At 66.0% G+C, this 56879-nt stretch carries 51 protein-coding genes (1 of these 51 running past the window's edge); 34 read left to right on the top strand and 17 right to left on the bottom strand.

What is annotated here, in order from left to right:
• Together FHS96_RS26665 and sppA are read right to left on the bottom strand one after the other, a co-directional pair.
• Positions 1-228, bottom strand: the beginning of a protein-coding gene (locus tag FHS96_RS26665; RefSeq protein ID WP_429599101.1) for a GNAT family N-acetyltransferase. 333 nt of this gene lie to the left of the window's left edge; the window shows 228 of its 561 coding nt (coding positions 1-228); it begins with the start codon at positions 226-228; its stop codon lies beyond the left edge, outside the window.
• Positions 225-2102: a signal peptide peptidase SppA gene (gene sppA / locus FHS96_RS26660; RefSeq protein WP_429599098.1), complete on the bottom strand. Its 1878-nt coding sequence runs from the start codon at positions 2100-2102 to the stop codon at positions 225-227. Before sppA ends, FHS96_RS26665 begins: the two co-directional genes overlap by 4 nt.
• 304 nt (positions 2103-2406) lie before the next feature.
• Between sppA and groES the strand changes: the two genes are divergently transcribed.
• From groES to FHS96_RS26615, 9 genes are all read left to right on the top strand, one after another.
• Positions 2407-2694 carry a co-chaperone GroES gene (gene groES / locus FHS96_RS26655; RefSeq protein ID WP_429599095.1) on the top strand — a complete coding sequence of 96 codons (288 nt, stop codon included), beginning with the start codon at positions 2407-2409 and terminating at the stop codon, positions 2692-2694.
• A 56-nt stretch (positions 2695-2750) separates the two neighbouring features.
• A complete protein-coding gene (gene groL / locus FHS96_RS26650; RefSeq protein WP_429599092.1) occupies positions 2751-4394 on the top strand; it encodes a chaperonin GroEL in 1644 nt (547 codons plus the stop codon).
• Between the two features lie 133 nt (positions 4395-4527).
• Complete coding sequence (locus FHS96_RS26645) at positions 4528-5214, top strand: TetR/AcrR family transcriptional regulator (protein WP_429599090.1); 687 nt, start codon at positions 4528-4530, stop codon at positions 5212-5214.
• 61 nt (positions 5215-5275) lie between these two features.
• The gene (locus FHS96_RS26640; protein ID WP_429599087.1) at positions 5276-6925 is read left to right on the top strand and encodes a class I adenylate-forming enzyme family protein; all 1650 of its coding nucleotides are present in this window, start codon (positions 5276-5278) and stop codon (positions 6923-6925) included.
• Positions 6912-7781 carry an amidohydrolase family protein gene (locus FHS96_RS26635; RefSeq protein WP_429599085.1) on the top strand — a complete coding sequence of 290 codons (870 nt, stop codon included), beginning with the start codon at positions 6912-6914 and terminating at the stop codon, positions 7779-7781. Before FHS96_RS26640 ends, FHS96_RS26635 begins: the two co-directional genes overlap by 14 nt.
• A gap of 11 nt (positions 7782-7792) precedes the next feature.
• The gene (locus tag FHS96_RS26630) at positions 7793-8890 is read left to right on the top strand and encodes a Rieske 2Fe-2S domain-containing protein (RefSeq protein ID WP_429599082.1); all 1098 of its coding nucleotides are present in this window, start codon (positions 7793-7795) and stop codon (positions 8888-8890) included.
• Positions 8891-8914: 24 nt separating this feature from the next.
• Positions 8915-10219: a spinster family MFS transporter gene (locus FHS96_RS26625; protein ID WP_429599079.1), complete on the top strand. Its 1305-nt coding sequence runs from the start codon at positions 8915-8917 to the stop codon at positions 10217-10219.
• The gene (locus FHS96_RS26620) at positions 10219-11232 is read left to right on the top strand and encodes an acyl-CoA dehydrogenase family protein (protein ID WP_429599076.1); all 1014 of its coding nucleotides are present in this window, start codon (positions 10219-10221) and stop codon (positions 11230-11232) included. The genes FHS96_RS26625 and FHS96_RS26620 overlap by 1 nt, the downstream gene beginning before the upstream one ends.
• A gap of 3 nt (positions 11233-11235) precedes the next feature.
• Complete coding sequence (locus FHS96_RS26615) at positions 11236-12417, top strand: acyl-CoA dehydrogenase family protein (RefSeq protein WP_429599073.1); 1182 nt, start codon at positions 11236-11238, stop codon at positions 12415-12417.
• Here the strand turns inward: FHS96_RS26615 and FHS96_RS26610 are convergent.
• Positions 12414-12614, bottom strand: coding sequence for a hypothetical protein (locus FHS96_RS26610; RefSeq protein ID WP_429599070.1), 201 nt, complete (start codon positions 12612-12614; stop codon positions 12414-12416). The genes FHS96_RS26615 and FHS96_RS26610 overlap by 4 nt on opposite strands.
• 93 nt (positions 12615-12707) lie before the next feature.
• Positions 12708-12995 (bottom strand): hypothetical protein, encoded by a 288-nt coding sequence (locus tag FHS96_RS26605; protein ID WP_429599067.1) that lies wholly within the window; start codon positions 12993-12995, stop codon positions 12708-12710.
• Positions 12996-13156: 161 nt separating this feature from the next.
• Here FHS96_RS26605 and FHS96_RS26600 point away from each other — a divergent pair, with 161 nt between their 5' ends.
• The 7 genes from FHS96_RS26600 (at position 13157) to FHS96_RS26570 (ending at position 21792) form a co-directional block, all read left to right on the top strand.
• Entirely contained in the window at positions 13157-14119 is a 963-nt protein-coding gene (locus FHS96_RS26600) for an ArsR/SmtB family transcription factor (RefSeq protein WP_429599064.1), read from the top strand.
• On the top strand, positions 14116-15060 hold the full coding sequence (metF, locus tag FHS96_RS26595; RefSeq protein WP_429599060.1) for a methylenetetrahydrofolate reductase: 945 nt from the start codon (positions 14116-14118) through the stop codon (positions 15058-15060). Before FHS96_RS26600 ends, metF begins: the two co-directional genes overlap by 4 nt.
• Positions 15057-16121 carry a homocysteine S-methyltransferase family protein gene (locus FHS96_RS26590; RefSeq protein WP_429599057.1) on the top strand — a complete coding sequence of 355 codons (1065 nt, stop codon included), beginning with the start codon at positions 15057-15059 and terminating at the stop codon, positions 16119-16121. The genes metF and FHS96_RS26590 overlap by 4 nt, the downstream gene beginning before the upstream one ends.
• A gap of 81 nt (positions 16122-16202) precedes the next feature.
• Positions 16203-18833: a methionine synthase gene (gene metH, locus FHS96_RS26585; RefSeq protein WP_429599053.1), complete on the top strand. Its 2631-nt coding sequence runs from the start codon at positions 16203-16205 to the stop codon at positions 18831-18833.
• A gap of 71 nt (positions 18834-18904) precedes the next feature.
• Entirely contained in the window at positions 18905-20197 is a 1293-nt protein-coding gene (locus FHS96_RS26580) for a homoserine dehydrogenase (protein WP_429599051.1), read from the top strand.
• A gap of 125 nt (positions 20198-20322) precedes the next feature.
• Entirely contained in the window at positions 20323-21294 is a 972-nt protein-coding gene (glpX, locus tag FHS96_RS26575) for a class II fructose-bisphosphatase (protein ID WP_429599049.1), read from the top strand.
• Positions 21295-21468: 174 nt separating this feature from the next.
• Positions 21469-21792 carry a glycine zipper 2TM domain-containing protein gene (locus FHS96_RS26570; RefSeq protein WP_025295334.1) on the top strand — a complete coding sequence of 108 codons (324 nt, stop codon included), beginning with the start codon at positions 21469-21471 and terminating at the stop codon, positions 21790-21792.
• A gap of 82 nt (positions 21793-21874) precedes the next feature.
• On the opposite strand, the gene FHS96_RS26565 is transcribed toward FHS96_RS26570, so the two are convergent.
• Positions 21875-22270: a bactofilin family protein gene (locus tag FHS96_RS26565; protein WP_429599046.1), complete on the bottom strand. Its 396-nt coding sequence runs from the start codon at positions 22268-22270 to the stop codon at positions 21875-21877.
• 76 nt (positions 22271-22346) lie between these two features.
• Positions 22347-22550, bottom strand: coding sequence for a hypothetical protein (locus tag FHS96_RS26560; RefSeq protein WP_429599043.1), 204 nt, complete (start codon positions 22548-22550; stop codon positions 22347-22349).
• 162 nt (positions 22551-22712) lie between these two features.
• On the opposite strand from FHS96_RS26560, the gene FHS96_RS26555 reads away from it, so the two are divergent.
• Complete coding sequence (locus FHS96_RS26555; protein WP_429599040.1) at positions 22713-23663, top strand: isopenicillin N synthase family dioxygenase; 951 nt, start codon at positions 22713-22715, stop codon at positions 23661-23663.
• A gap of 109 nt (positions 23664-23772) precedes the next feature.
• On the opposite strand, the gene FHS96_RS26550 is transcribed toward FHS96_RS26555, so the two are convergent.
• Positions 23773-25155, bottom strand: a complete 1383-nt coding sequence (locus FHS96_RS26550) for a UdgX family uracil-DNA binding protein (protein ID WP_429599037.1) — start codon at positions 25153-25155, stop codon at positions 23773-23775.
• Between the two features lie 4 nt (positions 25156-25159).
• A complete protein-coding gene (locus tag FHS96_RS26545) occupies positions 25160-26404 on the bottom strand; it encodes a putative DNA modification/repair radical SAM protein (protein WP_429599034.1) in 1245 nt (414 codons plus the stop codon).
• Positions 26405-26523: 119 nt separating this feature from the next.
• Here FHS96_RS26545 and FHS96_RS26540 point away from each other — a divergent pair, with 119 nt between their 5' ends.
• Complete coding sequence (locus FHS96_RS26540) at positions 26524-27690, top strand: aminotransferase (protein ID WP_429599031.1); 1167 nt, start codon at positions 26524-26526, stop codon at positions 27688-27690.
• Positions 27691-27829: 139 nt separating this feature from the next.
• A complete protein-coding gene (locus tag FHS96_RS26535) occupies positions 27830-31360 on the top strand; it encodes a choice-of-anchor I family protein (protein ID WP_429599028.1) in 3531 nt (1176 codons plus the stop codon).
• 48 nt (positions 31361-31408) lie between these two features.
• Here FHS96_RS26535 and gpmA read toward each other — a convergent pair whose 3' ends face one another.
• Positions 31409-32095, bottom strand: a complete 687-nt coding sequence (gene gpmA / locus FHS96_RS26530; RefSeq protein WP_429599025.1) for a 2,3-diphosphoglycerate-dependent phosphoglycerate mutase — start codon at positions 32093-32095, stop codon at positions 31409-31411.
• A 125-nt stretch (positions 32096-32220) separates the two neighbouring features.
• Here gpmA and FHS96_RS26525 point away from each other — a divergent pair, with 125 nt between their 5' ends.
• The gene (locus FHS96_RS26525) at positions 32221-32943 is read left to right on the top strand and encodes a dienelactone hydrolase family protein (RefSeq protein WP_429599022.1); all 723 of its coding nucleotides are present in this window, start codon (positions 32221-32223) and stop codon (positions 32941-32943) included.
• A gap of 41 nt (positions 32944-32984) precedes the next feature.
• On the opposite strand, the gene FHS96_RS26520 is transcribed toward FHS96_RS26525, so the two are convergent.
• The 4 genes from FHS96_RS26520 to FHS96_RS26505 all read right to left on the bottom strand — a co-directional run bounded on the left by FHS96_RS26520 (position 32985) and on the right by FHS96_RS26505 (position 36250).
• Positions 32985-33482 (bottom strand): DUF4269 domain-containing protein, encoded by a 498-nt coding sequence (locus tag FHS96_RS26520; RefSeq protein ID WP_429599019.1) that lies wholly within the window; start codon positions 33480-33482, stop codon positions 32985-32987.
• A 25-nt stretch (positions 33483-33507) separates the two neighbouring features.
• Positions 33508-34644 carry a M14 family metallopeptidase gene (locus tag FHS96_RS26515; RefSeq protein WP_429599016.1) on the bottom strand — a complete coding sequence of 379 codons (1137 nt, stop codon included), beginning with the start codon at positions 34642-34644 and terminating at the stop codon, positions 33508-33510.
• Positions 34641-35234, bottom strand: a complete 594-nt coding sequence (locus FHS96_RS26510; protein ID WP_429599013.1) for a DUF4136 domain-containing protein — start codon at positions 35232-35234, stop codon at positions 34641-34643. The genes FHS96_RS26515 and FHS96_RS26510 overlap by 4 nt, the downstream gene beginning before the upstream one ends.
• Positions 35235-35344: 110 nt before the next feature.
• Positions 35345-36250, bottom strand: coding sequence for an ADP-ribosylglycohydrolase family protein (locus tag FHS96_RS26505; RefSeq protein WP_429599011.1), 906 nt, complete (start codon positions 36248-36250; stop codon positions 35345-35347).
• A gap of 378 nt (positions 36251-36628) precedes the next feature.
• Between FHS96_RS26505 and FHS96_RS26500 the strand changes: the two genes are divergently transcribed.
• Positions 36629-39643, top strand: a complete 3015-nt coding sequence (locus tag FHS96_RS26500; RefSeq protein ID WP_429599008.1) for a TonB-dependent receptor — start codon at positions 36629-36631, stop codon at positions 39641-39643.
• Between the two features lie 199 nt (positions 39644-39842).
• The gene (locus FHS96_RS26495; protein WP_429599006.1) at positions 39843-40568 is read left to right on the top strand and encodes a FadR/GntR family transcriptional regulator; all 726 of its coding nucleotides are present in this window, start codon (positions 39843-39845) and stop codon (positions 40566-40568) included.
• Positions 40569-40667: 99 nt separating this feature from the next.
• Here the strand turns inward: FHS96_RS26495 and FHS96_RS26490 are convergent, their stop codons facing one another.
• Entirely contained in the window at positions 40668-41993 is a 1326-nt protein-coding gene (locus FHS96_RS26490; protein ID WP_429599003.1) for an MFS transporter, read from the bottom strand.
• Between the two features lie 155 nt (positions 41994-42148).
• Here FHS96_RS26490 and cyoA point away from each other — a divergent pair, with 155 nt between their 5' ends.
• Genes cyoA through FHS96_RS26455 form a run of 7 tightly spaced genes read left to right on the top strand, consistent with a single transcriptional unit; the run spans position 42149 to position 48959 of the window.
• Positions 42149-43342 carry a ubiquinol oxidase subunit II gene (gene cyoA / locus FHS96_RS26485; RefSeq protein ID WP_429599000.1) on the top strand — a complete coding sequence of 398 codons (1194 nt, stop codon included), beginning with the start codon at positions 42149-42151 and terminating at the stop codon, positions 43340-43342.
• An 18-nt stretch (positions 43343-43360) separates the two neighbouring features.
• Positions 43361-45373 carry a cytochrome o ubiquinol oxidase subunit I gene (cyoB, locus tag FHS96_RS26480; protein ID WP_429598998.1) on the top strand — a complete coding sequence of 671 codons (2013 nt, stop codon included), beginning with the start codon at positions 43361-43363 and terminating at the stop codon, positions 45371-45373.
• A 2-nt stretch (positions 45374-45375) separates the two neighbouring features.
• Positions 45376-46005, top strand: a complete 630-nt coding sequence (gene cyoC, locus FHS96_RS26475) for a cytochrome o ubiquinol oxidase subunit III (RefSeq protein ID WP_429598995.1) — start codon at positions 45376-45378, stop codon at positions 46003-46005.
• Positions 46002-46376 (top strand): cytochrome o ubiquinol oxidase subunit IV, encoded by a 375-nt coding sequence (gene cyoD / locus FHS96_RS26470; protein ID WP_429598992.1) that lies wholly within the window; start codon positions 46002-46004, stop codon positions 46374-46376. Before cyoC ends, cyoD begins: the two co-directional genes overlap by 4 nt.
• 35 nt (positions 46377-46411) lie before the next feature.
• On the top strand, positions 46412-47119 hold the full coding sequence (locus FHS96_RS26465) for an SURF1 family protein (protein ID WP_429599367.1): 708 nt from the start codon (positions 46412-46414) through the stop codon (positions 47117-47119).
• Between the two features lie 59 nt (positions 47120-47178).
• Positions 47179-48426 (top strand): ATP-binding protein, encoded by a 1248-nt coding sequence (locus FHS96_RS26460; RefSeq protein WP_429599364.1) that lies wholly within the window; start codon positions 47179-47181, stop codon positions 48424-48426.
• Positions 48423-48959 (top strand): response regulator transcription factor, encoded by a 537-nt coding sequence (locus FHS96_RS26455; protein ID WP_429598989.1) that lies wholly within the window; start codon positions 48423-48425, stop codon positions 48957-48959. The genes FHS96_RS26460 and FHS96_RS26455 overlap by 4 nt, the downstream gene beginning before the upstream one ends.
• A 155-nt stretch (positions 48960-49114) precedes the next feature.
• Here the strand turns inward: FHS96_RS26455 and FHS96_RS26450 are convergent, their stop codons facing one another.
• Positions 49115-49999, bottom strand: a complete 885-nt coding sequence (locus FHS96_RS26450; RefSeq protein ID WP_429598986.1) for a LysR family transcriptional regulator — start codon at positions 49997-49999, stop codon at positions 49115-49117.
• 95 nt (positions 50000-50094) lie between these two features.
• Between FHS96_RS26450 and FHS96_RS26445 the strand changes: the two genes are divergently transcribed.
• The 5 genes from FHS96_RS26445 (at position 50095) to tuf (ending at position 55510) form a co-directional block, all read left to right on the top strand.
• Complete coding sequence (locus FHS96_RS26445) at positions 50095-50844, top strand: SDR family NAD(P)-dependent oxidoreductase (RefSeq protein ID WP_429598983.1); 750 nt, start codon at positions 50095-50097, stop codon at positions 50842-50844.
• A gap of 85 nt (positions 50845-50929) precedes the next feature.
• Positions 50930-52327: a GntP family permease gene (locus FHS96_RS26440; RefSeq protein ID WP_429598980.1), complete on the top strand. Its 1398-nt coding sequence runs from the start codon at positions 50930-50932 to the stop codon at positions 52325-52327.
• A gap of 123 nt (positions 52328-52450) precedes the next feature.
• Positions 52451-53143, top strand: coding sequence for a GDSL-type esterase/lipase family protein (locus tag FHS96_RS26435; RefSeq protein WP_429598978.1), 693 nt, complete (start codon positions 52451-52453; stop codon positions 53141-53143).
• A 197-nt stretch (positions 53144-53340) separates the two neighbouring features.
• Positions 53341-53589, top strand: coding sequence for a DUF2171 domain-containing protein (locus FHS96_RS26430; RefSeq protein WP_429598975.1), 249 nt, complete (start codon positions 53341-53343; stop codon positions 53587-53589).
• A gap of 733 nt (positions 53590-54322) precedes the next feature.
• Positions 54323-55510 (top strand): elongation factor Tu, encoded by a 1188-nt coding sequence (tuf, locus tag FHS96_RS26425; protein WP_429598972.1) that lies wholly within the window; start codon positions 54323-54325, stop codon positions 55508-55510.
• Between the two features lie 711 nt (positions 55511-56221).
• Here tuf and FHS96_RS26420 read toward each other — a convergent pair.
• Together FHS96_RS26420 and FHS96_RS26415 are read right to left on the bottom strand one after the other, a co-directional pair.
• A complete protein-coding gene (locus tag FHS96_RS26420) occupies positions 56222-56485 on the bottom strand; it encodes a DUF2442 domain-containing protein (protein WP_429598969.1) in 264 nt (87 codons plus the stop codon).
• Complete coding sequence (locus FHS96_RS26415) at positions 56478-56747, bottom strand: DUF4160 domain-containing protein (protein ID WP_025295365.1); 270 nt, start codon at positions 56745-56747, stop codon at positions 56478-56480. The genes FHS96_RS26420 and FHS96_RS26415 overlap by 8 nt, the downstream gene beginning before the upstream one ends.
• Positions 56748-56879 lie beyond the last annotated feature (132 nt).

Raw genomic sequence — 56879 nt, 5'->3', positions numbered from 1 at the left:
GCGATCACGGAAGCTGTTGGCATAAGCGTAGCCCAGTACGACGTCGGAATCCTCGCTGGTCGCGACGAGCCAGGGATAGCGGTCAGCCGCCTTGGCCATGCGGCCGCGCATCGCCTGCGCGTTGGGCGGTTCGGTTTCGAACGAGACCGCACTGGCCGCCACATAGGGGGCATAGATCGCGGCGATCTGGTTGGCGTCGGCGGGCTTTGCGGCGCGAATCTTGATCATCGGTAGAGGCGTGCCAGCAGGCGCGTGAACAGGTCAACCCGTGCCGAGGGATTGTTGGTCGGTTCGCCGCATTCCAGACACCGTGCCTGGATCGCCGGACCTTCCGCCAGCGCGCGCGCGTCCGCTACCGCACGCTCCGCTATCGCCATGCGCTGCTGCGCCATGCGGGTCAGCAGGTCGGCGGCCGGTGCCCCGGCGTCATCCTCTTCGTCGCCCCCGGAGAAATTGCTCATCAGCGTGGCGAGGACGCTCGGCTGCTTTTCCAGATAGACGCGATGGACCTTGGCCGGATCGAGCTTGGCGCGCTTCGCCGCCTCTTCCACGGCCGCGTCGAGCGAACCGAATCCATCGACCAGCTTGAGCTGCCGGGCGGTGCCGCCATCCCATACGCGGCCCTGGCCGATGCGGTCGACCTCCGCGGTCGATATCTTGCGGGCCGTCGACACGATCTCAAGGAAGCGGCGATAGATCGTCTCGACGCCGGCCTGCATCACCGCGTCGAACTGCGGCGTGGTGCCGCCATAGACGTCAGGCTGCCCGGATAGCGGCGTGGTGGCGATGCCGTCGCTGGTCACGCCGATCTTGGCGAGCGCATTTTCCAGCGTCGGGAACAGGCCGAACACGCCGATCGAACCGGTGATCGTCGCGGGCTCCGCGAACACGCGGTCACCCGCGGTCGACACCCAATAGCCGCCCGACGCTGCGACCGAGCCCATCGAAACGACGATCGGCAGGCCCTTGGCCTTGGCTTCAAGCAAGGCCGAACGGATCTGTTCGGAGGCGAGTGCCGAACCGCCGGGCGAATCGATGCGCACGACCAGCGCCTTGAGCTTGTTCTTGGCGACCGCATCGAGGATCAGTTTCGAGATGGTGTCGCCGCCGGCGCTGCCGGGGCCGGCCTCGCCATCGCTGATCACGCCGGCGACCGTGACGATGCCGATCGCATGGCCGCTGGTCGGCGCCGGGTTGGCGGCCAGCCAGTTGGCGAGCTTCGTATGCTTGTAGCGACCGGCGACACCCGTGTCGGCGGCGCCGGCAATCTCGGCGACGCGCTTGCCGAAGGCAGTGCGATCGCCGAGCTTGTCGACGATGCCGGCAGTGACCGCCGCCTTGGCGAGGTCGTTGCCTTCAGCCTTCAACGCAACGTCAGGCGCGGCAATGAAGGCGGCGAGTTTCGCCTTCGGGCGCGCCTTCGCCACGTCCGCCTGCCAGCCGGTCCACAGCGCGTTGGCGAGCGCCTGGTTGGCCTCTTTGGCCTCGGGCGACTGATCGGCGCGGATATAGGGCTCCACCGCTGACTTGTAGACGCCAACCTTGTAGACGTGGGTGGTGACGCCGAGCTTGTCGATCAGCCCTTTGTAATAGAGGTGCGATCCGCCCGGGCCGGTGAACAGCGCGGCGCCCATCGGGTTCAGCCAGATCTCCGAGGCATGGGCGGCGAGTTGATAGCCGTCGTCGGTGTAACCGGTGGCATAGGCAAGCACCGGCTTGCGCTGGGCACGGATCTTGTCGAGCGCCGCGGCGACATCGGCGAGTGCGACCTGGCCGCCGCCGGCAAAGCGATCGAGATCGAGCACCACCACCTTGATGCGATCGTCGGTCGCGGCGGTTTCGAGCGCGCGGACGACATCGCGCAGGCGGTTTTCGCGCATCACCTGGCTGCCGGTGATGGCGGCGAACGGATCGGTCTCCGCCGGTTGCTCGACGATCACGCCCTCAAGATCGACGAGCAGCGCGCCGGGTGTCACCGCGCCCGGATTGGGCGTGGCGGCCAGTGCCGCGAACAGCAATCCGAAGAACAGCAGCATGAACAGCAGGACGAGCGCATCCTTGATGCCCACCAGCAGCTTCCATGCGCCGCGAACCAGTTTCACCAGGCAATCTCCGCCGATACAAAGGGGAAGTGGCCCAAGGTGCTACAGACTGGGCCCGCCGGTGTAAACGCGCCGCCTCGGCTTGGCGCGGATCAGGTGCCGTCCGGCGCCGCCTGCACGCGCCCGTCACAAAAATCGACTAGCGCGCCTTGACCGATACATCAGGTCGGCACATATCCCGGCCCGTTAGCACTCACGCAAGATGAGTGCTAATCATGCTTCGCTGATGGCGGGCGAGAGAGGATTCGGGGCTTTTCAGAGCACGTCGTCGATCGTTCGGCCATCATCTTTGAGGGAGACGTACATGAATTTCCGTCCGCTGCACGATCGCGTGCTCGTTCGCCGCGTCGAGGCCGAGGAAAAGACGGCCGGTGGCATCATCATCCCCGACACCGCCAAGGAAAAGCCGCAGGAAGGCGAAGTCGTCGCCGCCGGTTCGGGCGCGAAGGCCGAAGACGGCAAGGTGACCCCGCTGGACGTCAAGGCCGGTGATCGCATCCTGTTCGGCAAGTGGTCGGGCACCGAGGTCAAGGTCAACGGCGAAGAGCTGCTGATCATGAAGGAATCGGACATCCTCGGCATTATCGGCTGAGCGATACGACCGGTTTTCTCCCGAATTTTTGAACTCAAGAACGGAAAGGTAGCCACATGGCAGCCAAGGACGTGAAATTTTCGCGCGACGCTCGTGAGCGCATCCTGCGCGGCGTAGACATCCTCGCCGACGCGGTGAAGGTGACGCTGGGCCCCAAGGGCCGCAACGTCGTGATCGACAAGAGCTTCGGCGCGCCGCGCATCACCAAGGACGGCGTCACCGTCGCCAAGGAAATCGAGCTCAAGGACAAGTTCGAGAACATGGGCGCCCAGATGGTGCGCGAAGTGGCCTCGAAGACCAACGACCTCGCCGGTGACGGCACCACCACCGCGACCGTGCTCGCTCAGGCGATCGTTCGCGAAGGCATGAAGTCGGTTGCCGCCGGCATGAACCCGATGGACCTGAAGCGCGGCATCGACCTCGCGGTCACCAAGGTCGTGGAAGACCTCAAGGGCCGCTCGAAGCCCGTCGCCGGCTCCAATGAAGTCGCGCAGGTCGGTATCATCTCTGCCAATGGCGACAAGGAAGTCGGCGAGAAGATCGCCGAGGCCATGGAGAAGGTCGGCAAGGAAGGCGTCATCACCGTCGAGGAGGCCAAGGGCCTCGAGTTCGAGCTGGACGTCGTCGAGGGCATGCAGTTCGACCGCGGCTACCTCTCGCCCTACTTCATCACCAACCCGGAAAAGATGCAGGTCGAACTCAACGACCCGTACATCCTGATCCATGAGAAGAAGCTCTCGAACCTGCAGGCGATGCTCCCGATCCTGGAAGCCGTCGTCCAGTCGGGCCGTCCGCTCCTGATCATCGCCGAGGATATCGAGGGCGAGGCTCTGGCCACCCTGGTCGTCAACAAGCTGCGCGGTGGTCTGAAGGTCGCGGCCGTCAAGGCGCCGGGCTTCGGCGATCGTCGCAAGGCGATGCTGGAAGACATCGCGATCCTCACCAAGGGTGAGCTGATCAGCGAAGACCTCGGCATCAAGCTCGAGACCGTGTCGCTCAGCATGCTGGGCCAGGCCAAGCGCGTCACCATCGACAAGGACAACACCACCATCGTCGATGGCGCCGGTGACAGCGAGTCGATCAAGGGCCGCACCGAGGCGATCCGCGCCCAGATCGAGAACACCACCAGCGACTATGATCGTGAGAAGCTCCAGGAGCGTCTGGCGAAGCTGGCCGGTGGCGTCGCCGTGATCAAGGTCGGCGGTGCGACCGAGGTCGAGGTGAAGGAGCGCAAGGACCGCGTCGATGACGCGCTGCACGCGACCCGCGCGGCTGTCGAAGAGGGCATCGTCCCCGGCGGCGGCACGGCGCTGCTCTATGCCACGAAGTCGCTCGAGGGCCTGAAGGGCGCCAACGACGATCAGACCCGCGGCATCGACATCATCCGCAAGGCGATCGTCGCCCCGATCCGTCAGATCGCGCAGAACGCCGGCCATGATGGCGCCGTCGTCTCGGGCAACCTGCTCCGCGAGAATGACGAGACCAAGGGCTTCAACGCCGCGACCGACGTCTACGAGAACCTCGTTGCCGCCGGCGTGATCGACCCGACCAAGGTCGTTCGCACCGCGCTGCAGGACGCGGCCTCGGTTGCCGGTCTGCTGATCACCACCGAAGCCACGATCGCGGAACTGCCGGAAGACAAGCCGGCGGCCCCGATGGGCGGCGGCGGCATGGGCGGCATGGGTGGCATGGACTTCTAATCGAAGTCTCAGCCGCCTGGCTGTCACGCCAAGGCAAAGGAAGGGCCGGGGGAGCAATCCTCCGGCCTTTTCTTTTGATCGCGGGCTGGAGTATGGACTGCAGTCCAACTTTGAAACGATCGGGTGAGAGAGCGTGGTCACGCATCGCAGCGACGTCGGAAGTGCCGTGCCGATGTCGCGCCGCGCGCAGAACCGGGCGCGGACGCGCGCTGCGATCCTGTCGGCAAGCCTTGCATGCTTCGCCGAGGCGGGCGTGCAAGCGACGACGATGGACCAGATCGCCGCCGCCGCCGCGGTCGCGCGCGCGACGCTGTTCAACTATTTCCCGGCCAAGGCCGACATCGTTGTCGCGCTGGTCGCCGAGCATGATGAGAACTTCTTCCTCGCGCTCGACGGCTGGCGGCGTAGGCCCGGGCTGACGACGGGCGAACGTCTGCTGGGCCTGTTCGTCGCCACCGCGCATTATCTGCGCCGCGCACCGGCCCGCAAACGCGTGATCATCCGTCTGTCCTGGACGAACTGGGCCGAGCCAGCGAGCGCCGAGCGCATCCGCCGGGTCGGGGCCGGCTTCGCGGCATTGCTCGCGGATGGGCGAGCGAGGGGTGATATCCCTGCCCATGTCGATCCGGTGCTCGCCGGTGAGACGATCGGCGACGTGTATATGGGCCTGGTCCATCGCTGGTGGATGAACGAGCCCGCGCCGGGCCCCGATCATTTCGATCGGACTGCGCGGCTGCTCGCGCAAATGGTCAGCCCGGGCGCGCCGTTGCCTGCACATGCGCCCGCGTCACCAATCTTTGTTACGCATTTCGTCGAATAAGTCTGGACCCTAGTCCAAATTTCGATTAGCCCGAGTCCCACAGACCCTGCGGGAGAGGGGCGTGGACGGTTCGGACGAACAGGTGATGGCATTGCTCACCGGTGCAGGTGCGCCGTTCGAGCTGATCGACATCCACATTGCGGGCGTTCCCATGCGCGGCTTCCGCCGCGCCGAGGCGTCACTAGACAGCCTGTTCGCCAGCTTCGACCTGCACGGAAACAAGCCCTTCGTCGTCGAGGATAACCGGCGGCTCAGCTATGCCGAAACCGCGGCGGCCGCAGCGCGGCTGGCGGCGGAACTCGGCCGGCGCGGCGTCCGTACCGGCGATCGCGTCGCCATCGCGATGCGCAACAGCGCTGAGTGGATGGTCGGCTTCCTCGCGATCGTCGCAGCAGGTGCGGTGCCGGCGCTCGTCAACAGCCGCGGCGCGGCGGGCGAGATGGCGGCGGCGATCGACCTCGTCGGCGCCCGGCTCGCGCTCACCGATGCGCGGCGGGCGGCGATGCTGGGCGATATCGTAGACTGCCTCGTGCCGGTGCTCGATCCCTCCCCCGGCGGACCACCGCTGCCGCGGAGCGGCGCTGCGCCCGATGATGCGGCGATGATCCTGTTCACCTCCGGCACCACGGGCCGGGCCAAGGGCGCGACGCTCAGCCATCGCGCGGCGCTGACCGGGCTGCTGCTCTCCCAGATGGCGGGCGCGATGATCGCGATCCGCATGGCCGGGCCCGCAGCGCTCACCATGCCACGTCCGCAGCAGGCGCCGCTGCTGGCCTTTCCACTGTTCCACGTCAGCGGCTGCCACGCGACCTTCCTCGCCGCGCTCGCTTCCGGCAGCCGGCTCGTCTCAGCGCCACGCTGGGAGCCCGACCGGATCGTCGATCTGATCCGCAAGGAAGGAGTGACGAGCGTATCGGGATCGCCAGCGATGATATGGGATCTGATCCAGGCCAAGGACCGCGCCGGCGTGGATCTGCCCACCTTGTCCTCCGTTTCGACCGGCGGGCAGGCGCAGCCGCTCAATCTACTGGATGCGATCGTCGCCGCTTTCCCGCGCGCTGTGGTTGGCACCGGTTTCGGATCGACCGAGACGGCGGGGGCGATCGCGATGCACACCGGCGCCGCCTATCTCGCGCATCCCGGTGCCGCCGGGCGGGTGCTCTCACTGGCGGAGGTGCGCATCCGCGACCGCGATGGTGCCGATCTGCCGCCGGGCATGGCGGGCGAGATCGTCGTGCGCGGTCCGATGGTGATGAGCGGCTATTGGAATGACGAGGATGCCAATGCCCGCGCGCTTGAGGGCGGCTGGTTCCGCACCGGCGATGTCGGCGCGCTCGACGAAGCCGGCAATCTGACGATCCTCGACCGGCTGACCGACATGGTCATCTCCGGCGGCGAGAATATCTACTGCGCCGAGGTGGAAGCCGCGCTGCAGCAGCATGGTGATGTCGTGGAGGCCGCCGCCTTCGGCCTGCCCGACGCTCGACTGGGCGAGCGGCTCGTCGCTGTCGTGCGGCCATGCCCCGGCGGCACGATCGCGGCCGATGCGGTACGCGCGGGGCTCACCGGGCTGCTCGCCGACTACAAGATCCCGGCCACCATCTTCGTCACCGACCGTGGCCTGCCGCGCAACGCGCTGGGCAAGGTCGACAAGCGCGCGCTGCGCGCCATCTTTGCTGAAAAGGATATGCCCGCCAATGCGACCGCGTGACATCCGCGTCATCGATACGATGCTGGGCGTGCCGCTGAAGGAGGACCGGTCGGACTGGTTCGACTTCTTCCGGCCGCTGTTGCGCGACAAGCAGAGCCTCGAACAGTTCGCGATGCCCGCGCAATATATGTTCCGCAACATCCCCGCCGCCGAGGGCGTCGACGATCTGCCGGGATGGACGGTGGGCGAGATGGATCGCTTCGGGATCGACAAGGCGCTGATCGGCTATGTGGAGGGATCGCCGCTCAATCGGATCGTCGCGGAGCGTTTCGCAGACCGCTTCGTGTTCGACATGCCGGTCGATCCCAATGGCGGCGTCGATACGGTGCGGGCGATCCGGCGCGCGCACGCGGCGGTGGGGCTGAAGGCGATCAGCGTGTTTCCGTGCGGCTGCGTGCCGCAGGTGCCGATCAACGACAAGCGAATGTGGCCGATCTACACCTTGGCCTGCGAGCTGGACATTGCGGTCGCGGTCAATGTCGGCGTGCCGGGGCCGCGCGTGCCGATGGCGCCTCAGCATGTCGAGTTGATCGACGAGGTTTGCTGGTTCTTCCCCGAACTGCGCTTCGTCATGCGCCACGGTGCCGAACCGTGGGAGGCGCTGGCGGTCAAGCTGATGCTGAAATATTCCAATCTCTATTATTCGACGAGCGCCTTCGCGCCGAAACACTATCCCAAGGCGATCATCGATTTCGCCAACACCCGCGGCGCCGACAAGATCATCTATGCCGGCTATTTCCCGATGGGGCTGAGCCTGGAACGGATCTTCGCCGACCTCGATGCGGTGCCCTTCAAGGATGATGTCTGGCCCAAATTCCTGCGCGACAATGCCCGCCGCGCTTTCAAGATCGATTGAGGACCGAGCCGATGAGCGATCCAGCCGCCGATGCCCGTACCGCGCCGGTCGCGGTGTGGAAGATGCTGTCCGAACTGAACGGCGAGGCGCTCGAACGATGGCGTGTCGCCGAGGTCGCCAACCGGCCGAGTCCCGAGGAACGCGGCATCGACCTGCCCTTTCCGTTTGGCTGGTTCGCAATCGGCTATTCGGACGAACTGCCCGTGGGGGAGGCGCGGCCGATCCGCTATTTTGGGCGCGAACTGGTGATGTGGCGGGGTGAAGACGGGCAGGTGAAGGTGCTCGACGCCTATTGCCGCCACCTTGGCGCGCATATGGGCCATGGCGGTCGCGTCGTCGGCGACCTGCTCGAATGCCCGTTCCATGCTTGGCGCTATGACGGCACCGGCGTGGTGCGCGAGATCCCCTATGCCCGTACGATCCCGCCGCAGGTGAAGCGACCGTGCCCGCAGCAATGGGTGGTGGAAGAGGCCAATGGCTTCATCTGGACCTGGTATCACCCGCATGGCGTCGCGCCGCAATGGGCGCTGGATCATTATCCCGAGGCGAGCGATCCGGCGTGGACGCCCTATCAGCGCCACGAATGGTTCGTCTATTCGCCGCTCCAGTCGATGGCGGAGAATGGCGTCGACAACGCCCATTTCCAGTTCGTCCACGGCACCGCCAGCTTCCCTGACGCCAAGATCGAGTGGGATGGGCATCGCCGCACCGGCGTCGTCGCCGCGCGGATGGGCACGCCGGCGGGCGAGGTCGACGGCCGCATCGTCAACGGCCAGAACGGGCCGGGGCAGGCCTATACCCGCTTCCAGGGCATTTCGGAGACGATGCTGGTCGCCGCGATCACCCCGGTGGACCGCGATCGCGTCCACGCCCGCTTCGCTTTCACCCAGCCGCGCGCGCAGGCGGAGGGGGCAGGGGCGGGGCTCGCCCGCGCGCTGATCCGCGACATCTGCAAGCAGTTCGATCAGGATAAGGTGATCTGGGATCGGCAGGCCTATCTGCACAACGCGATCATCTGCGACGGCGATGGCCCGATCATCCGCTTCCGCCGCTACTACACGCAATTCTACGCCGAACGCACCGACGAACCCACCGTCCGCAGCGCCTGAGCAGCGATCGTGGAGGGGAAGATCATGCCTGCGCGCCTCACGCCGGCGGCCGTCACTGCCGCCCCCCCGCGGGCCGGCGCCCTCGCCTGGTATGCTCTCGTGCTGCTGACGGTGATGTACAGCCTCAGCTACGCTGATCGCTATCTGGTCGCGAGCCTGGGCGATCCGATCAAGGCGGAGTTCGGCCTTTCCGACAGCTTCCTCGGCCTGCTGATGGGGCCGGCCTTCGCACTGCTGTTCGCGGTCTCCGCGATCCCGATCGCGCGGCTGGCGGACCGCATGAGGCGCGTGACGATCCTCGCTACCGGCTGTTTCATATGGTCGCTGTTCACCTTGCTCTCCGGACTTTCGACCAATGGCTGGATGCTGGCGGTGATGCGGATCGGCGTCGGCATCGGCGAGGCGTCGTTCGTGGCCCCCGCCTATTCGCTGCTGACCGATCGATTTCCGGCGGCGCGGCGCGGGCTGGCCTTCGGCATCCTCGCGCTGGGCATCTATCTTGGGCAGGTCGGCGGCTATGCCGGGGGTCCTGCGGTGGCGCAGCTGATGGGCGGCTGGCGCGGCGCCTTCATTGCGCTCGGCGCGGGTGGGGTGGTGCTGTCCGGCCTCGTGCTGGCGACGATCATCGAGCCGCAGCGCACGCACATGCCACGGGTCGGGCCGCAACTGCGGCTGATCGCGCGGGTGCTCTGGCGCGAGCCCGCCTATCGGCTGGCCAATCTCGGCATGGCGTTCGGCAGCTTTTCGGGGATGGCATTTGGCATGTGGGGCGCGACCTTGTTCGCACGTGCCTTCGCGGTGCCGGTGGCGGAAGCCAGCGCCCGCTTCGGGTTGACCTTCGGCCCCGCCGGCCTTGCCGGTGCGCTGCTGTTCGGCATGTTGTCCGACCGCTTGGTGCGGCGCGACCCGCGCTGGCCGTTGCGGCTCGCCGGTTTGTCGCTGACCGCCGCAACATTGGCGATCCTCGCGGTGAGCTGGGCGCCGGATATCGGCACGGCGACCGTGCTCGCCCTGTTCGCGGGATTGCTGGGGGGCGGCTGGTCGGTCGGCGTGCTGACCGCGCTGCAGACGATGCTGCCACAGACGGTACGCGCCACCGCGACCGCACTGTTCACCTTCGTCACCACCATCATTGCGATGGTGTGCGGGCCATTCGTCGTTGGCCTGCTGAGCGACCTGATCGGCACCGGCGATGCTGCCAGCCTGCGGCCGGCGCTCAGCCTGTGCATCATCGTCGGCTTTCCCGCTGCGGTCGCGCTGTGGCGGGCGAGCGCCAGTGTCGAGGCGGCCCGCGCCAGCCTCGCCGATCATTTCGATACGAGGCCCTGATGCAATTCGCCCTGACCGCCGAACAAAACCTGATCGCCGAAACCGCGCGGGGCCTGTTCGGCGAATTCGCGCCGTTTCTGCGCGCGACTATCGCCAGCGAGGCTGGTTATGACGTCGGTCAGTGGCAACGCGTGACTCACGAGATGGGGTTCGGCGCGATCATGCTGCCGGAGGCCGAGGCCGGCGCGGGGCTCGGCCTCGTCGAACTGGCGCTGGTCACGATCGAGATGGGGCGGACGTTGTTTCCATCCCCCTTCCTGCCCAGCATCGGCGCAGCGCTGCCGCTGCTCTCGGGAATGCCGGAGATCGCCTCGGGCAAGACGATCGCCGCGCCCGCGATCGGTCCGGGGCTGCGTCTCGAAGGCGATCGGCTGTCGGGCGAGGCGCTGGTGGCGTTCGGCCATGTCGCCGATCTGTTCGTCGCGGTTGTCGGCGACCAGGCAATGGCGGTGCCCGCCGCCGGCGCGCAGGTGGAGCGGTTGGCGACGATGGACGTTACCCGGCCGCTCGCCCGCGTGCGCTTCGATCGCGTCGCGGTGGAGGTTGTCGGCGGCGCGGCGCGCGCGCTCGACCAGGCCCGTGTCGTGCTTGCTGCGGAGTGCGTCGGCGGTGCCGACGCCGCGCTGGCAGCGACGGTCGCTTATGCGAAGCAGCGCATTCAGTTCGGCCGGCCGATCGGCAGCTTCCAGGCGCTCAAGCACCGCATGGCGGACATGATGATCGCAATCGAGGCGGCACGCACCGCGGTCTATTATGCCGCGGCGGCGATGGATGAGGAGGATCCTGCGGCGTCCGAAGCGGCGGCCATCGCCCATTTCACTGCGATCGAGGTCTATCAGATGGTCTCGGGCAATATGATTCAGCTCCACGGCGGCATCGGCTTCACGTGGGAGCATGATGCACATCTTCATTTCAAGCGCGCCCGCAGCGCCACGACCCTATTCGGCACGCCCGCCGAGAGCCGCGGGCGGCTGGCAATGCTGATCGGCCTCGACGGGCAGCGGGCGGCCTGAGCGATGCGGCTCGGCTTCACGCCCGAACAGGAGGCGTTTCGCCGCGAGGCGGCGGACTGGCTGAACGCACAGATGTGTGGCGATTTCGCGATGCTGAAAGGACTGCGCAGCCAGAGCGCGCTTGCCGACGAGCGCCGCGCCTGGGAACGCCGCCTCGCGCGTGACGGCTGGAGCGTGATCGGCTGGCCGCGCGAACATGGCGGGCGCGGCGCCAGCCTCGCCGAGCAGGTGATCTTTGCGGAGGAATATGCTCGCGCCGGCGCGCCCGGCCGGATGAGCCATATCGGCATCGAGCTTGCCGGGCCGACGCTCATTCATTTCGGATCGGCCGCACAGAAGGCGCGCTTCCTGCCGCGCATCGTCAGCGGCGTGGAATATTGGGCGCAGGGCTATTCCGAACCCGGTGCAGGCTCCGATCTTGACAATGTGCGCACTCGCGCCTGGCTGGAGGGCGACGAATGGGTGATCGAGGGGCAAAAGACCTGGACCTCGCTGGCACAGTTCGCCGACTGGATCTTCGTGCTGGTACGCACCGAGGCAGGGAGCCGCGGTCCCAAGGGGCTTTCCTTTCTGCTCGTCCCGCTCCGCCAACCCGGGATCAGCCTGCGCCCGATCCGCCAGATGAACGGTGCCGCCGAGTTCAACGAAACCTTCTTCGATGGCGCGCGGACCCATCGCGACAATGTTGTCGGCGGTGTTGGCAATGGCTGGAAGGTGGCGATAGGGCTGCTGGGATTCGAGCGCGGCGTGGGCACGCTCGGCCAGCAGATGAGCTTCGTCGCCGAATATGAAGCTGTGGTCGCCGCGGCGAAGGCCAATGGTGCGATCACCGACCCGCTGATCCGCGATCGGCTGGCGCGCGCCTATGCCGGGCTGAAGATCATGCGCCACGCCGCGCTGCGCAGCTTGTCCGCGGAGGGCGGGCGGGGCTTGGCGGGCGAGGCGCTGACTCACAAGATTTATTGGGCGACATGGCATCGCGCGCTCGGCGAACTGGCGATGGATGTGCTGGGGCAGGCGGGGGAAGTCGCCGACCTTGGCAGCGAGGGCGTCCCTCCGCTCGCTGATCTGTTTCTCTCCAGCCGCGCGGACACCATTTATGGCGGCACCAACCAGATCCAGCGCAACCTGATCGCCGAGCACGGATTGGGGCTGCCCCGCGAGCCGCGCGGGGAGGTGCGCTAGGGCGCGGCGTTCACCTCGGGCGCGGCGCCATTCGCATCGTCAGCGTCGGCGAGGTTGATGTCACCGAGCATCGCTTCCGCGTCGTTGAGCATGCGCGCTTCGTCGGCGGTCAGCGCGCCGGGCGCTGCCTCTTCGCTGCTGCCGCATCCGGCCAGCAACAGGATCGCCGCGATCGACAGGGGCATCCATGATTTCATCGTCTCGCCCTTGCATCAGGGTTGGCGCGAAAAGCGAGGGGCCGCGCTCCGAGAGGGGAGGCGGCGCCCTACGACATCAGCCAGGCGAAAACCTCAGTTGGTTTCGTCCTTGATGTCCTTGCCGGCCTTTTCGAGCGCATTGCCCGTCGCGGTCGCGGCGTCGTCGGCTGCCTCCCCGATTGAATCCATGCTGTTTTCAGCGCCGCTCAACGCTCGGTCGGTGGCGGCCTCAAGGTCGTCGCCTGCCTTGTCGAGCGCGTTGGCGCCATCGGCGACCGAGGTGTTCACCGCCTGGCTAGCCTCGTCGGCGGCCTTGTCAGAGCAGGCAGTGAGGCCCAGCGCGGCCGCTGCAACGATCGGGAGCGCAAAAAACGTCTTCATCGGGAAGTTCCCCTGTGGTTCAGCATTCGCGCGCAGCCGTTGAAAGCCGCGCTTGCGCTGGAATAAGGCTGGCGTCAGAGGCAGGCAAGCCTGCGTGCCAGAGCGGTCGGCGCAGCGGCCACCTTGACATTGATATAAAGATATCCTTATGTCTTGAAATCATGTCGTCAACCGCTCTCGACATCTTCCGCGCCGCGGCGGATCCGACGCGTCTTCGGATTCTCGTGCTGCTGCGCGCGATGGAACTGTCGGTGGGCGAACTTGCGCAGGTGCTGGGACAGAGCCAGCCGCGCGTCTCACGCCACGTGAAGATCCTGGCGGATGCCGATCTCACCGTCCGCCGCAAGGAAGGAAGCTGGGTTTTCCTGGGTCTGGGCGATGTCGCGCGCGTCGCGCCCTTGCTTGATGCGATCGATGCCTGGGCGCGGATCGACGGCGGCGATCACTGGACAGTGGCCGACGCCGCGCGGCTCGCCGCGGTTCGTGCCGAGCGCGCCGCGTCGGCTGAACGCTATTTCGCGCAGCACGCTGACCAATGGGATGCGATCCGCTCGCTCCATGTCGCCGAGAGCGACGTGGAAGCAGCGATGACCGCCATATTGGGTGGTGGGCAGCTTGGCCGGCTGGTCGATATCGGCACTGGCACCGGCCGAATGATCGAGCTTTTCGCGGATCGTGCCGCGTCGGCATGCGGGGTTGATCGCAGCCCGGAAATGCTGCGCCTCGCCCGCGCCAAACTGTCCGACCGCGGCTTTGCCAATGTCGAGCTGCGTCAGGGCGACATGTATGCGCTGCCGCTGGCCGGCGGCACCGCCGATCTCGTCATCCTCCATCAGGTGCTGCATTTTGCGCAGCAGCCTGGGGCGGCGATCGCCGAGGCGGCGCGCTTGCTGGACGGCGCCGGGCGCATATTGATCGTCGATTTCGCGCCGCATGAGCGTGAGGAACTGCGCACGCAGGATGCGCATGTCCGCCTCGGATTCAGCGACGATCAGATCGCGCGCTGGTTCGGTGAATCCGGGCTGGTGGTGGACCGTGTCGAACGGCTCGGCGGCGGCGAGCTCACCGTCAATCTCTGGCTCGGCAGCAAGGCCGGTGCCGCACGTCTCGAGGAAGCAGCATGAATCTATCGCTCGGACAGCTCGAAGAGGCGCGGCGCGCGCTCGACGCGCCGCTGTTCGCCGATCTCGCCGGTGACGCCGAGGTGTCGTTCGAATTCTTCCCGCCCAAGTCGGAGAAGATGGAACAGACCTTGTGGGAAGCCGTGCAGACGCTGGCGCCGCTGGGGCCGCGCTTCGTCTCCGTCACCTACGGTGCCGGCGGGTCGACGCGCGAGCGCACTCACGCCACCGTCGCACGCATCGCCAGCGAGACCGCGATTCCGGCGGCGGCGCACCTCACCTGCGTCGGCGCGAGCAAGGCCGAGATCGCCGAGGTGGCGGAAGCCTATTGGCAGGCAGGCGTGCGCCATATCGTCGCCCTGCGCGGCGATCCGCCGGTCGTTGGAGAGCGCTTCGTGCCGCATCCTGAAGGCTTCTCTGGTGCCGCAGATCTGGTCGCAGGGCTGAAGGCTGTGCGGCCATTCGAGATTTCGGTGGCCGCGTATCCGGAGACGCATCCCGAGGCTGTGTCGGCGGAGTCCGATCTCGACAATCTCAGGGCAAAGCTGGACGCAGGCGCCAATCGTGCGATCACCCAGTTCTTCTTCTCGCCCGAGGCCTTCTTCCGCTTCCGCGACCGCGCCGCGGCCGCGGGCATCGATGCGGAGATCGTGCCGGGCATCCTGCCCGTCTCCAACGTCGCGCAGACCCGAAAGTTCGCTGCGATGTGCGGCGCCGCCATCCCTGACTGGATGGACCGGCTGTTCGAGGGGCTGGACGATCACCCCGCCGCGCGCCAGCTGATCGCCGCGACCATTGCCGGCGAATTGTGCCGCAAGCTCTACGCCGGAGGCGTCCGCCACTTCCATTTCTACACGCTCAACCGCGCCGAGCTGAGCTACGCGATCTGCCATCTGCTCGGCCTGCGTCCGGGTGCCCCGGCGCTGACGGAGAAAGCCGCATGACCAAGCTCACCCCCTCCGCCGCTGCCCAGCGCCTGCGTGAACAGGCCGCCGAGCGCATTTTGCTGACCGATGGCGCGTTCGGCACAATGATCCAGTCCTATCGGTTGACCGAGGAGGATTATCGCGGTGGGCTTCATCTTGAGATGGACCAGAAGGGCAATAACGACCTGCTGGCGATCAGCCGCCCGCATGTGATCGCCGAGATCACCGAGGCCTATCTGGACGCCGGGTCGGACATTGTTTCGACCAACACGTTCAACGCCAACACGATCAGCCAGGCCGATTATGGCGCCGAGCATCTGGTGCGCGACATGAACCTCGCCGCCGCGCAGATCGCCCGTGACGCCGCGCGTGCCGCCGAAGCGCGCGACGGCCGTCCGCGGTTCGTCGCCGGCGCGATCGGGCCGACCAACAAGACGCTGTCGCTGTCGCCCGACGTCAACGACCCCGGCTATCGCGCGATCAGCTTTGACGAGCTGAAGGACGTCTATCGCGACCAGGCCGATGCGCTGCTCGATGGTGGCGCGGACTTCATCCTGATCGAGACGGTGTTCGACACGCTCAACGCCAAGGCCGGCATCATGGCCGCGATCGAGGCGGGTGAGGCGCGCGGGCAGGAAGTTCCGCTGATGCTGAGCTTCACCGTCACCGACATGTCCGGACGCAATCTTTCGGGCCATTCGATCGAGGCGTTCTGGGCGAGCGTGCGCCATGCCCGACCGCTGACCATCGGCCTCAACTGCTCGTTCGGCGCACCGCAGCTCCGCCCGCATGTCGCGACGATCGCGGCGATGGCGGACACCCTGGTAATGGTCTATCCCAACGCCGGGCTTCCCAACGATCTCGGGCAATATGACGAGCAGCCCGAGACCACCGGCGGCTTCATCCGCGAATGGGCGGACGCGCGGCTGATCAACATCGTCGGCGGCTGCTGCGGCACCACGCCAGGCCATATCGCCGCGATGCGCCACGCCGTCGCAGGCCAGCCGCCGCGCACGCTCGCAAAACCCGCCGCCAGGACGCTTCTCGCAGGCCTCGAACCGATGATCCTCGCCGCCTGATTTTACCCTCTCCCCTTGGGGAGAGGGCAGGGTGAGGGCCTTCTCACGTCTTTCTCTTCTTCAGTTCAGGAACACCGCCCGATGACCGCCGCCACGCTGCGCTCCGAGCCAGAACCCGCGCCGCAGCGCGCGACCTTCGTCAACATCGGTGAGCGCACCAACGTCACCGGGTCGGCGGCGTTCAAGAAGCTGATCATGGCCGGCGACTATACCAAGGCGATCGAGGTCGCGCGCCAGCAGGTCGAGAACGGCGCGCAGATCGTCGACGTCAACATGGACGAGGGGCTGCTCGATGCCGAGCAGGCGATGGTCACCTTCCTCAAGCTGATCGCGGCGGAGCCGGATATCGCGCGCGTGCCGCTGATGATCGACAGTTCCAAATGGTCGGTGATCGAGGCCGGGTTGAAGTGCGTCTCGGGCAAGCCGATCGTCAATTCGATCAGCATGAAGGAGGGCATCGAGCCCTTCCTCGCGCAGGCGCGCAAGGTGCGGGCCTATGGCGCTGCCGTGGTGGTGATGGCGTTCGACGAGGTCGGTCAGGCCGACACGAAGGACCGCAAGGTCGAGATTTGCGAGCGCGCCTATAATCTGCTGGTCGAGGATGGCTTCCCGCCCGAGGACATCATCTTCGATCCCAACATCTTCGCGGTGGCGACGGGCATCGACGAGCATCGCCGCTACGCGATCGACTTCATCGAGGCGACCGCGGAGATCCGCAAGCGTTGCCCCGGCTGCCACATCTCCGGCGGTGTTTCCAACCTCAGCTTCTCGTTCCGCGGCAATGAGCCAGTGCGTCGCGCGATGCACAGCGTGTTCCTTTACCACGCCATCCAGGCGGGGATGGACATGGGCATCGTCAATGCCGGCCAGCTCGACGTCTACGACCAGATCGATCCTGAACTGCGCGAGGCGTGCGAGGACGTGATCTGGGATCGCCGCGAAGATTCGACCGAGCGGCTGATCGCGATCGCCGAGCGCTTCCGCGGCAAGGATGCCGCCGCCGAAAAGGCGGCCGAGGAGTGGCGCGGCTGGCCGGTCGCCAAGCGGCTGGAACATGCGCTGGTGAAGGGGCTCGACGCCTATGTCGTCGACGATACCGAGGAAGCGCGCCAGCAGTTCGCGCGGCCGATCGAGGTGATCGAAGGCCCGCTGATGGACGGCATGAACGTGGTCGGCGACCTGTTCGGGTCGGGCAAGATGTTCCTGCCGCAGGTGGTGAAGTCCGCCCGCGTGATGAAGAAGGCGGTGGCGCATCTGCTGCCCTTCATCGAGGCGCAGAAGGAAGCCGGCGCGCGCGCGAAGGGCCGTATCGTGATGGCGACCGTGAAGGGCGACGTCCACGATATCGGCAAGAACATCGTCGGCGTCGTCCTCCAGTGCAACGGCTTTGAGGTGATCGACCTCGGCGTGATGGTGCCGTGGACGAAGATCCTCGAGACCGCGCAGGACAATGACGCCGACATGATCGGCCTCTCCGGCCTGATCACCCCCTCGCTCGACGAGATGGTGACGGTGGCGGAGGAGATGAAGCGCGCGAAGATGGCGATGCCGCTGCTGATCGGCGGCGCCACCACTTCGAAGGCGCACACAGCGCTGCGCATCGCCCCGGCCTATGACGGCCCGGTGGTCTATGTGCTGGACGCCAGCCGCGCGGTCGGCGTCGCTTCGACATTGGTCAGCGACACCCAGCGTGACGAGTTCGTCGAGAAGACCGCGGCGGACTATGCCGCCGTGCGCCGCGCGCGCGAGGGCAAGGGACAGAACGAACTGCTGCCGCTCGACAAGGCCCGCGCCAACGGCTTCGCAGTCGATTATGCCGCCAAGCCCGGCGCGCCGAAGCAGCCCGGCCTGCACGTCTATGAGGACTGGGATCTCGCCGACCTGCGCGATTATATCGACTGGACGCCCTTCTTCCGCGCGTGGGAACTGGCCGGCACCTATCCCGCGATCCTGAACGACGAGGTGGTCGGCGAAAGCGCGACCAGCCTGTTCGCCGACGCGCAGAAGATGCTCGATCGGATCATCGACGAGAAATGGCTGACCGCGAAGGGCGTCGCCGCGCTGTGGCCGTGCCGCCGCGAGGAGGATGACGTCATCATCGATGCGGGCGAGGGTGAGGTGCGCATGCCCTTCCTGCGCCAGCAGATCGCCAAGCGTGAGGGCCGCGCCAATATGTGCCTGGCCGATTTCATCGATCCGGCGGGCGACTGGTTCGGCGGCTTCGCGGTCACCGCCGGCCACGGCATCGACGCGCACCTCGCCCGCTTCAAGGCGGACAATGACGATTATTCGGACATTCTGCTGAAGGCGCTGGCCGATCGCCTCGCCGAAGCCTTTGCCGAACGCATGCACCAGCATGTCCGCACGACCTTGTGGGGCTATGCCGAGGGCGAGCAACTCACCAACGAGGCGCTGATCCGCGAGCAATATCGCGGCATCCGCCCCGCGCCGGGCTATCCCGCCTGTCCTGACCACAGCCTCAAGCCGATCCTGTTCGACCTGCTCGACGCCGAGGCGAAGACCGGCATCACGCTGACCGACAGCTTCGCGATGCTGCCGACCGCGGCGGTCTCGGGCTTCTATTTCGGCCATCCCGACAGCCAGTATTTCGGCGTCGCCCGCATCGGTCCGGATCAGGTCGAGGATTATGCCGCGCGGCGCGGCATTGACCGCGCGACGGCGGAACGCTGGCTGCGGCCGAATCTGGACTGAGAAAAGCAATTCCCACTTCTTGCCACGATGCTCTAAGGCGCTGCCCGGAGCCGAGTGGCAGGAAAGTGGAAATGGCAGAGAGATTGCGTGTTGCGCTGGCGGGATTGGGGACTGTGGGCGGCGGTGTCGTCCGGTTGCTCGAGGCCAATGAAGGGCTGATTACCCGTCGTGCGGGCATGCCGATCGAGATCGTCGCGGTTTCCGCGCGCGATCGCAGCCGGGATCGCGGGATCGATCTGTCGCGCTTCGACTGGGTCGACGACACCGCCAGCCTGGCTGCGCGCGACGATGTCGACGTCGTCGTCGAGCTGATCGGCGGTTCGGACGGCCCGGCGCTCACGCTGGCTCGCAACACGCTTGCCGCGGGCAAGGCGTTCGTTACCGCCAACAAGGCGATGATTGCGCACCACGGTCTCGAACTCGCGCGGCAAGCCGAGGACAAAAGCGTCGCCCTGAAATATGAGGCGGCGGTGGCCGGCGGCATTCCGGTGATCAAGGGCCTGCGCGAAGGCGCGGCGGCCAATGAGATCGGGCAGGTCTATGGCATCCTCAACGGCACCTGCAATTACATCCTGACGACCATGGAAGAGCGCGGCAGCGACTTCGCCGACGTGCTCGCCGAGGCGCAGGCGCTGGGCTATGCCGAGGCCGATCCGAGCTTCGACATCGACGGTGTCGATGCCGCGCACAAGCTGGCGATCCTCTCCAGCCTCGCGTTCGGCACCCGGCTCGATTTCGACGGCATCGCAGTCTCGGGCATTCGCCACGTCATCGCCGCGGACATCGCCGAGGCGCAGGCGCTCGGCTTCCGCATCCGTCTCGTCGGCCTTGCGGAAGCGGATTCGGGCGGCCTGTTCCAGCGCGTCCACCCCTGCCTGGTGCCGACCAGCCACCCGCTGGCGCATGTCGCGGGGTCGCTCAACGCCGTTGTGGCAGAAGGCAATTTCGTCGGTCGGCTGTTCTTCCAGGGCCGTGGTGCCGGTGACGGCCCGACCGCCTCGGCCGTCGTCGCGGATCTCATCGATATCGCCCGTGGCGAATTTGGCCCCGCCTTCGCGATGCCGGTCGATGCGCTTGCCGAACCGCCGGTCGCCTCCAGCGCCGCGCGACTCGGCCGTGCTTATTTGCGCTTCACCGTCGTCGACAAGCCGGGCGTGCTTGCCGAGATTGCAGCGGCCATGCGCGATTCAGGCGTGTCGATCGAAAGCCTGATCCAGCGCGGCACCGCACCGGATGGCTCGGCGATCATCGCGATCGTCACCCATGCGGGCCCTGAGCGCGCAGTGGCGGACGCGCTGGAACGGCTTCGCGGTTCGGCCAGCCTGACCGGCGAGCCGATGCTGATGCACATTCTCGATCTCTGATTTCGCGCTTCCGGGGGGCGTTTTAGCTGCATTGCAGCAAAGCGCTCCCTCCTGTTCTCGACAACGCCAAATCGGGCGCTTATCGCCGGATCATTCGTGCCTCTTCTCAAAGGATCGTCCCCGTCATGGTGAAAGCAAGCCAGGTTCTAGATCGCGTTCTGGTGCTTGAAATGGTGCGCGTCACCGAAGCCGCGGCGATTGCCGCTTCGACGATGATCGGCCGGGGCGACGAGAAGGCGGCCGATGCCGCCGCCGTGGAGGCGATGCGCGCCGCCCTCAACGAACTGCCGATGGACGGCACCGTCGTCATCGGTGAGGGCGAGCGTGACGAAGCGCCGATGCTGTACATCGGCGAGAAGGTCGGTTCGCAGCAGGGTAAGGGCCCCCGGATCGACATCGCGCTCGATCCGCTCGAAGGCACGACGATCACCGCCAAGGCCGGCCCGAACGCGCTGGCGGTGCTGGCGATCGCCGAAGAGGGCAACCTGCTGAACGCACCCGACGTCTATATGGACAAGCTGGCGGTCGGCCCTGGCTATCCCGAGGGCGTGATCGACCTCAACAAGACGCCGACCGAGAACATCAACGCCGTCGCCGCCGCCAAGGGCGTCGAGCCCAAGGACATCATCGTCTGCGTTCTGGATCGTCCGCGCCACGAAAAGCTGGTCGCCGAACTCCGCAGCATCGGCTGCGGCATCATGCTGATTCCGGACGGCGACGTCGCCGGCGTGATCGCGACGACCGATCCCGACACCACGATCGACGTCTATATGGGTTCGGGTGGCGCGCCCGAGGGCGTGCTCGCCTGCGCGGCGCTGAGCTGCGTCGGCGGCCAGTTCCAGGGGCGGTTGCTGTTCCGCAACGATGATGAGCGCAAGCGCGCTGCCAAGTGGGGCATCGAGGATCTCGACAAGGTTTACCACCTCAACGAACTGGTGAAGGGCGACGCGATCTTCGCTGCGACCGGCGTGACGGACGGCTCGCTGCTCGAAGGTGTCAAGCGCCGCAAGGGCTGTATGACGACCGAAACGGTGGTGATGCGCGCCAGCTCCGGCACCGTGCGCTGGGTGAAGGGCGAGCACCGCAAGGCGAAGTAAGCTTAAGCTGCGCCGGCCCAGACTCGCCTGGTCGGCGTCGCGGCTCGTTTCGTCTCTCTCGTTGCAACGGTTACGCGATCCTGTCCGTCTTGTTGTTTCAGGTTCATGCAACTTCGATCAATAGCGCGGCGTTGGGTTGTTCGTTCCTCAAGAGGGAAGAAAGGGACGTTTGCGATGAAGAAGCTCATGCTGGCCCTCGGGGCCTTTTCGATGGTCGCTCCGGCGACGATGGTACTGCCGACCGACAAGGCGGAAGCGCGTGACGGCCGCCATCGGAACTACAAGTATCGGGAATGGCGCGGCCGCGACGGTCGTCAATATTGCCGCAAGAAGGATGGTACGACCGGCCTGATCGTTGGTGGTGCAGCGGGTGCGCTCGCGGGCCGCGCCATCGACACCCGCGGTGACCGCACCGTCGGTACGCTGGGTGGTGCCGTCGCCGGTGCGCTGCTGGGCCGCGAAATCGACCGGGGTGGCAGCAGCCGTCGCTGCCGCTGATCCCCTCGAACACGGAGATCAAAAAAGGCGCTGCCCTCGCAAGAGGTGCGGCGCCTTTTCATGTCTGCTACCCGCCGGCAACCTACTCAGCGGCGATCAGCTTGACCTCCGGCTCGCCATCGACCGATTGCCGCGTCAGCCGGCCATCGACCACGGCACCACCGTCGATGCTGACCCTCGCATAGCTGAGGTCGCCGGTGATCCGAGCGCTCTTCTCGATCGTCAGCGCCTGCGCATCGATCGTACCGTCTACCCGACCCGCCACCCGCGCTTCCTGCGCCATGACGTTGCCGGCCACGCGACCGTTCGGCCCCTGGGTGAACTGGGCGCAGCGAATATCGCCCTTTACCTCGCCATCGACATGCAGCGCACCCTCGGCGGCGATGTCGCCGTTGATTACTACATCGGCGCCGATGATGGACAGTGCGTGTGCGGACTTCGAGCGGCCGTTGCCGCCCGCCTTCGCCGATTTGAACATGCCACCCCCTGTTCGGTCGCGGCACAAGGCCGCGCCTACAGCATAGGTCGGGTCGGAAGGCGATCAAGCGGGGTGGTCAGCGTTCCTGCCGGATTTCGGGCATCTCGGCGCCGAACGATTCGATATCGTCATCCTCCTGCTCGCCAGCGATGTCCGGTATCAAATCGGCGTGGAGCAGCCCATCGGTCGGCGCGTCCTGCGTAGCCATCAGGATCTGAGCGCGCTGGCTTTCGTCATAGCCTTCACCGTCAGGGCGCTGCGTGTTGCGCGCCTGGGTCATCATCGTCTCCTCTCTTGTTCTACGGGGAGGCTAAACCCGAATCGCCGAAACGCGAAGCCCCATCGGCCGTTCGTGCCGCAGGGCGGGCAAGGCGATCCGGGGCGCGCCGCGGGCGAACGGCCGGCTCTTCTATTCGCCGCGCCCCGCGCGTAAATATCGGTGATGCTCGACACACAAATTTCCGCCGTCGCCCCCCTGTCGCTTGCGGACGAGGCGACCGACCCGCACGCCTTCGCCGCCGCGCTGGGCGGCTCGTTCGAACGCTTCGGTTTTGCGGTCGTTGCCGATCATGGCATTGATCCAGCGTTGATCGACCGTGCCTGGGCGCTGACCAAGACCTTCTTCGATCAGCCCGAGGAAGTGAAGCGTGCCTTCCATGTGCCCGGCAAGGGCGGGGCGCGCGGCTATACGCCGTTCGGCATCGAGATCGCCAAGGGCGCGACCGAGAATGACCTCAAGGAGTTCTGGCATGTCGGCCGCGAACTCCCCGCCGGTCACCGCTATCGCGAAACCATGCCCGACAATCTCTGGCCGGAGACGCCGGAGGGGTTCAAGGCAACCTTCCTCGAACTCTACAATGAATTCGACCGCGTCGGCCTGCGCCTGCTCTCGGCCATCGCGCGCCACCTCGGCCTCGATGCGCACTGGTTCGATACCGCTGTGGAGAATGGCAACAGCGTGATGCGCCTGCTCCACTACCCGCCGGTCTCGCCTGAGGCGCCCGGCGTCCGCGCCGGTGCGCATGAGGATATCAACCTCATCACCCTGCTGCTCGGCGCCGAAGAAGCCGGCCTCGAACTGCTCGACCGCGACGGCCGCTGGCTGCCGATCAAGCCGCCCGAGGGCGCCATGGTCGTCAATGTCGGCGATATGCTGCAGCGGCTGACCAACCATGTGCTGCCCTCCACCACGCACCGCGTCGTCAACCCGCCGCCCGAGCGGCGCGGCAAGGCGCGCTATTCGATGCCGTTCTTCCTGCATCTGGCGCCCGATTTCCTGATCGAGACGCTGGAGGGGTGCGTAAGCGCGGAAAATCCGGATCGCTATCCGCAGCCGATCACGGCGGACCAGTATCTGCACCAGCGGCTGCGCGAGATCGGTCTGCTGAAATAAAGCCTGTCCCCCTCCCGCCTGCGGGAGGGGTTAGGGGAGGGCAGGTGGTCCGCCACACGGATATTTGACAGGCCCTCTCCCGACTCCTCCCGCAAAGCGGAAGGGGAGGTTACGCCGCCAACCGCGCCCAGGCCCCGCGCAGGTCCGCCACGAAGCGCTCATGCTCGCCCTCCGCATCTTCGCGCACGCGCAGCAAGAAGCTGGGATGCACCGTCACCCAGGCTTCGCCGCCTTCCGCCAGGGGGATCGGCCGGCCGCGCAGCGAGGCGATCGTGCCTGCCTTGGCTCCCAGCACCGATCGCACCGCGGTCGCGCCCAGCAGCACCGTCATGCGGGGGGCCACCAGTGTGCGTTCCTGGTCTATCCACCAGCGGCAGGCGTCGATCTCGCCGGCGCGCGGGCTCTGGTGGATGCGGCGCTTTCCGCGGCGCTCGAACTTGAAATGCTTGACCGCGTTGCTGAGGTAGAGGCTCGCACGGTCGATCCCCGCTTCCCCAAGCGCCTGATCGAGCCGCTGGCCAGCGGGGCCGACGAAGGCGCGGCCGGCAAGATCCTCCTGATCGCCCGGTTGCTCGCCGATCAGCATCATCGCGGCATCCAACGGGCCTTCGCCGAACACGGTCTGCGTCGCATCCTTGAACAAGGGACAGCGGGTGCAACCGAGCGCTTCCTCGCGCAGTGCCGCCCAACTCTTCGCGCTGTTGCCGCCCAGCGCGGTTCGTGCCGTCGCAATCATGCCGCTCTCCCTGGCTCGCGCCCCGGCGATCAACTCGGAAACCAACGCGGTTTCGGGCATGTTGTGCCAATAGCGGCGCGGCATCTCCTTCAGCATCATCCCCACCTTGAGGCGCGCGGGATTGAAGATGGAGGCGTAATAGGTTTTCCAGACCTCCTCGATCGGGTCGCCGCCGGGCGCATCGGCCCGGGTGCCGCCAGGCCCCTCGGTCGCTGTCTCGCCATCCCAGTGGATTGAAAGGTCGGGTGTCAGGATCGACCAGCGCATCGCTGCGAACCGCCTGACAAAGAAACCGGCGTTTGCGCGCACGATATGATGTTCGGGCTCGAACCAGGCGACGAAACGTTCGCCGCCATCGGCATCGGCCACTTCGCGGAAGCGCAGGAAGGCGCGCATCTTGTGAATGTCGCGACGGACCTGCTTGGCCATTACCTCCAGCCGCCGGACCACCGGATCGGCATGATCCTCGATCCCCGGCCCGCCATCGCGAATGCGCAGCAGCACGGCGTAGAGCAGCGTGAAGCGCGCAGGGTCGCGGTGGAGGACGACGCTTTCGGCAAGGTTCACGAAGCTGCGCGGTACCGCAAAGGGGGCGCCCGGCGGCGGCAATGGCTGCGCCTCGGCGAAGAGATCGGTGGGCGTCTCGTCGGTCTGCCACTGAACCGCACCCGTCGGCACCCGCGCGCCGGCCAGCGCCCGCGCCGCGCCGCGCCAGCCTTCGAAATCGTCGGGTGAGGAAAGATCGACCCGGAACATCGGATCAGGCCGCAAACAATTCCATCTGCTCGGCGCGTGGGGCGAGGCGCTGGCGCAGGTCGGCCCGGTCGGTCAGCCTGACCGGCCGCCAGTCGTCGGCGGCGACGAACGGTCGGATCTTGTTGATTGACACAGTCAGCCGGCCGACATCCGCCAGGCTCAACCGCCGCCAGCGCCGCGCGGTAAGGATCGCATCCACCGCCTTGGTGCCGAGCCCCGGCACGCGCAGCAGCGCCTCCCGCGGCGCGCGATTGACGTCGACCGGGAAACTCTCGCGAAACTTGAGCGCCCAGGCGAGCTTGGGATCGATGTCGAGCGGCAGCATGCCATCATCGCCGGTCGCCGACACCACCTCGTCGGGGGTGAAGCCATAGAAGCGCATCAGCCAGTCGGACTGGTAGAGGCGATGCTCGCGCATCAACGGCGGGCGCTTGAGCGGCAGGATGGTGCTGGCATCCGGGATCGGGCTGAACGCTGAATAATAGACGCGGCGCAGATCATGCGTCTGGTAGAGGCTGCTCGCCCGGCGGACGATATCGCCGTCATGCGCGGCATCCGCACCGACGATCATCTGCGTCGATTGGCCCGCGGGCGCGAAGCGCGGCGCCGATTTGTAGCGGCGGGATGCATCGCCGGCGTCGGTGATCGCGCGCTTCATTCCCGCCATCGCGCCATCGATACGCGCGGCGGATTTCTCCGGGGCCAGGCGCTTGAGCCCGCCGGTGGTGGGCAGCTCGACATTGATCGAGATGCGGTCGGCGTGAAGGCCCGCTTGATGGATCAGTTCGGGATCCGCATCGGGAATCGTCTTGAGATGGATATAGCCGCGGAAATCATGATCTTCGCGCAGCGACCGCGCGACCTCGACGATCTGCTCCATTGTATAGTTGGAGGATCGGATGATGCCGGAAGAGAGGAACAAACCCTCGATATAATTGCGGCGGTAGAAGGAGAGCGTCAGATCGACGACCTCGCGCGCCGTGAAGCGCGCCCGCCGCACGTTCGAGCTCTTGCGATTGATGCAATAATGGCAATCGAACACGCAGCTGTTGGTCAGCAGGATCTTGAACAGCGAAATGCACCGCCCATCGGGCGCATAAGCATGGCAGATGCCCATGCCTTCGGTGGACCCTATGCCCTTGCCACCCTTGCTGTCGCGCTTGGTTGTGCCGGACGACGCGCAGGACGCGTCATATTTTGCCGCATCGGCAAGGATTTCCAGCTTTTGGGCGATACTCAACTGCGCCATACGTTCAATATATGTTCTTGGGGCGGGCAAGTCCAGCCACGCACCGCATAACCTTGATCAACACCGGTACTTTGCACGGCGCTTGCGCCGGTGATGGCGCTTCTCCACAAGCGCCGGTCATGAACCCGCTCTACGCCAACATGCCGACCACCATCTTCGAGCATATGTCCGCGCTTGCGCGTGAGACCGGTGCGATCAACCTCGGTCAGGGCTTCCCCGACACGAACGGTCCCGAGGATGTGATTGCCCAGGCGGCCCGGGCGCTGAGTGAGGCGAGCAACCAATATCCGCCGATGCCGGGGCTGACCTTGCTGCGGCAGGCGGTGGCGGATCATTATCGCCGGCATCATGCGGTCGATCTCGACTGGCAGCAGGAGGTGATCGTGACTTCGGGCGCGACCGAGGCGCTGGCCGCCGCTATCCTGGCGCTGGTCACCCCGGGTGACGAGGTGGTGCTGATCCAGCCGATGTATGATGCCTATCTGCCGCTGGTGCTGCGCGCCGGCGGCGTGCCGCGCTTCGTGACACTTCAGCCGCCCGAATGGCGGATCAGCCGCGAGGCGCTGGAGGCGGCCTTCACCCCGAAGACAAGGTTGGTGATCCTCAACAATCCGATCAATCCCAGCGCTACCGTGGTGCCGGCGGAGGATCTCGCCCTGCTCGCGGGATTCGTCGTTGCGTCCGACGCGGTGGTGGTGAGCGACGAGGTGTGGGAACATGTGGTGTTCGATGGCCGCGCGCACCAGTCGATCCTCGGCGTGCCGGGCTTGCGCGACCGCGCGGTGAAGATCGGATCGGGCGGCAAGATTTTCGCGATGACCGGCTGGAAGGTCGGTTGGACCTGCGCCGCGCCGGCGATCACCCGCGTGATCGCCAAGGCGCACCAGTTCCTCACCTTTACCACGCCGCCCAATCTGCAAGCGGGTGTCGCCTATGGCCTAGGCAAGGAAAATGGCTATTTCACCGCGATGCGCGCAGATTTTGCACGCTCGCGTGATCGGCTGAGCGATGGCCTGACCGCGGCTGGCTGGTCGGTGCTACCGAGTGCCGGCACCTATTTCCTGTCGGTCGACCTCATCGCCTCCGGCATCCATCTCGACGACGTCACCTTCTGCGAGCGACTGGTGCGCGAGTTTGGCGTCGCCGCGATTCCGATCTCGGCCTTCTATACCGAGGATGCGGTTCGCCACGTCGCGCGCCTGTGTTTCGCCAAGACTGATGCAACGCTGGACGCGGCGATTCCGCGGCTGGCGCTGGCGCGCGAAACGCTCGCGACAGCGGCTTGAGCCCGCAACGCAGCTGACGCGGATCCGTCACAAAAACTCCGCCAATTCGCAACGTGCGGCTCCTACGCCCGACACCGGGTGGGGATGGGGGGCGATGCCAAAAAGCCGGTCATCCTCGTGTGATACAAGGGGATGACCTATGGTGCTTGTTGCCGGTTCGATCGCGTTCGTCGGATTCAGTGCCGACGGCAATGATGACCTCGCCTTTGTCGCGCTGGAGACGATTCCGGCGGGCACCGTGATCTATTTCAACGATCAGGAGTGGCAGGGCACCGCGTTCAATACCGGCGAAGGGCAGGCGGCGTGGACCGCCACCGGAGACATCGCGCCGGGCACTGTCGTCACCATCAACAATTTCGGCGGCACGCCCGTCAGCAATTTGGGCACCGTCACTGGCGGCAGCGGCCTCGGCAGCGATGGCGAGATTGTCTACGCCTATGTCGGCGCGCCCTTCGCGCCGACCGCCTTCCTCGCCGCGATCGCCAATGACGGCTTTACCCAGTCGGGCGGCACGCTGGAGGGCACCGGCCTCGTCGTCGGCGAGACCGCGATCGATCTCAGCAATGGCGGCGCCAATCCGGGCGAGGACATCGCCGTGTTCACCGGCCCGCGCTCGGGCCAGGCGATTTATGCAGACTATGCCGCGGTGATCAACGATGTCGCCAATTGGACGACGCAGGACGGTTCCGGCGACCAGTCGGGTGACGGCACCGCGCCGGATCTGCCGTTCGATCTCGGCGGCTTCATCCTCGGTGCCGAGCCGGCGCAAGCCGTGGGCTTCGCCGCCGCCGCGGTGAGCATCGCCGAGGGCAATGACGGCACCAAGGTGCTGACTTTCACCGTGGTCCGCACCGGCGGCTCCAGCGGCCAGATTGATTTCACCGGCAGTTTCGAGGCGGGCACCACCGATGCGGCCGACTTCGGCGGCACGATGCCGACCGGCTTCAGCGGCAGCATCGCCGCCGGCGCCAATTCGGCGACGGTCACCATCACGATCAGCGGCGATACCCAGATCGAGGCGACCGAAGCCTTCACGCTCACGCTGACCGGCGCGACCAACACGCTGGGCAGCGACGTGACGATTACCCCAGCGGGCGCGGCGGCGACCGGCACGATCCTCAACGATGATTACGGCCTCTCGATCGGCGGCATCAACGTCTACGACGCGGCGGAATCGCTGCAGGGCAGCACCACCACGCCGACCGCGACCGATGACATCGTGCTCGTCCGCCTCGGTTCCATCCAGGGGATGACGCCGGGCGCCGAAAGCACCGCCTTCGTCAACGGCAAGGTCTACGCCACCAACATCAACGGCGATGCGATCAACGTCGCAACCGTCACAGCGCAGGGCACTTTGGTCAACGAAGCCGCGATTTCGCTCGCAGGGCTGCCCGACTACAAGGCCGGCGGCGTCAATGCGGTTGCCGCAAAGAACGGCATCATCGCGGTCGGCTATGAAAGCGTCACTCCCGGCCAGCCCGGCCATGTCGCGCTGTTCAACGCCGCGGACAACAGCCTGATCAAGACGATCACCGTCGGCGTGCTGCCCGACCAGCTCACCTTCACGCCCGACGGCAGCAAGCTGCTTGTCGCCAATGAGGGTGAAGCGGTGACGGTCGCCAACAATCCGGTCGGCGGCATCAGCATCATCGATCTGTCGGGTGGCGCGGCTGCGGCGGCGGTCGCCACCACGATCGGCTTCGGTGCGCTGGACGGTGCCGAGGCGGCGCTGGCCGATCGCGGCCTCACCTTGTTCCCGGGAACGCCGGCCTCGGCCGATGTCGAGCCGGAATATATCACCGTCTCGCCTGACGGCACCCGCGCCTATGTGACCCTGCAGGAGGTCAATGCGGTGGCGGTGATCGACCTGACCGACCCGAATGCGACCGCGCCGATCGCAATCCAGCCGCTCGGCTTCGTCGATCGCAGCCTCGCCGGCAACGCCTTCGACGCCAGCGACCGCGACGGCGGCATCAACATCGAGAATGCCGAAGTACTGAGTGTGCTGCAGCCCGACGCAATCGCCAGCTTCGCGGTCGGTGGCGCGACCTATTTCATCACCGCCAACGAGGGTGACTCGCGCGTCGCGGTGACTGACTCGGTGCGCCTGGGCGACAGCAGCTATGTGCTCGACCCGACCCTCTTCCCGAATGCCGCCGAAATGAAGGCGGATGCGGAACTCGGCCGGCTCAATGTGCTGACCAACGTCGGCGACACCGATGGCGACGGCGATTTCGACGTCATCTACACGCTCGGCGGCCGCGGCATCTCGATCTTCCGCCAGGAAGCCGATGGCAGCATCACCAAGGTGCGGGAAACCGGCGGTGAGTTCGAATCGATCATCGCGCAGAACTATCCCGCGATCTTCAATTCCAACCAGAGCACGGCAGGTTCGTCGGCCGACACCCGCTCGGACGACAAGGGCCCCGAGCCCGAAGGCGTGACGATCGGCAAGATCGGCGATCGCACCTATGCCTTCATCGGGCTGGAGCGCGTCGGCGGCTACATGGTCTATGATGTGACCGATCCGGCCAACGCCTTCTTCGTCACCTACAAGCCGCAGACCGCGCAGGATCTGGGGCCGGAAACGAGCGTGTTCGTGTCGGCGGAAGACAGCCCGACCGGCCAGGCGCTGCTGATCAGCGGACAGGAGATCAGCAACACCGTCACGCTCTATTCGATCCAGACGCAGAGCGAGAATGCGGACACGATCCAGGGCGCCGGCGATGCCGACACCTTCTTCGGCCGTGGCGGCGACGACTCGATCTCGGGTCTCGGCGGCAACGATGTGCTCACTGGCGGTCTGGGCGCCGATCGTCTGGATGGCGGCGATGGCGTCGACACCGCGGGCTATGCGACGGCAACGGCAGCTGTCAGCGCATCGCTCCTCGCCGGCCGCGGCCTCACCGGCGAAGCGCTGGGCGATCGCTTCATCTCGATCGAGAACCTCACCGGTTCGGCGTTCGACGACAGCCTCTATGGCGATAATGGCACCAACACGATCCTCGGCGGCGCCGGCAACGACACGCTCTACGGCTATCTCGGCGACGACCGTCTCGAAGGGGGCGCGGGTGACGATCTCGTCCGCGGCGGCGAGGGGGCAGACACGCTGCTGGGCGGTGATGGTGCCGACAAGCTAGTCGGCGACGAGGGCAATGACGTCATCGATGGCGGCGCGGGCAGCGACGTCGTCTATGGCGGCGCTGGCGACGACAGCATCGACGGTGGCGCCGATGCAGACACGCTGCGGGGCGACGAGGCCAATGACACGCTGACCGGCGGTACGGGCGACGACGTTCTGCTGGGCGGTGACGGCAATGACGTGCTGATCGGCGGGGCTGGCCGCGACTCGATGTATGGCGGCGCCGGTGCCGACCGCTTCGTGTTCAACGCCGCTTCGGAAAGCGTGCTGGCGGCGCGCGACATCCTGCGCGACTTCAGCCAGACGGATGGCGACCTGATCGATCTTAGCGCGATCGACTCGGGCGCCGCGAGCGGCGCCTTCACCTTGGTCGGCGCCTTCACGGGCACCGCCGGCGAACTGACCGCGACTGCGGTCGGCGCCTTCCAGCAGGTGCAGGGCGATGTGAATGGAGACGGTGTTGCCGACTTCACCATCCTGGTGGCGGCGGGCGGTTCCAGCCTGACCAGCGCCGACTTCGCTCTGTAAGGGAGAGCGGGGCCATCGCTCGATGGCCCCGCCTCACCGGCTCCGGGCTCAGCGCTCGGAGAGGTAGTAGCGTTCGATCTCGGCGAGATCGTCGTCGAGCTTGTAGACGATCGGCTGGCCGGTCGGGATTTCGAGCCCGGTGATCTCGTCGTCCGAGATGCCCGACAGATGCTTGACCAGCGCGCGCAGCGAGTTGCCGTGCGCGGAAATCAGCACGCGCTCGCCCGCCTTGAGGGCCGGAGCGATCCGCTCTTCCCAATAGGGCAGCACGCGCGCGATCGTGTCCTTCAGGCTTTCGGTTTTCGGCACCGCAATCCCGGCATAGCGGCGGTCGGCGGCGAGATCGAACGCGCTGCCGGGCTCCATCGGCGGCGGCGGCACGTCGAAGCTGCGGCGCCAGATCTTGACCTGATCGTCGCCATGCTTGGCGGCGGTCTCCGCCTTGTTGAGCCCGGTCAGGCCGCCATAATGGCGCTCGTTCAGCCGCCAGTCCTTCTCAACCGGCAGCCACAGGCGCCCCAATTCCTCGAGCGCGAGGTTCAGCGTCTTGATCGCGCGGCTCTGCAGCGAGGTGAAGCACTGGTCGAAATCCAGCCCCTTCTCCTTCATCAACTGGCCCGCGGCGCGCGCTTCCTCGACGCCCTTTTCGGTCACGTCGACGTCCCACCATCCGGTGAAGCGGTTCTCGAGATTCCAGGTGGATTGGCCATGACGGATGAGGACGAGCGTCGGCATGCTGCACTCCGGCGATTGATGTCGCCGCGTGTCTTAATCAGGCGCGGGCCCGCCGTCACCCCACATTGCGGGACGTGCCGGGGGCGTGCAAAGGGGGCCCCGACCAAGCCATCGGGAGTCGCGAAATGACCATAGAGCGCAGGACGATCGTGCACGAAGGGCCGGGGGGCGCATTCGAAAGCGTCTTCGCCGCCGACACCGCGGATGGCGCGCCGCGCCCGGGCGTACTGATCCTGCCCAATGTGCTTGGCCAGAAGGAAGCGGACAATCTGGTGGCCGAAAAGCTCGCCGCGGTCGGCTATGCCGCGCTGGCGGCGGACGTGTTCGGGCAGGGCAACCGCACGACCCGCCAGTCGCCCGATCCGGCGGTGTTCATGAACCAGCTCAACGCCGATCGCGGGCTGCTGCGCGATCGGCTCCATGCCGCGCTCGCGGTGCTGGCGGCACAGCCGGAGGTCGACGCGGCGCGGACCGCGGCGTTCGGTTTCTGCTTCGGCGGCAAATGCGCGCTCGATCTCGCCCGGTCCGGTGCGCCGGTACTCGGCGTCGTCAGCTTCCACGGCGTCTACGACCGGCCGACCTACGACAGCGTCACGCCGATCAGGCCGAAGGTGCTGGTCTGCCATGGCTGGGAGGATCCGATCGCTCCGCCCGACGCGACCATCGGCCTCGCGACCGAACTGACCGAGGGCGGCGCCGACTGGCAGATCCACGCCTATGGCCGCACCGCGCACGCCTTCACCGACAAGGATGCCAACGCCCGCGATCGTGGCGTCTATTATCAGCCCGACGCCGATCGCCGCAGCTGGAAGGCGGCGACGGACTTTCTGGTCGAACTGTTCGCATAGAGCAGTTTATCCTCCCCGAGCAGAGCTCGGGGAGGACAAAGTTACGCGAAGCCTGCGTTTCTCAGCGCTTCCACCAACCCCGCATCCTCGCCCGTCTGCAAACCCAGCAGCGCCTCATACGGATTCCCTTCGATCCCCAGCGCGCGCGCAAAGGCCGGCTCGGTCTTCAGCCCCTGCCGCCGGAGCGACATCACCGCCTCGCGCAACCGCGTGCCACCGAGCGCGAGCAGGCGCCGCTCGACAAGGAAGTGCCGCCAGCCCGCCTGATCCACCACCGGCTCGGCGGCGGCGAAGATCTCGAACGGCCAGCCATGGGCAGTGAAGCCAGCGATCACCGGTCGACCGCCGCCCAGCCATTGGTGCATGCGGAAACTCTGCCGGTTGCCAAGCGCATTCCAGATCAGCGCCGCGAACGCTTCGGCATCGGGCGCGTGGCACAGCAGGTCGATGTCGCTACCGGGCAGGTCGAGCCCCAACGGCGGCGTGCCCGCGACCTGTGGGTCAAACGGCGCCAGCAGGTCGAGCAGCCCGCTCGCCACCAGCGCTGCGTCATAGGGCAGCCGGTCAGCCGAGATCGTCGATCATCTCCGCCAGCACCTTGAGGCAGTCGCGCGCGAGCGCCTTGCTGCGCTCGGGTGACCAGCCGAAGACGGCATCGGGGCTATCGTCATGATCCTTGAACGGCATCTCCAAGGTCATCGACACCGCACCGAAGCGCTCGGCAAGCTGGTTGGTCGACATTGCGAGATTCGCCTTGCCGGCCGGCGCAACGCCATAGCCCTTGGCGGTCTGGAACAGGGGCGATTGCTCGGCCAGCGTATCGCGGTAGCGATAGAACAGCGCGCCCTGCGCATCCGTCCAGGAAGGGATGCCCTCGAACCCGGCGAGGAAATTGGCGGGGATCGCCTCGTCGCCATGCACGTCCATCGCGAAGTCGACACCGCTCGCATCCATCGCGCGCAGCACGTGCAGCACTTCCGGGCTGCGCTCCTCGCTCGGCTCATGCCATTCGCGGTTGAGGTTCACGCCCGCGGCGTTGGTGCGCAGATGCCCGCGCCGGCTGCCGTCCGGGTTCATGTTGGGCACAATGTGGAGCGTCGCCTTGCTGCGCAGCGTCTGTGCCACCGGATCGGCGGGATCGGTCAGCAGATCCAGCGCGCCTTCCATCCACCATTCGGCCATCGTCTCGCCGGGATGCTGGCGCGCATAGAGCCACACCTGCTTCGGCCCTTCGCCCATCTCGATCACGTCGAGCGGCTGGCCGTCGAGCGTCTTGCCGAGCTCGCGCTGCGAAACGCCGGGAAGCCCGCCGATCCGCGCGACCAGGTCATGATGGCGCTCCATCGAATAGGGCGCGAAGTAAGCGACCCAGAGGGCGTCGCGGGTGGGCGTCACCTGGATCGTCAGCACGCCGTCGGCATAATCGGTCGGCGCCATCGTCCAGCTTTCGCGATCCTCGCTTACGCGAGCGCGATAGCCGGGCCAGCCCATCGGATAGGCGGATCCCGCACAGTTGGTGATGCGCAGCGTCAGTGCGCGCCCCGCAGCCCCCGCCACGCGGAAGTGGAACCACTGGTAGAAGTCCGAGCGGTGATCGTGGACGATCTCGAGATCGGCGGAGTCCTCGCCGACCGCGATCACCCGGATGTTGCCGCCGTCGAAGGCGGCCGTGATGCTGAGGGGGGTGGTGCTGAGGGTCATTTGACGCTGATAGTGCGCCCCGACTCTCCCGGAAAGTCCTTGAACAGCGCCGCCGACAGACGATCGGCAGCCAGCCCCGGCTGTGCGGCGGGTGCGTTCTCGCGCGCCTCGGTCTGCGCGCGGCCTTCCCATACCACTTCGCCCGAGCCGCGCTGCTTGATCTGAACGCTGAGCTGCGTGGTGACGACATCGCCGCTCTTGCCGCCGCCGATACCGAACCCGACGCCCAGCCCGAGACCGACGCCACCACCGCCGGTCCCGCCGCCGACGCCGATGCTGATTGGAGAACGCCGGCCGGCACCGGCAGGGCGGATCCCCCGCGTATAGCCGACGACGGCGACGAAATCGGAACGGTCCTGCCCGATCCGATACCCGATGCGCGACAATTCGCGCTCCACCCCGGCGATATAGGCGCGATATTCGAGGCTGCCCGAATCGGTGCCGGGCTGCGGCTCCACCGTCACCGAGCCACGCACGACCGGTGCGCCGAGATGGAAGCGGGTTACCTCTACCGGCGCGATCGGCGTCGCGCAGCCGGCCGCGCCGAGCAGCAGCAATAGGGCGGCGAACCGCGGCGGACGTGACAGCATTGGGCGACTCCTCTGGTCAGGGCCCCGCCTTGTCGCAGACTGCTGGCCGGCGGGCAATTTCCGTTGCGCAACGGGCCTGTCCACCATGTTTCGAACGCGGTGTGCCGACCTCAGCCGAGCAAGGCCCCGGCGGCGGCCTCAAGCCGATCCCGCCATGCGATCCGGTCCCGCCAGGCAACAGGGATCGCGGCATGGCCGTGGAGCGCGCCGGCAAGCTGGCCGGTGATCGCGGCCACCGTGTCGGCATCGTCGCCGAGATTGGCGGCGCGCAGAACGGCTTCTTCGAAGCTTCTGCTGTTCGCGACGCTCCACACCGCCGCTTCCAGGCTGTGCACGACATAGCCGGATGAGCGGATGTCATCCCGCCCCTTGCGGCGCCAGCAGCCGCGAAAGATCGCGCCGACCTCCGGCGTTGTGTCGAGGTCGCCGGCGCGGGCGAGCGCGTCTTCGAAGCCGGCACCTTGGAACAGCGCGTGCAGCACGACCGCAAAGCCCTCGCACGCATCGAGGCAGGCAATGGTGCCATGCGTCGTCGCGCTCTGGTTCCGCGCGGCCTTCCGCATCGCGGCTTCGCCGGCACCGATGCCCCAGATCGCAACGGGGGCGAGTCGCATCAGCGAGCCGTTGCCGGCGGCGGCCCAATCGGTCGCGCCGGCATAGGGGTTGCCGTCGCGCACGAAGCGCTGCAGCGCCTGGACGGTCGTCACGCCGATGTCGAAACAGGTGCCGGTGACGCTGTAGTCGCCGTCGCGCCACCAGCCGACGAACCGCGTCATCAGGTCGGCCGCATCGAAGCCGCCGCAATGCGCGAGGCTTTCGGCCAGCGCCAGAGCCATGGACGTATCGTCGGTCCACTGGCCCGGTGCGAGATCGAACGGGCCGCCGCCCACCATGTCGGTCAGCGGCGGCGCGCTGTCGCGAGGCCTGAATTCCAGCGTCGTGCCGATGGCATCGCCGACCGCAAGGCCGATCAGGGCACCGGTCGCGCGGTCGGCAAGGGGGGCGTCAGTCGTCATTGCGGTCTCCGATGGCACGGGTCCGGCTCTATTGAAGGGCCGATTGTCGCGGAGCAAGCGGGGGTGGCGGCGCGATGTCCAGTCCAATTATCAGACAAAGTGACGGCCGCCAGTCCCGCGCCAGTCTGGGCGGTCATCTATTGTGCACTGCACAAATGCCGTAGCGGCATTCAACTATGGACAGGCCAATCAGGCCGTTTGGTCAGGCCTATTTTGACTGTGTTCCTGATGCAACAGATGGTCGGGAACATCATCGATCGGCCCTGTTTATTGTCTGACTAATGGAAATTGTCTGGCGTGTTTCCGGGCCCTCGGCTACATGTGACAGCAAGGTCCACATGATGGGAAACGGTGGGCCAATGAGAAGGGAGGATGGGGATGAGGTTTTCTAGCTCAGTTCGATATGGCGCGGGTACCAGCCTGGCGTCGCTCGCGTTCGCCTCGATGATGGTGTTTGCGGCACCGGCCCACGCGCAGGACGCGGCGACGCCGCCGCCCGCGGAAGAGGCCGCCGCAGCGCCCGCCGAAGCGCCCGAACAGGATATCGTCGTCACCGGCTTCCGCGCCTCGCTCGCCAGCGCGCTCAACCAGAAGCGCACCGAGACTGCGGCAATCGACAGCATCGTCGCCGAAGACATCGGCAAATTCCCCGATTCGAACCTCGCCGAATCGATGCAGCGCGTGCCGGGTATCGCGCTCCAGCGCGGTGACGGCGGCGAAGGCCGCAACATCTCCGTGCGCGGCCTCGGGCCGGGCTTCAGCCGCGTGCGCATCAACGGCATGGAAGGCACGGCGCAGACCGGTTCGTCGGACATCTATGGCGCCGGCAACAATGGCCGCAGCTTCGACTTCAACGTCTTTCCAACCGAGATCTTCTCGGCGCTGGCCGTCCGCAAGACGCCGTCTGCCGACGTCGAGGAAGGCTCGCTCGGCGCCACGGTCGACCTGACCGCGCCCAAGCCGCTCGACCAGAAGGAGGATTTTGTCCTCACCGCCACCGCGCGCGGCGTCTACAACGAACTCTCGAAGAAGGTCGATCCGCGCGCCTCGCTGCTCGTCTCCAAGAAGTTCGGCGACGGCACGTTCGGCATCCTGGGGTCGCTCGCCTATCAGAAGCGTCACCTGCGCGAGGTCGGCTATTCGGCAGTTGATATCCTCTCGGCAAACGCCAATGGCCAGGATCCTGATGGTACGGGTCCCGCTCCCGTGCTGCCGTTCTGTACACCGATCGGCTTCCCCTTCCAGGGGCCGGGCAACAATGCCGCCGACGGCACGGATGCGCTGAACTGCTCCACGGGGAATCCGCGCACGAGCGATCCGGCGGCGTATCAGTCGGTCTATGATCTGCGTCGCGCCGACCTGCCCAACACGCCTGGGAGCGGTGCCTTCCTGCCGCGCTTGCCGCGATATTTGAATTCGGAGCAGAAGCAGGAGCGTATCGGCGGTTCGCTGAGCTTCCAGTTCCAGCCCGACGACCAAACCGACATCTCGCTCGATCTGCTCTACTCGCGCTTCGAAGTCACCCGGCGGGACAACTATATCGCGGCGGTCTCCTTCGCGCGGAATGCCTCAAACAACGGCCAGCCGCAGACCTCGGTACGTGACATCGCCTTCGACGAGAATGGCTCGCTGCTGTCCGGTACCTTCGATGGCGTCGACGTTCGGTCCGAAGGGCTGGTCGATAATTTCGTCTCGACCTTCAAGCAGGCCAATCTGAACTTCAAGCGCAGCTTCACCGACACGTTCGAAGTGACCGCGATGTTCGGCCTCAACCGCTCGATTTGGGACGGTAAGAAGCGCCTGCAGACCTTCATCGACGCGATCGACACCCGTGATTTTACGATCGATTTCAACGGCAACTCCACGCCGGTGCTCGGTTTCGGCTTCGACGTGAACAACCCTGCAAGCTTCAACTATGCGCCGGGCCTTGCCAACGGCACCGTGCTTGGCGGTTTCAGCTTCCAGGGCAAGCCCTCGAAGAACACCACGGACGGGCTCACCGGTGAAGTCAATTTCGCCTGGGAGTTCACCGACGGGTTCAAGCTGAAGTTCGGCGGTCAGTATCGCGAGAGCGACTTCCGCTCGACCTTCCTGCGCGCCTACACCGCCGACACGCTGGTGCGTGCGCTGCCTGCCGGCACCTCGCTGGCGGACATCACCACAAATATCACCGGCGTCGACAAGTTGTGGGGGAATGGCGCGCCGTCGAGCTGGGTGGCGATCGATCCCGAGAAGTGGGAAGAGACGTTCGACTTCGATAGCGTGCGCTATTGTGGTGTGGAGTGCGGCGGTGGCGACACCAAAGTGCGCGAAAGCGTGACCAGCGCCTATGTGATGGGCACCTTCGACCTGCAGGATCGCCTGTCTTTCGGTGTTCGCGGTGATATCGGCGTCCGCTATGTCCGCACGGAACAGTTCAGTTCGGGCATCATCACGGTCACACCGCCGACGGGAACCACCTCGCCGACCGGCCTCATCGGCCAGTATGCGGCGGTGAACCGGGACTATGAGAACTGGCTGCCTTCGGCGAACCTTGTCATCGAGCCAATGGACAATGTGCTGCTGCGCTTCTCGGCGGCGAAGGTGCTGTCGCGTCCGGAGCTGGGCCTGCTGGCGCCGACCAGCGGGGTCAACGGCATTACGCGTGTTGGCAATATCAACAACCCGCTGCTCGAGCCGATTAAGGCTGACACTTTCGACGCGGCGGTGGAATGGTATTTCCGCCCCGGCGCCCTGCTCTCCGCGGCCTTCTTCTACAAAGACGTGAAGTCGCTGGTGCAGAACATCACCAGCCAGATCCCGTTTAACCAGCTTGGCCTGCCGAATGCGTTGCTCGACGGCACGGGCGCTTCGCCCACCGAGAATTTCACTGTTTCGCAGCCGGTCAACGCGCCTGGCGGCAATCTGAAGGGCATCGAAGTCAACGCGCAGGTGCCGTTCGATTTCATCGGCAGCGGCTTCATCAGCAATTTTGGCGCGCTGGGCAATTTCACCTACATCAAGTCGGACTTCACCTACTGCCTGGTCAGCGCCAATGGCGCCTGCACGGTGACGGCGGATAACGACCTGCTCGGCCTCTCGCGGTATACCGCTTCGGGCACGCTGTACTATGAGGATGACAAGTTCAGCATCCGCAGCACTGTGAACTATCGTGACAAGTTCCTGCGCGGCATCCCCGCCTCGCCGGGGAGCGACATCCAGGGCAACGCCTCGACCATCTATGTCGATGCCTCGGCGTCGTACAACATCAACGACAACATCAAGCTGATCGTCGAGGCCACCAACCTCACCGACGAGCAGAACCGGCTGTATATCGACAGCCAGCGTCAGGACACCTTGTTCGAGACGCGGATCGGCCGGACCTTCACCTTCGGCGTGAACGTTCGGATGTAAGCCCGGCGGGTCGCACCCAGAGGCATAAAAGGAAAGGGGGCCGAACGGCCCCTTTTCTGTTTCTGGATCCGACAGGAACACGCAAGCGCCACCTTGTCACACCGACTCTATTAAGCATATTCATCTGACAATAGGCACGGAGGGGGCGTGAGGTGACAGTGCGCGGCACTTGCGGCAAAACGCTGCCGTGCAAACCGATATGACAGATATGGATCCGACGCTCGGGCGCTCGGAACTCGGGCGGAACCTCACCTTGGGGATGCTCGATACGCTTGGCCGCGCGATCGTTACCGGGCGCTATGAAACGCGGCCTTTTCCCACTGAGGCGGAGCTGGCCAAGGCGCATGGCGTCAGCCGATCAGTCACGCGGGAGGCGGTGAAGATGCTGACCGCCAAAGGGCTGGTCAGCGCGCGGCCGCGGCAGGGCACGGTGGTGCAGCCCACCGCCAACTGGAACCTGTTCGATCCGGACGTGCTGCACTGGCTGCTCGAACGCAAATTCTCGGTCGATCTGCTGCGTCAGTTCAACCAGCTCCGCGTCGCGATCGAACCTGAGGCGGCGGCGCTGGCGGCGCAGTTTCACGATGCGGCGGATCTGGCCGCGATCCGCGCCGGCCTTGCCCGGATGGAAGCCGCCGAAAGCGGCGAGGATGATCCGCTCGACGCCGACATCGCCTTCCACATCGCGATCCTGCGCGCATCGAAGAATCCCTTCTACGCGCAATTCCAGATGATGGTCGCAACCGCGCTGCGCACCTCGATCCGCTTCACCAACCGCATGAAGGGCCGCTCCGCCAACATCGCCGACCATGGCGCGGTCGCCGACGCCATCGCCGCGCGCGATCCGCAGGAGGCGCGGCTGGCGATGCGGCGGATCATCGGCGACGTGCTGGAACTGATCGCGGCGGACAAGGCGGGGGTGTAGCCTATCTTGTCCTCGCCGAGCGACGCTCGGGGAGGACACAGGATAAAAAAAAGGGCGGCCGCATCGCGACCGCCCTTCATTTTGCGTCCGTGCCGGAGCCTATTCGATCCGGTTGGCGAGTTCGCGGTTCAGCCACAGCGCCAGCAGGGTGCCGGCGGCGCCCGAGAGCAGATAGGCGCCCGACGAGATCAGGCCGAACTGGCTCGACAGCAGCAGCGCGACCAGCGGCGCGAAGCCGGCGCCGAACAGCCAGGCCAGGTCCGAGGTCAGCGCCGAGCCGGTGTAGCGGTGGCGCGGGGAGAAGCTCGAGGAGAGCGCTCCGGAAGCCTGGCCGAAGGACAGGCCGAGCAGGATGAAGCCCATCAGCATGAACATGATCTCGCCCGACTCGCCCGCGTCGAGCATCTGCGGCGCGAAGCCGCTGAAGGTCGCGATCGCGGCGGCGGTGGCGCCCAGCAACGTACGGCGGCCGATGCGGTCGGCAAGCTGGCCGGACACGATGATCGCGACCACGCCGATCGCGGCGGCGATCGCCTCGATCACCAGGAAGCGCGTCGGGCTCTCGGTGGTGAACAGGAACACCCAGGAAAGCGGGAAAACAGTGACCATGTGGAACATTGCGAAGCTGGCGAGCGGCGCGAAGGCGCCGATCGCGACGATGCGGCCCTCGGCGCGTAGCGTCTCGCCCACCGGGGCCGGCTGCAGCTCGCGGCTTTCGAACAGATCGGTATATTCCGGCGTCACCACGATGCGCAGGCGGGCGAACAGCGCCACGACGTTGATCGCGAAGGCCACGAAGAAGGGATAGCGCCAGCCCCAGTCGAGGAAGTCGGCCGCCGGAAGCTGGGTGATGAAGAAGGCGAACAGCAGGCTGGAGACGATGAGGCCAAGCGGCGCGCCGAGCTGCGGGATCATCGCATACCAGCCGCGCTTGTCTTCGGGCGCGTTCATCGCGAGCAGAGAGGCAAGGCCGTCCCACGTGCCGCCCAGCGCCACGCCCTGGCCCATGCGGAACAGCGCGAGCAGCAGCGCCGAATAATGGCCGATCGTCTCGTAGCCCGGCAGGAAGGCGATCGCCGCGGTGGAGCCGCCGAGCAGGAAAAGCGCGGTGGTCAACTTGGCGCCGCGGCCGTACAATCGGTCGACCGTCATGAAGATCAGCGTGCCGACAGGGCGCGCGATGAAGGCGAGCGCGAAGATGGCGAACGAATAGAGCGTACCCGTCAGCGCATCGACATAAGGGAAGACCAGCTTCGGAAATACGATCACCGAGGCAATCGCATAGACGAAGAAGTCGAAGAACTCGGAGGTGCGGCCGATGATCACGCCGATGACGATTTCACCGGGATCGATCTTGTGGCCATCCGCGTGGAGAGCGCGGGCGTCCTTCTCCGGCTGGGTCTCGGCTACCGGCTGGGCATTCATTTTCTTCGGCTCCCGGGGCGCGACCCCTGTGCATGAATCGACGGCCCGCGGGTGCGCCCGCGAGCGGATGGGCCCCTTTGATACCGCAGCGCACACAAGGGCATTGGACAAAATGTCCTATGTCTTTTCGCATGTGCGGCATTAGGCGCAGCGCCATGCTCCACTCCGCCCGCCGAATCCGGCCGCCGCTGCGGCTCCTCGCCGCTGCCGCCCTCATCCCGCTGCTTGGCGGGTGCCAGACGATCGTTCTCAACCCCGCGGGCGATGTCGCGCGGCAGCAGGGCGATCTGGTGGTGATCTCCACCGTGCTCATGCTGCTGATCGTCGTGCCGGTGATGGCGCTGATCGGCATTTTCGCCTGGCGTTATCGCTCGGCCAACACCGAGGCGCGCTACGAGCCGGACTGGGATCACTCGACCCAGCTCGAACTGGTGATCTGGGCCGCACCGCTGATGATCATCATCTGCTTGGGCGCGGTCACCTGGGTGGCCACCCACTTGCTCGATCCCTACCGGCCGCTCGCGCGCACCGCGCCGCAGCAGCCGGTGAATGCGGCGGTCAAGCCGCTTGAGGTGCAGGTGGTCGCGCTCGACTGGAAGTGGCTGTTTATCTATCCGGAATATGGCTTCGCCACCGTTAACGAGTTTGCGGCACCGGTCGATCGGCCGGTTCGCTTCCGCATCTCTTCCTCGTCGGTGATGAACTCCTTCTACATCCCGGCGCTCGCGGGCCAGATCTACGCGATGCCCGGCATGGAGACGAAGCTCCACGCCGTGTTCAACGAAACCGGCACGTTCAAGGGCTTCTCGGCCAACTACAGCGGCCACGGCTTCTCGCATATGCGTTTCGACGCCAAGAGCCTGTCGCCCGCCGCGTTCGACGCGTGGGTGGCCCAGGCGAAGGCAGGCGGCGGCGCGCTGGACCGCGCAGGCTATCTCGAGTTGGAGCGGCCGAGCGAGAATGTGCCGGCCGCGCGCTTCGCGACCGTCGAGACCGGCTTGTTCGACAAGGTCGTCAACATGTGCGTCGAGCCCGGCAAGATGTGCATGACGGACATGATGGAGATCGATGCCAAGGGCGGCCTTGGCCTCGCCAGCGCGCACAATGTCCGCCGTCTGCATTATGACAAGACCGGTGGCCGCGGCACCGGCCCGCTCGTCGACCGCCGCGTCGTCGCGGCGCTCTGCGCCGAGGACGATGCCAAGGCCGCGCACAGCCATGTGAAAGCCGGCCCGTCGGCGCCCGTTGACCTCGCGCCGCTCACCGGCGTGGGCCTCTCGCGCCCGGCCAACAGCCTCACGCTCATCCCGGAAGCGCGCGCGGAAACGCTCGCGTCCGCCCGCCCGTAACCGTCGGAACCCATATTCATGTCTTCTGATCCGACCGCGCCCATGCCGTTCAGCCCGATCTTCGGACGGCTGTCGCTGGATTCGCTGCCGCTCCATGAGCCGATCGTCGTCGCGACTTTCGGCGCCGTCGTCATCGGCGGCATCGGCGTGCTCGCTTTGCTCACCCGCTTCAAGCTGTGGGGCTATCTCTGGAACGAGTGGTTCACCAGCGTGGACCACAAGAAGATCGGCATCATGTATATGGTGCTGGGCCTCGTCATGCTGCTTCGCGGTTTCGCCGATGCGGTGATGATGCGCCTGCAGCAGGCGATCGCATTCAATGGCTCCGAGGGCTATTTGAACGCGCATCACTATGACCAGGTGTTCACTGCGCACGGCGTGATCATGATCTTCTTCGTGGCGATGCCGTTCGTCACGGGGCTTATGAACTATGTGGTGCCGTTGCAGATCGGCGCGCGCGACGTCTCCTTCCCGTTCCTGAACAATTTCAGCTTCTGGATGACGACGGCGGGCGCGGTGCTGATCATGGCCTCGCTGTTCATCGGCGAGTTCGCGCAGACGGGTTGGCTGGCCTACCCGCCGCTCTCCGGCCTTGCATACAGCCCCAATGTCGGCGTCGACTATTATATCTGGTCACTCCAGATCGCGGGCGTGGGCACGACATTATCAGGTATCAACCTGATTGTGACCATCATCAAGATGCGCGCGCCCGGCATGTCGCTGATGAAGATGCCGGTTTTCACCTGGACCTCGCTGTGCACCAACGTGCTGATCGTGGCGTCGTTCCCGGTGCTGACCGCGGTGCTCGCGCTGCTCAGCCTCGATCGCTACGTCGGCACCAACTTCTTCACGAACGACTTCGGCGGCAGCGCCATGATGTACGTGAACCTCATCTGGATCTGGGGCCATCCGGAGGTCTACATCCTCATCCTGCCGCTGTTCGGCGTCTTCTCGGAAGTCACCTCGACCTTCTCGGGCAAGAAGCTGTTCGGCTACAGCTCGATGGTCTACGCCACCGTCTGCATCACCATCCTGTCCTATCTGGTGTGGCTGCACCACTTCTTCACCATGGGCTCGGGCGCCAGCGTCAACAGCTTCTTCGGCATCACCACGATGGTGATCTCGATCCCGACAGGGGCGAAACTCTTCAACTGGCTGTTCACCATGTATCGCGGCCGGATCCGGTTCGAACTCCCGATGATGTGGACGATCGCGTTCATGTTCACCTTCACGATCGGCGGTATGACCGGCGTGCTGCTCGCAGTGCCCCCGGCGGACTTCGTGCTGCACAACTCGCTGTTCCTGATCGCGCACTTCCATAACGTGATCATCGGCGGCGTGCTGTTCGGCCTGTTCGCGGCGATCAACTTCTGGTGGCCCAAGGCGTTCGGCTTCAAGCTCGACAAGTTCTGGGGCACGATCTCCTTCTGGTGCTGGGTGGTCGGCTTCTGGGTGGCGTTCGCACCGCTCTATGTCCTCGGCTTCATGGGTGTCACCCGCCGGATGCGTGTGTTCGACGATCCCTCGCTGCAGATCTGGTTCGTCATCGCCGGCATCGGCGCAGCGCTGATTGCGGCCGGCATCGGGGCTATGCTCGTTCAGTTCGCGGTCAGCATCTGGAAGCGCAAGGAATTGGTGGACACCACTGGTGATCCGTGGGGCGGCCGTACGCTGGAGTGGGCGACCTCGTCGCCTCCGCCGGAGTATAATTTCGCCTTCACCCCGGTGATCCACTCGCTCGACGCGTGGTATGACATGAAGTCGCGCAATGCAGAGCGTCCGCTCAGCGGCTTCCGCCCGATCCACATGCCCAGCAGCACCGGCAGCGGTGTCATCCTGGCGGGGATCAGCACGGTCATGGGTTTTGCCCTGATCTGGCATATCTGGTGGCTGGCGGGCCTCAGCTTCGTGGCGCTCATCGCCACCGCGATCGCCCATACCTTCAACTATAAGCGCGATTTCCACATCCCGGCCGAAACGGTGGCGAACACCGAGGCCGAGCGGACGCGCCTGCTCGCGGCAGGAGCATGACGATGAGCGCAACCCAGACGATGCCGGCCGGCGGGCCGGTCAGCTTCTACGACCTGGACGAACATGATCATCCCGAGGGCGGCAGCACCATGCTGGGCTTCTGGATCTACCTGATGAGCGACTGCCTCATCTTCGCGATCCTGTTCGCCTGCTACGCGGTGCTCGGCGGCAATTTCGCCGCCGGCCCGTCGCCCAGGGATCTGTTCGATCTGCCGCTGGTCGCGGTGAACACGGCGATGCTGCTGTTCTCCTCGATCACCTATGGTTTCGCGATGCTGGCGATGCAGCGCGAACAGGTGCGCCAGGTGCAGTTCTGGCTGCTGGTGACCGGCCTGTTCGGTGCCGCCTTCCTCTCGATCGAACTTTATGAGTTCGCGCACATGATCCATGAGGGCGCCACGCCGCAGCGCAGCGCCTTTCTGTCTTCCTTCTTCACGCTCGTCGGCACGCACGGCCTGCACGTCACCTTCGGGATCGTGTGGCTGCTGACCCTGATGGTGCAGGTGGGCAAGCGCGGGCTGATCCAGGCCAACAAGCGCCGGCTGATGTGCCTCAGCCTGTTCTGGCACTTTCTCGACGTCATCTGGATCGGCGTCTTCACCTTCGTCTACCTGATGGGAATGCTGCGATGAGCCACGACGCGCACGACGCGCATCACGACCATGCCGATGGCAGCCATGGCAGCATGCGCGACTATGTGATCGGCTTTCTCTTGTCGGTCGTCCTCACCGCGATCCCGTTCTGGCTGGTGATGGCCCGCCCGATGTCCGACGGCGCGACCGCCGCGATCATCATGGCGTTCGCCGCGGTGCAGATGGTCGTCCACATGATCTACTTCCTGCACCTCAAGGGCAGCACGGAAGGCGGCTGGAACATGACCGCCCTGATCTTCACGATCATCGTCGTCGTGATCATGATGACCGGGTCGATGTGGGTGATGTACCACCTCAACACCAACATGATGCCGATGCCGGCCGCGTCCGACATGCGGCAGATGCCGTGAACACCGCCCGCCGCCCGCGCCCGTCGTGGGTGCGGATGGCACTGGCCGCGACGATGCTCCTGCTCGTCGCGGCCTTTGTTGCTTTGGGCGTCTGGCAGATCCAGCGCCGGGCGTGGAAACACCGCCTGATCGCCGCCGTCGAATCCCGCGTGCATGGCGCGCCGGTCGCTGCGCCCGGCCCCGCTGCCTGGGGCCGCATCACCGCCAATGACGATGCCTATCGCCGCATCACCGCCACTGGCCGCTTCCGCCATGATCGCGAGACGCTGGTCCGCGCCACCACCGTGCTCGGATCCGGCTATTGGGTGATGACGCCGCTCGATACGACGCAGGGCTTCACCCTCATCGTCAATCGCGGCTTCGTGCCCCCCGAAAAGCGCGACGCGGCGACGCGGACGCCGGGGCAGGTCACCGGCACGGTCGCAGTCACCGGCCTGCTGCGCGTCTCTGAGCCCGGCGGCGGCTTCCTGCGCGACAATGATCCCGCGGGTGATCGCTGGTATGGCCGCGACATCGCCGCGATCGCCGCGGCGCGCGGGCTGACAAAAGCGGCGCCCTATTTCGTCGATGCCGACGCCGCACCCAATCCGGGTGGTTGGCCGCGTGGCGGGCTGACGGTGATCAGCTTCCCCGACAATCATCTGCCCTATGCGCTGACCTGGTTCGGCATGGCGCTGCTCTCCTGCTGGGGCGCATGGTGGGTGCTGCGCGATCGCGGCCGGAGCGCTAAGGGGGAGGGGTGACCACCCCCGATACCGCCCCCCGGTCCGCGCCGCCGGAAACCAATGCCGGCCGCCGCAACATGCATCTGCTGGTCCAGCTCCGCTGGATCGCGGTCGGGGGCCAGCTCGTGACGATCGCGGTGGTGCATGGGGTCATGGGTATCGCCCTGCCGCTCGCGCCGCTGCTGGTGATGCCGGTGATGCTGGCCGCGATCAACGTCGCCAGCCTGCCGCTGATCGCGCGGCGCACCGCGGTAACCAACAGCGAGCTCACCGGCGCGCTGCTGTTCGACGTCGCGGCGCTTGCGTGGCAGCTTTATCACAGCGGCGGCATCACCAATCCCTTCGCTTCCCTGTTCCTCCTGCAGATCGTCATTGGCGCGATCCTGCTGACCCCGGCATCCTCCTGGGCCATCGTTGTCGCCACCGGCATCGCGCTGCTGACCTTGCGGATCGACTCCCAGCCGCTGCCGCTGCCGCCGCCCTACCGCGACAATCCGATGAAACTCTATCTGCAGGGTAGCCTCGTCTGCTTCGCGCTGATCGCGGTGCTGCTCGTCGCCGTGGTCACGCGGGTGACGAAGAACCTGCTCCAGCGCGACGCGGCGCTCGCGAATATCCGCCAGCGCGCGGCGGAAGAGGATCATATCGTTCGCATGGGGCTCCTCGCCTCGGGTGCCGCGCACGAACTGGGCACGCCGCTCGCCTCGCTGTCAGTGATCCTGGGGGACTGGAAGCGGATGCCGCGGCTGACTGGCGACGTCGAGCTGCAGGACGATCTGCGCGAGATGGAAATCGCGGTGAAGCGCTGCAAGGCAATCCTCAGCGGCATCCTGATGTCCGCCGGCGAGGCGCGCGGCGTCGCACCGCAGGTGACGACGATGCGCAGTTTCCTCGACGGCATCGTCGCTGAATGGCGCGCCGCGCGCCAACCCGAGACGCTGGCTTATGCCGACCTGTTCGGCGCCGACCTGCCGATCGTTTCCGATCCGGCGCTCAAGCAGGTGATCGACAACGTCATCGACAACGCCGCCGAGGTTTCGCCCGGATGGGTGAGCATAACCGCGCGCCGTGAGGAGGAGATGCTGGTGCTCGAGGTCGCCGATCGCGGCCCCGGCTTCGCGCCGGAAATGCTCGCCTCGTTCGGACAGCCCTATCGCTCGACCAAGGGGCGGCCGGGCGGCGGGCTCGGCCTGTTCCTGCTGGTCAATGTGCTGCGCACGCTGGGCGGGGAGGCCAATGCCGTCAATCGCGGGGAAGGCGGCGCGCTGGTACGCATCAGTCTGCCGCTGACGGCACTGGTCTATGAGGATATGGGGGCGGCATGACCGGCTCCCGCCTGCTGATGATCGTCGAGGATGACGAGGCGTTCGCGCACACGCTGAAACGCTCGTTCGAGCGGCGCGGCTACACGGTGCTGCATGCCGACAGCCATGATGCGCTGCAGGCGCTGCTCGCCGAGGGGCACCGGCCCGGCTTCGCGGTGGTTGACCTCAAGCTCGGCGGCGCCTCCGGCCTCACCTGCGTACAGACCTTGCGCGCCACCGATGACGAGATGCGCATCGTCGTGCTCACCGGCTTCGCCAGCATCGCGACCGCCGTGGAGGCGATCAAGCTCGGCGCCTCCTATTATCTCGCTAAACCCTCTAACACCGACGACATCGAAGCCGCCTTCGCCCGCGAGGATGGCGATCCGGACGCCCCGGTCGACGGCCGCCAGACCTCGATCAAGACGGTGGAGTGGGAACATATCCACCAGACCTTGGTGGAGACGGGGTTCAACATCTCCGAATCGGCGCGGCGGCTGGGGATGCACCGGCGGACCCTTGCGCGAAAGCTGGAGAAGCGCCGGCTGACGTGAGGGGTTCTCGCTTCTCCGTTCGTCCCGAGCGAAGTCGAGAGATGAGTCACATGAAGGCAGCCGGACGCTGTTGCGCGGGCCTCTCCGTCCCTCGATGTCGCTCGGGACGAACGAGAAGGAGCGGGGCCTGCATTCAATCCGTCACCGCAGATGTGTTACCGCCGCACCCCCATCTCCCCCGCGACAAACTCCACGAACCGCCGCGCGCGCAGCGGCATCGCCCGCGCGAAGGCGTGCAGCACCTGTACCGGCACCGCCGGCAGCGCATGATCCGGAAGTACCACCACCAGCCGGCCCGCGGCGACGTCCTCGGCCACCGCCGTCGCCAGCATATGCGCGATGCCGATGCCGCCGACCGCCGCCAGCCGCAGCGCCTCGCCGCTGTCGGTGTCGAAGCTGCCTTCAGGATCGATGCGGGTGCCGTCGGCGAAGCGGATCGGATAGGGGCGACCGCCCAGCAGATAGCGGACATGGCGATGGTGATGCAGCGCGGCGGGATCGGCGGGCATGCCATGCGTGGCGAGATAGGCGGGGGAAGCCACCAGCCTGAGCGGCAACGATCCCAGCGGCCGTGCCCATAACCCGCTGTCCGCCGCTGCACCGGCGCGGATCGCGAGGTCATAGCCTTCGCGGACGAGATCGACGTGGCGGTCCGCGAGGCTCATTTCGAGCACCAGAGCCGGATGCGCCGGCGCGAACCGCGCGGCGATCGCCGGCATCAGCGCACGGCCGAGATCCGCGGGCATGGTCACGCGCAGGCGGCCGCGCGCCTCCCGATCGCCGCGCAGCTCGTCCTCCGCTTCCTCCACCGCGCGGATCAGCGGCGCCATCCGCTCATGATAGGCCTGCCCTTCCTCGGTCAGCGCCAGCGCGCGCGTCGTCCGCTGGAACAGCCGGACGCCCAGCCTTTTCTCCAGCCGCGCGATGCTCTTGGAGATCGCAGAGGGGGTGGTGCCGAGCAGCCGCGCGCCGGCGGTGAACGACCCGGCTTCGACGACGCGAATAAAGGTGGCGAGGCCCTGCACGGTTTCGGCGCCCATTGATGACCATCCGGCACAATTGAACTGACCGATAGAGGACTAACCCGACAGGCAGGCAAGAACCAGATGACCTCCACACGCTCAAGGAGGTTCTGATGGCTCAATTGGAAGGCAAAGTCGCGGTGGTCACCGGCGGCAACAGCGGCATCGGCTATGCGATCGCCGGGCGCTTCGTGGCGGACGGCGCGCGTGTGCTGATCGTCGGGCGCCGCGCCGATGCGGTCGAGCAGGCGGTGGCCGGGCTCGGCGCGGCGGCAACCGGGGTCGTCGGCGATATCGCCGAGATCGAAACGCACCGCCGCGTCGCCGCGGTGGTCGCGGAGCGTTTCGGCAAGGCCGACATCTATGTCGCCAATGCCGGTGCCAACACGCTCACCCCCACCCAAAGCGTCTCGCCCGCCGAATATGAGGCGCAGTTCGCGATCAATGCGCGCGGGCCCTTCTTCGGCGTGCAAGCGATTCTGCCCCACCTCGCAGATGGCGGCGCGCTGATCCTCGTCGGCTCGATCGCCGCGACAAAGGTGCTGGAGAATCATGCGGTCTATGCGGCGAGCAAGGCGGCGGTGGCGGCCCTGGCGCGGGGCTGGGCGATCGAGTTCGCGCCGCGCCGCATTCGCGTCAACCTGCTGAGCCCGGGCCCGGTGGCGACGCCGATCCTCGGCAAGCTCGGCATCGATGCCGCAGCGTTGCCGGCGTTCGAGGCGGCGATGGCGCAGGCGATCCCACTGGGCCGGCTCGGCCAGCCCGAGGATGTGGCGGAGGCGGCCTTGTTTCTGGCGTCCGATGCATCGCGCTTCGTCACGGGCATTGATCTGCGCGTCGATGGGGGCATCGCGTTGACCTGAAGCCGCATCGACAAGCCACCAATATCCGATAAGCCTCGTCCTGCGACCGCCGGATCCAACCGGCGGCGGAGGATGAGGAGCCCCGATGGACGTCGCGATCGCAGCGCTGATACTGATGCTGCTGATGCTGGCCGCCTATCGCGGGCTCAGCGTCATCATCTTCGCGCCGCTGCTGGCGATGCTCGCGGTGTTCCTCACCGATCCCGCGGCGGTGCCGGCGGTGTTCTCCGGGCTGTTCATGCAGAAGGTCGGTGCCTTCCTGCAGCTCTATTTCCCGGTGTTCCTGCTCGGTGCGCTGTTCGGCAAGCTGGTGGAGATCTCCGGCTTCTCGCGCGCAATCGTCGGTGCGGTGATCGGCTTCGTCGGCGCGGGGCGGGCGATTCCGGCGATCATGATCGTCACCGCGCTGCTCACCTATGGCGGCGTTTCCGTGTTCGTCGCGGTGTTCGCGGTCTATCCTTTCGCGGCCGAGATGTTCCGCCAGGCCGATATCCCCAAACGGCTGGTGCCCGCCACCATCGGCCTCGGCGCGCTGACCTTCACCATGGATGCGCTGCCCGGCACGCCGCAGATCCAGAACATCATCCCGAGCAGCTTCTTCGGTACCACCACCTGGTCCGCACCGATATTGGGGGTGACCGGATCGGTGATGATCGTCGCTGCGGGTCTTGCCTATCTCAACTGGCGCCGGCGAACGCTGGCGGCGGCGGGAGAGGGCTATGGCCGGCCCGAGCAATTGATCAACGAGCCGGAGGCTGTGGAGGGCGCCGGCGCGATCAACCCGGCGGTGGCACTGCTGCCGCTGGTCGTGGTCGGCGTCGCCAACCTGCTGCTCACCTTGTGGATCCCGCGCATCGCCGGCGACACGGTCAACGTCGCGCTGATCGGGCTGGAGGCGCCGATCGAGATCGAGGTCGCCAAGACCGCGGCGCTGTGGGCGGTGGAAGGCGCGCTGCTGCTCGGCATCGCGACCATCGTCGCCACCGCCTTTCCCGCCATCCATGCGCGCTTCGCCAATGGATCGAAGGCGGCGGTGGGCGGTGCGCTGCTCGCGGGCATGAACACCGCGGTCGAATATGGCTTCGGCGCGGTGATCGCGGCGCTGCCCGGCTTCCTCATCATCAAGCAGGCGTTGCGCGCGATCCCCGATCCGCTGCTGAACGAGGCGATCACCGTCACCTCGCTGGCAGGGATCACCGGCTCCGCCTCAGGCGGGCTCAGCATCGCGCTGGCGGCGATGGCGGAGCAGTTCGCCGCCGCCGGCGACGCCGCGGGCATTCCGCGCGAAGTGTTGCACCGCATCGCCTCGATGGCATCGGGCGGCATGGATTCGCTGCCGCACAATGGCGCGGTGATCACCTTGCTCGCGGTGACCGGTCTCACCCACCGCCAGGCCTATAAAGATATCTTCGCGCTGACCCTGATCAAGACGCTGGCCGTATTCGTGGTGATCGCTGTGTTTTACGTCACAGGACTGTTCTGATCGCCCGCCTTTATTCGACTCGATTCGTCGCACGGCACCGAAACGATCGCTTTTTGCAATCGATCAGCCGCCCCGAATCCGGTACCAAATGAGTATAGTTGGCGGGTCGGGGTGTATTGCGACATGCGACTGTGGCTTCTCGCAGCGTTGATGGCGATGACGGTTTCGACGGGGGCGGCCGCGCAACGCGGTCCGCTGCCGCATCGCTTCGAAAATGAGATCGAAGCATTCAAGAAAGCCGATTCCGCGCGGACGGAGCCCGAGAAGGGCACATTGTTCATCGGCAGCTCGACTGTGCGCTTGTGGGACCTGCGCCGCAGCTTCGCCCAGGGCAGCGTGATCAATCGCGGCTTCGGCGGCGCGACCACGCCCGAGCTTCTTTATTATTACGGCAGCGTTGTGAAGCCGCATCGCCCGGCGGTGATCGTCGCCTATATCGGCGAGAACGACATTGCGGCGGGTGCCACGCCGATGAAGGTGGCCGGCGACGTGCTGATGCTGCTCCAGCGCCTGCGCCATGATTATCCCGAGGCGCGGATCGGCTATGTCGCAATGAAGCCCAGCCCGGCGCGCATCGCGTTGTGGGGCAAGATGGACGATGCCAACCGCATCATCGCCGCGCGCGCCGCGACCTATCGTGCCGAATTCCTCGACGTGGGCGCGGCGCTGCGCGGGCCGGACGGGTTGCCCAACCCGGAACTCTACCGCGCGGACAATCTCCACCTCAACGACCGCGGCTATGCGGTGCTGACGGCGGCGTTGCAGGGCTATGTCGGGGGCACGAAGCAGCCCGTCGGCGCGAAGGTGGCGCGGTAGCCCTTTCCCTCGCGCTCAGGGGAGAGGGGGATACGGTGCTCTTGTGGCATGCATCCGCTCTGCGAGCGCGAACCCGCATCCAAGGGGATGCGGGCAATCCATGCGACACCCTCTCCCATCGTACATCTGGCACCCGTCGATGCATCCGTGCACAGTCTCGCGCGTTTGACGCGAACCTTTTGCAAGGAGACTCGATCATGACCGACCTCAGCGCCATCCGCGAACATATGGAAATCATCGGCGCCGACGGCGTCCATGTCGGCACCGTCGACAAGGTCGAAGGTGACCGCATCAAGCTGACCAAGGCCGACAGCGGCGAAGGCAGCCACAAGGGCCATCACCATTATATCTCGGTCGGCCTGATCGCCGAGGTCGAGGGCGACAAGCTGCGCCTCTCCGCCAATGGCGATGTCGCAGTGCTGTTCGAGGAAGAAAAGGACGGCTGATCTTCTATTCCCTCTCCCCTCCGGGGAGAGGGAAATGCCGCCGCAGGCGGCGAGGGAGAGGGGGCTGAAACCCTCGGAAATCTGTGCCCCTCTCCCTGGTCCGCTACGCGGACCTATCGCTCTCCCCGGAGGGGAGAGGGTATGTTAAAAAACGTTTCGCTTGTAATCAGTCGGCCGATTCGCTATCGGCGCCAATATTACTTCAGGGAAGCAAGCAATGTCGCGCCTCGAACAAGGAACCAATCCACTACCGACGATGGATCACTCCGTCGCCGGCGGACTGTATTTCGTCGCGATCTGACAACGTCTCCCATAGCGGGAGGCGAAGGCCTTCCTGTGTGTCTGCGGACCCCGGTTGGCCTAAGCCTCCGGGGTTTTTTATTGGCCGCGCGCTCTGCGTGGCCGCGATCGAGGGGGAGCGGGTCATGGCCCATATGCTGATCAATGCCGTCATCGTCCTGCCGCTCGCCTATGGCGAGCGCTTCGATGGCGCATGGGGAACGACCTCCCCGGCCTGAACCCGGATCCACATCCGGGGACCGCAACGGACCCGGCAAGCGCGAGCATGAAAGGCTCGCCGGGGTCCTCCCGGCGGGCTTTTTTTCTTTTTCACCTATTCGGCGCGTCGCCCGCAAGCGGCGCGGCGGCACCCCTTTGGCGCGCCAATGCCAATGGCCGTCCGGGCTGGTTTGGCCAACCCGTTCGGACGGCGCCTCAAGAATGGAGCAAGACGATGCTCAACACCAAGACGCATGTGAATGTCGGGACCATCGGCCATGTCGATCATGGCAAGACCACGCTGACCTCCGCGATCACGCGGGTGCAGGCGGCGCGGTTCGGCGGACAGGCTTTGTCCTACGACCAGATCGACCGGGCGCCGGAGGAGCGCGCCCGCGGCATCACGATCAACACAGCGCATGTGCAGTATGAGTCGGACAGCCGGCATTACGCCCACATCGATTGCCCGGGCCATGCCGACTATGTGAAGAACATGATCACCGGCGCGTCGCAGATGGACGGCGCGATCCTGCTCGTCGACGCCACCAGCGGCGCCGCGAAGCAGACGATCGAGCATATCCTGCTCGCGCGCCAGGTGGGCGTTCGCCACATCGTCGTGTTCGTCAACAAGCTGGACATGGTGCCCGCGGCGGATCGGGACGAGATCCGTGCGCTGATCGAACTGGAGATCGGCGAACTGCTCGGCCTGCGCGGCTATGAGGGTTCGCCCTTCATCTTCGGCAGCGCGTTGCGCGCGGCGCAGGCGATCGAGCGCGGCGACCTCGCTGACGCCGATGTGCAGGCGATCGCCGACCTCGTCGCGGCGCTGGACCGCCACATCCCCGATCCCGTGCGGGATCTGGAGGGCGCGTTCCTGATGCCGATCGAGGGCGTCCACACCATCGCCGGCCGCGGCACGGTGGTGTCCGGCCGCGTCGATCGCGGCCGGGTGAAAGTGGGCGATCTCGTCGAGATCGTGGGCAGCGAGGAGGGCGGCACCTCGGTCGTCACCGGCGTGCAATCCTTCCACGAGGATGTGCCGGAGGCGGTGGCGGGCATGAATGTCGGCCTGTTGCTGCGCGGGCTGAAGCGTGACGCGGTGGTGCGCGGCCAGGTGCTGAGCGCCCCGGGTGCGATCAAGGCGCGCAGCAGCGGGCGGGCGGAATTGTTCGTGCTCGCGAAGGAGGAAGGCGGCAGGCACACGCCGTTCGCCAGCGGCTATCGCCCGCAATTCTTCTTCGGCGCCGCCGACGTGACCGGCGTGATCCGGGTGGATGGCGGCGACGCCGTGGCACCCGGCGACCGCGCCGAGATCGGCTTCGAGCTCAACCGACCGGTGGGCCTCGAACCCGGCGTGCGCTTCGCGATCCGTGAAGGCGGCAAGACCGTCGGCGCGGGCCTCGTCACCGCGGTAACCGACTAGCGCGACTTCGCGCGTGACGGCTCCCGGCCCTGGGAGAGAACTTTGCGCCCCAGGGCCGGGAGTTTCTGGCTTCCGACTGCTAGGAAACTGAGCTTGTTCTGCTCTCTATCTTGCAGATGAGAATAGATAGATGCCAAAAACACACAACGCGTATACCGTTGTAATTGCGCCAACAGACATCAGGAAAAGCAGAAATCTGGTAAAGGATTTGGGATATATCCTTTGATGGATGATGGGGATATGCTTCGCCGGCCCCTCAGAGGCTCGAACGGATGCAATTTGAGGTCCGTTCAAAATTTGCACTGTGACAGTTTCGTTTGGGCCAAGGAACGGGACTTCCATAATCCACTCTCCCCGCGCGCCATTAGAAATTGAATGGGCCATATTGGGTACAATATTGTATCCCCATGGAGGAGGGCCAAGTTCTGCCGTTATCTGCAAATTATTCGCACTTATGCGGCCACTGTTTTGAATAATAATTTGACCCGCGCGAATGTGGATCGGCTGTCCGCCACCCGACGATGGTTGTAAATTGAAAGTCGTAGAGTCCGGGCTGGAGGCGAATAATCGCGGCTTTCCCGTAAGCCAATATCCCAAAAAAACAGCTGCAAGGGTCGTAAGGGATGATGCAACTGCTATCCAAAAATCAGTCAATTCAACTGACCTTTTGTGATTTTGATTAGATAAAAACTTGCGACACTGTGCGCCTAATCAAGCTGCACGTTTTCTAAGATGGCCGGACGAATCAAGCCGCTGATGCAGAGCATTCGGCGATAGCTCCAGCCCATTGGGCCAAGCGAGCGCACCGCCTTCGATGAAGGCCCGCGCGAAATAATCAGGGTCGGCGAGCGGTCGCGTAAGCACCGTGTCTCGCGCGATAAGCTCTTCCGCCGACCAGATGCCGTGTGCGCCATCGCTGAACACGAGATCGAGGCGCATGGTGCCGCCCGGTCTGATGGCAATGATCTTAATCATCCTGGTCGGCTCCCGGGATCAGTTCCATCGGCTCCAGCGCTTCGCCGCGCGACCAGTTTGCCATCAGTTCCGCCTGATGGTCCAGCGCCCATTGCCGCACGATCCGCGCGGCCTTGTTCGGCAGGGTGCCGGCGATGATCTCGCCGTCCGCGATGCCGACAAAGGCTTCGAAGCCCTGATAGAAGGCGTGGAAATGCGGCGGCGGATGATCGTCATGATACATCCGGATGATGATGCCGAAGAAGACCGAGATGATCGGCATGGGCTGCCGGGGGGGGGGGGGGGGGGGGGTTAAACCCCCCCAAACCCACCGTAGAGAACAAGTAGCCCCCCGCCCCAGAAGAGGTTGGGGTCGCGCGCCACATGGCCGGCAGGGGCGGGGAGGAGCGGTGCC

The organism is Sphingomonas zeicaulis, from assembly GCF_050433225.1.
GTDB lineage: Bacteria > Pseudomonadota > Alphaproteobacteria > Sphingomonadales > Sphingomonadaceae > Sphingomonas_D > Sphingomonas_D zeicaulis.
This window is presented reverse-complemented; position numbering and strand designations above follow the sequence as displayed.

Coding starts and splice junctions, on each gene's coding strand:
- FHS96_RS26615 (WP_429599073.1), top strand. CDS start 11,236: ATGCGGCTCGGCTTCACGCCCGAACAGGAGGCGTTTCGCCGCGAGGCG.
- FHS96_RS26445 (WP_429598983.1), top strand. CDS start 50,095: ATGGCTCAATTGGAAGGCAAAGTCGCGGTGGTCACCGGCGGCAACAGC.
- FHS96_RS26465 (WP_429599367.1), top strand. CDS start 46,412: ATGGCACTGGCCGCGACGATGCTCCTGCTCGTCGCGGCCTTTGTTGCT.
- FHS96_RS26525 (WP_429599022.1), top strand. CDS start 32,221: ATGACCATAGAGCGCAGGACGATCGTGCACGAAGGGCCGGGGGGCGCA.
- metF (WP_429599060.1), top strand. CDS start 14,116: ATGAATCTATCGCTCGGACAGCTCGAAGAGGCGCGGCGCGCGCTCGAC.
- metH (WP_429599053.1), top strand. CDS start 16,203: ATGACCGCCGCCACGCTGCGCTCCGAGCCAGAACCCGCGCCGCAGCGC.
- FHS96_RS26625 (WP_429599079.1), top strand. CDS start 8,915: ATGCCTGCGCGCCTCACGCCGGCGGCCGTCACTGCCGCCCCCCCGCGG.
- FHS96_RS26605 (WP_429599067.1), bottom strand. CDS start 12,995: ATGAAGACGTTTTTTGCGCTCCCGATCGTTGCAGCGGCCGCGCTGGGC.
- FHS96_RS26545 (WP_429599034.1), bottom strand. CDS start 26,404: ATGGCGCAGTTGAGTATCGCCCAAAAGCTGGAAATCCTTGCCGATGCG.
- FHS96_RS26490 (WP_429599003.1), bottom strand. CDS start 41,993: ATGAATGCCCAGCCGGTAGCCGAGACCCAGCCGGAGAAGGACGCCCGC.
- FHS96_RS26430 (WP_429598975.1), top strand. CDS start 53,341: ATGACCGACCTCAGCGCCATCCGCGAACATATGGAAATCATCGGCGCC.
- FHS96_RS26510 (WP_429599013.1), bottom strand. CDS start 35,234: ATGCTGTCACGTCCGCCGCGGTTCGCCGCCCTATTGCTGCTGCTCGGC.
- FHS96_RS26455 (WP_429598989.1), top strand. CDS start 48,423: ATGACCGGCTCCCGCCTGCTGATGATCGTCGAGGATGACGAGGCGTTC.
- FHS96_RS26460 (WP_429599364.1), top strand. CDS start 47,179: ATGCATCTGCTGGTCCAGCTCCGCTGGATCGCGGTCGGGGGCCAGCTC.
- FHS96_RS26590 (WP_429599057.1), top strand. CDS start 15,057: ATGACCAAGCTCACCCCCTCCGCCGCTGCCCAGCGCCTGCGTGAACAG.
- FHS96_RS26555 (WP_429599040.1), top strand. CDS start 22,713: ATGCTCGACACACAAATTTCCGCCGTCGCCCCCCTGTCGCTTGCGGAC.
- FHS96_RS26505 (WP_429599011.1), bottom strand. CDS start 36,250: ATGACGACTGACGCCCCCCTTGCCGACCGCGCGACCGGTGCCCTGATC.
- groL (WP_429599092.1), top strand. CDS start 2,751: ATGGCAGCCAAGGACGTGAAATTTTCGCGCGACGCTCGTGAGCGCATC.
- FHS96_RS26580 (WP_429599051.1), top strand. CDS start 18,905: ATGGCAGAGAGATTGCGTGTTGCGCTGGCGGGATTGGGGACTGTGGGC.
- FHS96_RS26570 (WP_025295334.1), top strand. CDS start 21,469: ATGAAGAAGCTCATGCTGGCCCTCGGGGCCTTTTCGATGGTCGCTCCG.
- FHS96_RS26440 (WP_429598980.1), top strand. CDS start 50,930: ATGGACGTCGCGATCGCAGCGCTGATACTGATGCTGCTGATGCTGGCC.
- FHS96_RS26630 (WP_429599082.1), top strand. CDS start 7,793: ATGAGCGATCCAGCCGCCGATGCCCGTACCGCGCCGGTCGCGGTGTGG.
- cyoD (WP_429598992.1), top strand. CDS start 46,002: ATGAGCCACGACGCGCACGACGCGCATCACGACCATGCCGATGGCAGC.
- FHS96_RS26420 (WP_429598969.1), bottom strand. CDS start 56,485: ATGATTAAGATCATTGCCATCAGACCGGGCGGCACCATGCGCCTCGAT.
- FHS96_RS26600 (WP_429599064.1), top strand. CDS start 13,157: ATGTCGTCAACCGCTCTCGACATCTTCCGCGCCGCGGCGGATCCGACG.
- FHS96_RS26560 (WP_429599043.1), bottom strand. CDS start 22,550: ATGACCCAGGCGCGCAACACGCAGCGCCCTGACGGTGAAGGCTATGAC.
- FHS96_RS26565 (WP_429599046.1), bottom strand. CDS start 22,270: ATGTTCAAATCGGCGAAGGCGGGCGGCAACGGCCGCTCGAAGTCCGCA.
- FHS96_RS26535 (WP_429599028.1), top strand. CDS start 27,830: ATGGTGCTTGTTGCCGGTTCGATCGCGTTCGTCGGATTCAGTGCCGAC.
- FHS96_RS26620 (WP_429599076.1), top strand. CDS start 10,219: ATGCAATTCGCCCTGACCGCCGAACAAAACCTGATCGCCGAAACCGCG.
- cyoB (WP_429598998.1), top strand. CDS start 43,361: ATGTCTTCTGATCCGACCGCGCCCATGCCGTTCAGCCCGATCTTCGGA.
- FHS96_RS26515 (WP_429599016.1), bottom strand. CDS start 34,644: ATGACCCTCAGCACCACCCCCCTCAGCATCACGGCCGCCTTCGACGGC.
- cyoA (WP_429599000.1), top strand. CDS start 42,149: ATGCTCCACTCCGCCCGCCGAATCCGGCCGCCGCTGCGGCTCCTCGCC.
- groES (WP_429599095.1), top strand. CDS start 2,407: ATGAATTTCCGTCCGCTGCACGATCGCGTGCTCGTTCGCCGCGTCGAG.
- FHS96_RS26610 (WP_429599070.1), bottom strand. CDS start 12,614: ATGAAATCATGGATGCCCCTGTCGATCGCGGCGATCCTGTTGCTGGCC.
- cyoC (WP_429598995.1), top strand. CDS start 45,376: ATGAGCGCAACCCAGACGATGCCGGCCGGCGGGCCGGTCAGCTTCTAC.
- gpmA (WP_429599025.1), bottom strand. CDS start 32,095: ATGCCGACGCTCGTCCTCATCCGTCATGGCCAATCCACCTGGAATCTC.
- tuf (WP_429598972.1), top strand. CDS start 54,323: ATGCTCAACACCAAGACGCATGTGAATGTCGGGACCATCGGCCATGTC.
- glpX (WP_429599049.1), top strand. CDS start 20,323: ATGGTGAAAGCAAGCCAGGTTCTAGATCGCGTTCTGGTGCTTGAAATG.
- FHS96_RS26635 (WP_429599085.1), top strand. CDS start 6,912: ATGCGACCGCGTGACATCCGCGTCATCGATACGATGCTGGGCGTGCCG.
- FHS96_RS26415 (WP_025295365.1), bottom strand. CDS start 56,747: ATGCCGATCATCTCGGTCTTCTTCGGCATCATCATCCGGATGTATCAT.
- FHS96_RS26500 (WP_429599008.1), top strand. CDS start 36,629: ATGAGGTTTTCTAGCTCAGTTCGATATGGCGCGGGTACCAGCCTGGCG.
- FHS96_RS26495 (WP_429599006.1), top strand. CDS start 39,843: ATGACAGATATGGATCCGACGCTCGGGCGCTCGGAACTCGGGCGGAAC.
- FHS96_RS26550 (WP_429599037.1), bottom strand. CDS start 25,155: ATGTTCCGGGTCGATCTTTCCTCACCCGACGATTTCGAAGGCTGGCGC.
- FHS96_RS26450 (WP_429598986.1), bottom strand. CDS start 49,999: ATGGGCGCCGAAACCGTGCAGGGCCTCGCCACCTTTATTCGCGTCGTC.
- FHS96_RS26435 (WP_429598978.1), top strand. CDS start 52,451: ATGCGACTGTGGCTTCTCGCAGCGTTGATGGCGATGACGGTTTCGACG.
- FHS96_RS26540 (WP_429599031.1), top strand. CDS start 26,524: ATGAACCCGCTCTACGCCAACATGCCGACCACCATCTTCGAGCATATG.